Origin of the sequence: Shewanella hafniensis (assembly GCF_019655335.1) — a bacterium.
Taxonomy (GTDB): Bacteria; Pseudomonadota; Gammaproteobacteria; order Enterobacterales; family Shewanellaceae; genus Shewanella; species Shewanella hafniensis.
This window is the reverse complement of sequence record NZ_BPFD01000020.1, coordinates 1-57,671: the sequence shown is the minus strand read 5'-3', so window position 1 is coordinate 57,671 and position 57,671 is coordinate 1. Positions and strand designations below refer to the sequence as shown.

Sequence of the window (57,671 nt, the reverse complement as noted above, 5' to 3'; positions counted from 1 at the left end):
TTTACAGTTATTTGATGCCTTAATGGCGGCGCTGGCACAGCCCGAACAGCAGTTATTACACTTGAGCCATGCGGCCTATTGGTTGCAGCAATGGCGTCAAATTGCGCCGAACGAGGATAGAGTCGGTTACATCAACGATCTCGTCGAGGGCAGCGCTAAGTATGTTGAATTGGCAGCTGGCGCACGTATCTTGAGCCAAAATCAAACCTTACTCGGTTATCAGCAAATATTGACCCAATATGTGCACGACTATTACCAGCAGAGAAAGATGTTGGGTGGTTGGACAGCGGAGGCGGAAAATATCGGTGCTCTGGCTGGCATATTGCTGGATAGCACTCAAGACGCTTACGTGTGGAAAGAGTCTGTTATGTCGGGCATGTTACCGCTAGATTTACTGTTAAATCGCGTTAAACCGCTGCAGCCCGTAGCAAGAAAAGGCAGTAAACAGAAGAAATTGTTACAGGAAATGCTGGCGTATTATCCAGCCACTCAAGCGAAATTGTCTCAGCTATTATTGAATGTACAGGACGTTAGGGTGCCGTTATTGGTTATGCCGAGCGTGAGCGATAGCAGTAGTTTTATTGATGTGGGTGATGTGCGTTCTGGTTTTTATGTTGTGCCGTACCAAGATGAAATGACACAAGCCTACCTAGGGATGAGCGCGCAATTTAGTAACTTGTCAGTAAGTGGCAGTCCATTACTCGATGTTCCAGTACAAAATTATTGTGAGGGCATTGAGGCGGCAACTCTGTTACCTTTGGCATTCCCCTTTCAGCGTGAGGGTCAGTATCTGGTATTCAATGAAGCAGAAGTCCATGGAACTATTAGGGTTTCTGCGAGTGTTGTTGATGGAAGAACCCTCTACTGTGCGATGAATTAATAATGAGAAAAAATCAGCTCGAATTTACCTATATGCGTGGTATTGCGATTATCTTTATCGTACTTGGCCACAGTATTTACAACTCTGGAGAAGGTTTCCCGCTGTTGCTGGAAAACCTATTGCGCGGTGGCACGGCTTTGTTTGTGTTTATCTCAGGGTACTTTTTCCATCGTATTTTTTATAAGGATTTCGACTACAGTAAGTTTATGAAGAACAAAGTACAGAACGTACTTTATCCTTTTTTAGTCGTCTCTTTGATCGGTTTATTCTGTTTGTGTTTGCGCTGGATTTTTATGGAGCACCAGTCGCTCGATAAGCTCTTGCTGAGTATTTTTTATACGGTACGTAACGGTTATATCCTGTATCCGCATTGGTATATTCCATTCATCATGGCGGTATTTTTATTCTCGCCGATATTTTTATGGTTTATCCGTTGCTCACAGCAGATGCGCTGGACGCTATTTGTACTGAGTTGTGTGGTGGCTATTCTGCTGCATAGACCCATAGGCAACGTTAATTTCATCCACTCAGTGGTGTATTTTATGCCTTTCTATTTGATTGGTATTTTATATTCACAAGATGAACATATTGTGACGCGCTTTGGATCTATCTTTACTGCCCTCGCGATGATTTTTTTAGTGGTGAGCTTAGTTGAGCAAACTTACATAGTGCAGCATATTGGTAATTACCATAAGGCACCGTTTGAATATAACGGTATCGATTGGCAGTTTATTCAAAAACTCTGTTTATGTGTGTTAGTGCTGAACTTTTGCGAATGGTTGTCGGGGCGCAGTCGATTGCCTTGGTTAGTGGAAGTGGCTGAGATGAGTTTTGCAATTTTCTTTATTCATCCGCTGTTCGACATGATGTTTAACGCCACTGCGACCTTAATGCGTTACCGTTTACCGCCGGGATCTTGGGTCACTAGCGTGCTCTTCTCTGCGGGGATTTTTATCTTCCTGATGGTGGGAAGTATTATCACGGCTCGCTTTATCAAGAAGCGTCTCGGTAACCGTTCACGTACTTACATCGGCTGGTAATCACTTGGCTTATCATCACTAACACTAGGTGAAATTCAGTTTGAATTTATTTCCTAGTGTTAGGGTGTTTTTCATCTAAAAATGGAGAACAAGATGAAATCTAAAATTGCCCTACAGAGCCTTGTGCTCACCAGTTTGTCTTCGATTGCCTTACCATCCATAGCGGCTCAAGCTGAGCCCTTATACACTGAAACGCAGCATACTTTCTTCGCGCAAATCGCCGCCCATTGTGGCCAAGCCTTTGCGGGCAAAGTAGTTTCGGGTGACACTGCGGACTCGGCCTTTAGCGGTAAGTCTTTAGTTATGCACGTGCGCGAATGCAGCGACACTGAGCTTAAGATCCCGTTCCATGTGGGTGATGACCATTCACGTACTTGGGTGCTAACTAAAACGCAGCAAGGGCTTAAGTTGAAACACGACCATCGCCATCAAGATGGCAGCGAAGATGCTGTGACTATGTATGGCGGCGATACCATGAATGACGGGACAGTGTTGAAACAATCGTTCCCCATTGATCGGGAATCTATCGATAACTTCGTTAAGAATGGGCTAATCCAGTCGATCACGAATGTGTGGCACATGGAAATCACCCCAACGACGTTTAGCTATCAACTCACGCGCGAAAACCGCGATTTCAAAGTCGATTTTGATCTCACTCAACCCGTCGCATTACCGCCAAAACCTTGGGGGCATGAGTAGTTTAGCTGAACCCATACCGTTGACAGTGTTATCCACATAGCTCTATAAAGTTGGCACCATTTTTATTGATCACTTCAGCGGTATTATTTGAATGGAGCATTCATGGCCTAGTCATTTATGCACTTTTTGGCCCTGTAGCTTAAGTCATTGCGGCTTTAAAGTTGACCATCACTTTTTAGCCGAAAACGGGCATGACTTACACACTTCAACACCTTGATAGCAAAGAGGCCTTTGGGGCCAGTTTTGACCTAATGCGTATCTTGCGGCCGCATATCACCTCTTCAGCTGTCTATGTCGCGCAATTGGCGCGTCAGGCCGAGCAAGATTACCGTTTGCTCGCAGCGTGGGACGGTGCTCACATCGTCGGCTTGGCGGGTTACCGCGAGCTGGAAAACCTGATCTACGGACGTTTCATCTACGTCGATGACCTAGTCGTGAGCCCAGACCTTCAACGCAGCGGCTTGGGAGGAAGACTGTTGGCTGCAGTGCGTGATGAGGCTGTGAAGCGTCAATGTGATCACTTTGTCTTGGATACCGGCCTGCATAAGCCCTTAGCGCAACGCTTCTATTTTCGTCAGGGGTTGCTGGCTCGTGGTATGCACTTCACTCAGAAACTTCGGGGTGAGGAACGTGCGCTGCCATGACACTCGTGATTGATCGGATGTTTGGTGGTGCATCTTTGTGAGGTAGCTTCCTTAATATTCAGGGATAGAATAGAGTAAATTCCAAGTAATCAACGCTCTATATCTTAATGGCATCTAGGTGATAGCAGTCCTAATGAGTCATCAGGACTGCTTATTACGTCAAAGTTGATTAATGCTAGGATTTATTCAGCAAAGCCAACACTAAGTGCAGATGGTGAAATTAATGCTTAAAATGTGACATTACAGTGTCGTATTTAAACTTTTATCCTTTGGCCTGTTCAATTAATATTGTTTGAGACAATATTTGAGGTAGAACAATCGGTTTGTTTACGCCTTTTTTATACCACAAATACAAAGGTACTCCAGAACGCCCATGTTGTGATAAAAACGCAGTGATCTGACTATCTCCGTTCGTCCAGTCGCCAATCATAGTCGCGACATTATGTTGTTTAAACGCTGCTTTGACTTCTTGGCGCTCAATCGATGTTTTCTCATTTACCTTGCAAGTTAAACACCAGTCGGCCGTAAAATACACAAACACATCTTGCTGCGCACCTAAGATATTGAGTTTTTCTTGGCTAAAGGCAAGCGCTTCCGCCACCTCTTTTTGTTCACCCTGTGCATGGGATTCAGCCTGTGGAACCCAATAAAGGAGTGCCAACAAAGGCAGTAACGTCAATAAGAGGCCAGGCCACCACTGGCCTTTATGCTGCGAGTGTTGCCACAAACCAGTAAGCCATAGACCAAAGGTGGATAGCATGGTTGCTGCAAGTACAGACAAGACATAATTATCATTTGATTGGCGCATCAAAATCCACACTAGGCCTAATACTGTAATAAACATAGGCAAAGAAAGGATCCGCCTTGCGGTGACCATCCAAGCCCCTGGCTTAGGTAAGCGAGTACGTAATGCCGGAATAAAACCCACCAATAGAAACGGTAATGCCATGCCAAAACCTAAGCCAGCAAAAATTACCAATGCCACCGTCGTTGGTAATACTAAGGCGGCACCTAAAGCTGTCGCCATAAAGGGCCCGGTACAAGGCGTTGCAATGAATGCCGCCAATACCCCAGTCCAGAAATCTCCCATGGGGCCTTTTTGATCTTGCAATTTAGAACCTGAGGTTAATGTCCCTATTTCGAACAAGCCCGCCAAATTAAACCCAATCGCGCTCATTAACAGGATCAATGCGGCAATTACAGCTGGACTTTGCAACTGGAATGCCCAGCCGACTTGATGCCCCAAGGCCCTAAGGCCTAAGATAGCGCCACCTAAGCAAATGCAGACCAACACCGCACCTAAGGTATAAGCAACTGAGCCTATCCTCGTCGCTTTTTCCGAGCCTTGATGTGACAGACTCAAAATCTTTAAGCTCAGGATCGGAAATACACAGGGCATGATGTTAAGTAGTAAGCCGCCTAGAATTGCGCCCACAAAAGCCGTGATGCCAATCAACCAGATGTTTTGATTGCTGGTATTATCTTCATTTATCGGCGGTACAATAAACGCGATATGGTCAGTTTTATGGGCATCAAAGCGTAATGCGGTACCATTTTCTAATACTAAAACTCCTTGAAATAAATCAGCTAATTCATCACCCACTTGCGTTTGCATACTCAGCACATCGCCTTCATGGTTCAGGATCTGCTGTGCATTGTTTACTAGGGTATTATTGATTATGGGATAGATATGGGCATTACGGCTGTCGACTGAACCGGGTAGCGGTAAAGACAGCGTCAGAGTATTGTTCTCGACTGCAAACTGCCCCTTAGCATCCAATGGTCTAGGTAGCAGCTGACGCCATTGGCTAAATTGCCGCTGATGATTCTGCTCAACCTTGCCATCCCCGACTATGAAGTCTTGCTCGATTGTCTGTTGTTCTGGCAAGCAGGTTGTTGGATTACATACTAGATAGCTGATATCGAGCTTGATAGGCAACGAAGTACCAACTGCAATGCTGCTATCAATAGTGATAGGCGCAAGCAAGGTATATTCGCCGTGATAAATGTAATTCATGATATCACTGGTCACCAGCTGACTCGGTGCCGGATATTGCACCTCTCCTATTGTCACGCCTTCGGGCAACTGCCAATCAAACCGCGTTGGAAATCCTGCATCACCGGGATTTTGCCAATAACCATGCCAGCCTTTTTGAGGTGTCATGGTGATAGCGAGCTCGTGGGTTCCAGCTGCAGGCTTGTCAGACTCCATCATCATGGAAATAGAAATTAGGCGCTGAGACTGACTTAGCTCATTGGCCATAACTTGCAACGAACATATTAGGATAATAAATCCTGTTATAAACTGAGCTAAACGTTTCATGTCACGCCTTTATTATCAAGATGAAGGGGTTATTTTAATGCTGAAATCGTGTGTAAAACGGCATCAAAATCATCATCTTGAATCGAGGATTTTAGGATAACCTTACCGTCAGCGTCGATTAAACTAATGCTTGGTACTTGGTTAACACCAAATTGCTTGAACAACTCACCATCGCGATCAAACACGATTGGCATAGTCGTGTCATAACTCTTACGATAATCCTTAAGCTCAGCAACTGATGACCATAAGTTGGTCGAAACCGTTACCCATTGCACTGTGGATGCTTGCGATTTTTTCTCCAACAGCTCACGCACCCGAGTACAGGCCTGTGACGTCTTAGGCTCTGTTGTTTCCAAATACCACTCACACCAAGGGCCAAAGAACACCGCGACCACTTTTTTACTGCTGGCGGTATTAAATTGAATATTAAGCGGCTTTTCGTCAATGGTAGAAAAAGCGAGATCAGGCACTGTATCGCCCAAGTTATAACCTGAATCTTTCGCTACAAAGGTCGGATTATGTAAAGGTTTACCTGTCGCTTTTTCAGCGACTACTCTATCCAAAGCCTGATGGAACTCTTTATCATCCTTATGACCGAAATAAGCAAATTTACCATTTTTATCAATCAATAAATGTTGAGGGGTAACACGTAAGTGGAACGCACGTGCTAGCTTGCCATCATCAATAGTAATGGGCATGGTCAAGCCCATTTTTTTACTAAATGCAGTGACAGATTTTATGTTATCGCTGATACCTGTGTTCACCGCAATGACTTGAACCTTGTCACCGTACTTTTTATAGATATCTTCAAAGCTCGGCATTTGTTCACGGCACGGGACACACCAGGTTGCCCAGAACTTAATATAAACCGGCTTCTTACCATACAAATCAGCAAGATCAATCGCCTTACCATCAATGGTTGTCATCTTCATCTGAGGGGCTGGTGTGCCAACCAAGGACTCCCCAGCTGCTTTAGCTCTTCGTTCACCCTCGGCCGAATAATCGTCGTCTGCGCCATGGGCCACTTGAGCCAAGGTAAATAAACATAACAATGCGATCAATGGTGTTTTTAACAAGGTATTAAAGCCGGTTGTCATAATAATTTTCCTATCATTTTTTACTGAAAGCGTAAGATACCTATTAGCCTGAGTGTCCCAGGGCCAAAAGGTCATGAATTAAATGGCCGTAGAGACAGTTGATTAAGTTAAGGCGGTCGCTAAATGCTCACATACTCGACGTTGAACATCTGCGATTTTTTGTTGTACTAAGTCAGTGTGATTTGCTGTGCCTTCAATCGTGAAAAATAAGACACTATTGAGACCAATGGTGGCCAAGATCGCTTTGATATAGGGGGTAAAGAAATCGGGTTGGTAGGCGGCTTCACCAGAAAGCACCCCGCCCGACGAGACTAAAACATAAACCGGCTTATCGGCCAATAATGCTTGCTTTCCGGTGGCGGTAATATTGAAGGTCTTGCCGGCTCGAACCACGTGGTCTAGCCAACTTTTAAGACAGGAAGGTACGGAGTAGTTATGCATAGGAGAAGCTATGATCACCAGGTCAGCCCTCTCAAGTGAGCGGATTAATCGATCCGAAATGACTAAGCTGCCCTTGTTAAGATCATGAGCATTGTCAGCCGCGCAGAGTGAGTTAGCATAATCACTGTCGATGTGTGGCAGTCCTGTGGCATCGAGCATATCGATATTGAGTTCATGTAAATCAGTGAGTTGGTCAATCATGGCTTGCGCCACACTATAGGTCGAGGACGCTAGCTGTTGCGGACTGCAGTTAATCACTAAAATCTTCATATTTTCTCTCTACAGATAAGCATTATCATGTTTCAGTTTTCCCCAATACGCCGATATGATACAAATACCCATGGCTCATAATAAGAGCCATAAAGTTATTTTTTTAGTGGACCATGTTCGCAGGTGTGTGTCGCTTACTACTGAGTTCTAGGAGCAGAGGAATGACTAAAGTCTTGGCCTATAAGCAAGTCTATCAACGCATTCATACTGCGATTTTGCAAGGGATACTCAAGTCCGGTGAGCGGCTCCCCTCTGCTCGTACCCTTGCCAAGGAAATGGGTGTCGCACGCGGAACGGTAGAGGAAGGTTATGCCATCTTAAAAGCAGAAGGCTACATTGAGTCTAAAGGCCAAGCTGGTACTGTGGTCAGTCGACATTTTTTCGAGCTAGCTAAGGTCCAAACCATTCAGCTAAACACTCGCCAGCCCGGTTTCCACACTGAAATAGAAACTTCTGTTGTACTTCCCTTTCAGCTAGGTATTCCAGCGTTAGATGCCTTTCCAAGGCAAGCTTGGTCAAGAATGGCGGCAAGATGCGCCCGTAACATCCAGATGGATGATCTGATTTATCCTTCTGTTTATGGTAGCCCGCAACTCAGGATAGCCATAGCGCAGTATTTACAGCTTTCCCGAGGGGTAAAATGTGAGCCCACCCAAGTGTTTATCACCTCTGGATATGTCCATTCCATTAACTGGATAGCCCATGTGCTGCTAACGCCACAAGCCAATGTCGCCGTAGAAGATCCCGGTTACCCACTGACTCGGAAAATCTTAGCGAATCAGAACCTTAATATTGTGCCAATCGTTGTCGATAAAGAAGGCATAAATTTACCGCCCAACACCCAAGCGGACGCGGTGATTGTGACCCCAGCTCACCAGAGTCCAACTTGCGTGTCCTTATCGCTCCAGCGTCGACAGGAATTACTCAGTTGGGCAGAGACTAACCAAAGTTGGATTATTGAAGATGATTATGACGGTGAGTATCGCCATACAGGTCAGCCGCTACCGGCGTTAAAAAGTTTGGACAACTTTGATAGGGTTATTTATTCAGGCACCTTCAGTAAGGTGCTTTTCCCCAGTTTGCGAATGGCTTATATAGTGGTGCCCAAAAGCAAAGTGTCAGCGTTCGAGCAATGCTCTGAACTGTATGCCGGCAATGTTTCAGGGCTTATCCAAGCTTGCGTGTTGGCTTTTATGCAGGAAGGCCATCTTTCCCGGCATATTCAACGGATGAAAAATCTATATAGAGAGCGCAGAGAATTAACCGCCAGAATCTTTAAACAAGTGTTAGGCGATAAGGTATCGATTGAACCACAACCGGGTGGAATGTATATGATGGTAAAGTTGATCGACCCCAATATTGATGATGCAGAGCTGGCCAACAAGATGATGAAGGCAGGGTTATTTGCTCAAGGGTTATCGCAATGGTCATCAAGACCCGTTCACCCAAGCTTAATTTTAAGTTTCACCAATATTAGTACTGAAGAAGAATGTCGAACCTTAGTTTCTCGCTTCAAAGATATTTTAGGGCAATGCTAATTGTACGTGAGAGAGTTATAGAAATGGCTTGATTTTATTATGGAGAAATAAACTGAAGTGGTCGCGAAAGTGGAGCTTAGTTGAAAACTATGCGTCACATAGTCGCAATGGAGCATTTGTTCTGCATTAAACAGGCTCTATAGCAAAGACATTGCTTACAAAAACAAAGGCTACCAGTTTTGTTTCGAAGTAGAAACCATTGACATTAATGCGTTAAATCGTGCCCGTGAATCACTCTAGGTGAGCCAGAGTGAATAAAAAAGCAAAAACGATATCAAATGATTACGCTCAAAGCCGCATGAAACAGCTATCCCCCAAAAGCAAGTTTCTATAGCTCATTAACATCAGTTAGCATGGACGTGGCAACGGCCATAGTTGAGATTGAGTCAACACGCGATTTATACCCTGCTATCAGCGCAACGCATAAATACTAAGACGGTATACGGAGAAATTGATATTGATGAAAGTTGAAGCTTATTTGGTTAATTCCTTTACTGCCAATGGAAGCGGAGGAAACCCTGCTGGCGTAGTGTTGAACGCCGACAATCTGTCTAACGAAGCAAAATTAGCAATAGCACAAGCCGTTGGTTATTCAGAAACTGCCTTTGTTTCTCAAGATGACGAAGTCGACTTTGAGTTGTCTTTTTTTACCATAACGGGTGAAGTTGATTTCTGTGGTCACGCAACATTAGCGGCATTTTCAACAATGCATCAAAAAGGGATGGTAGCTGAAGGGCAATATGTGCAAAGGACTAAAGCGGGTTTACTTACCGTAACTATAGAGTCTAATGGCAATATAGTGATGGAGCTGAAGTTACCTGAATACCTTGGGATGTTTAGTTACGAGGCAATATCAGAGTTAATTGGCATTGATCCGGCAGTACTAGAGTCAACTCAGTTACCTATTGAGGTTATTTCAACAGGCTTGCCTGATATTATTGTTCCAGTGCCATGTGGATATCTAGATAGAATCCAGGTGAATGAAAGTTTGCTCAGTGACTTCTGTAAAAAACATGATGTTATTGGTATTCATGCTTTTGAATTATGTGATGAAAACAGCGGGTTGACAGCGAGTTGTCGGAATTTTGCTCCTTTGTTTGGTATTCCAGAAGAGTCCGCTACGGGGAGTGCTAGTGGAGCATTAGCATGTTATCTAACCAAGCACCTTGCTGGTGAATATACGAGTCGTTTTACTTTCGAGCAGGGCAGGGCAATGGACTGTATTTCAATAATTACGGCGTCAGTTACGTCGAAGGAGCAGGATATTCTCAACGTTATGGTTGGTGGATTTGCGCATGAGGTTGGGCTGCTGGAAATCTCCGTCTAAGCAAGTATTAATATGACTAAAAACGGTGGCCTATTCTTCAGCTCGTTCATTTGGCGTTAACCATAGCTTATCTAATGATTGTTTAGCCTCTAATTGTGTCTTTGAATCTAACTAGTTGAAACCTGTCATTTATCTCTAGCAGATACCTCACTCGCTTTTGTCCAATTGTAAGTTTGCAAAGGTTTAAATCACATTCGTTGTAACATCACACTTTCCCACTTGAGTTATTTTCGGTTACTCCTATTTGTCAGGCTATGGGTACATTTTATGTCAATGTAGGGTTATATGATTTAGCTAAGTAATTGTTCCTATTGGCACTGCTATGTCATGGTTAGGGTTCTGCGACAAGTAGGTTTAAACGAGAAATGTTGAATCAGAACGTGAGATTAAATTTAACAAAAAACGGCGAGCACTGAGGCTCGCCGTTTGATTTAATCGTTTAATGACTCGTATTAGTTAGCTTTAGGTTCGAAGCTAAAGGCTTGACCCGCAAGTGCTGCTTCAAACATCAAACCGCCTTTCGCTGCGGTAAATACCGCCATGCCGTTAATGTACGAGCCACTTGCCGAGCGATTGCCACCCGATTGGCCTGCGCCTGCTGAGTTGCCTGTGGTTCCCGCTTGAGCACTCGCGCCCATGTTGATGGCAACTGCTGATGCTTGGGCATCAAACTCGAAACTGCCGCTCGTGAAGGCTTCATATGATTTCGCATCTTTAAAGAAGATGATCTCGCTGTAGGCTTGTCCACCTAATTGAAAACCGATGGATAATTGAGTCAGGCTCGAATCACCCATATAAACACCGCCTTGATAGACTCGGCCCTTGCCATAGGCTGCGCCAATGCCTATGCCGCCTTTACCCACAGTCGGGAATAACGCATAGCCATAGGCTGTGTCGAAAAACTTACTGGTTTCTTTCGCTTTTTGGAAATTGACTACCGCCTGATCATAGCTTTCATCCGCATGTGCAGTGGGCGCTGCAAATAGGCTCACGATAAGGCATGTCGATGCCGCAATGGCAGTTAAAAATGATTTCATGGTAACGCCTCTTCAAGTCTTCGGTTGCTCCAGACTAGCCTTTATCGACACAAATGACAGCCAAAAGTGACATATGTGTCAGCTTAGGTTCAGTGTTCGGCTTAATGCTTGGAGTGATATTGGTGGTGATGATTGGAGTATGGTTTCGCTAATTAGTTCTTAGGTGCTGAAGAAGCTTGGGGATTTTCTGCGTCGTCCTGCTGAATTTGATGCAAGAATTCATACTCCTCAGGAGTGAGCACATTTTCAATCGCGATTGGGCGTGGTTGTGATTGGGGTTTCGCCATGCGACCTTTTAGATAGGCAGAGCGGGTGATTTGTTTCAGGCCGTATACGGCCAACATATACATGCTCAGCAGTAAGGTGAGTCTAGGTAACGCATGGGATAGCAATGACAAGTTATCACCTAGATAGAAGGGTAAAATCACCACAAATACGCGGATCAACCAGTTCAACAACATGGCCAAGGTCAAACCTATCAGCCAACGAAATCTAATGGTACCGAGCGCCTCTTGGGTGAGTGTGACATCAGTTTGATTGCGTTTATGCCGACGAAACAGTACCCACAACGCGACAAAGTAACAACAGGTTTGTACTGATAGCAGTGCGGGCAGTATGGCGCCCCATTGGCTAATGCTAATTTCCTTCAGCATTTGGGTTAAAGGCTGCCATTCTCCATTGGGATAAGCGGTCAATCTTAGGCCGATATCTAGAATGGCGAAAACTAATGTTAATGCAGACGGCCAGTAATGTTTTGAAAATCCTAGCGGTTTATGGGTCGGAACTAAACTGCGTTTGCAATAGAGATAGAGCAAAGGCATAAGCAAAAAATAGATGGGGTTTATCAGGTTGAATAGAATATGGATCGGAATTGGACTGTTATCGCGATTCAACAAACCCGTTAAGAAGTATAGGGCGATGAGACTTAAGAAAGCGGCGAGGAGTTTTTGGTTAGTGTCGGGGTGATAAAAGTAGCGAATATAAATAGCTAACGCGAGGCAATGTACGCCTCCAAATAACGACAACCACCAGTAAGCTTGAGCGAAAAAAGTATTAAAATCGTTCATATGCGATACCTCGAGCCCTGTTATATCAGGGAAATCGGCTCGGTAAAAGTATCGCCGTTAGTTTTTCTGCTGGTTGGCTATGCGCCGATGCCGATTTGAAGCTGCTTCTGGCACAACGCTTGGAACGGGAACGCGTTCTGCGAGTAAGTGTTTGATTGCACGAATGGGATGCGGTAACAGCATCCTAGGACCGGAGAAGATCATGATCTCTTTGACGATTTGTTTCTGCGCGGGTTTGTAACAATGCACTGGGCATTTATTACAGGTAGGTTTGCTTTGTCCGTAGGGGCAGCGATCTAGGCGTGTCGCGGCATAATCCAATAACTCGATGCAATCTACACATAGACCTGTTGAATCTTGGCCTTGGTGTTTCGCTTTGCAATAAATCGCCACCATTGCGGCAATGGTCTGGTGTTCGTACAGGAGTTTACCCGTAAGTAGTGTGGCTGTGCCCATTGGAATACCTTAGCTTGTTACTCGGATATCCCATCATAGGCAGTGAAATTGGCGCTGACAAAACGAAAGCGCCAATTTATGAAGGTGCGCACAAAATAGGGCTTTAAATAATCCTTCATCCTCAATGTCGCACTTTCAAGTCAACCTTAGATATGCATCACTTTGTCGGCAGCTAATGTCCAGCGGGTTAAATCTTGCAGCGTGCCTATGTGCGCGCCTTCGATGATCATTTCCGCGGTAACGCCTCGCGCTTGAGCACAGGTCTTACAAAGCAGGATTGGCACTTGCTGCGCCGAGAGGATCTCGAACATCTGTTGTAGGTTGTAGCTTAAGTCGGGTGTGGTTTGATTTTTGAGCGCGCCAAACACGGCATCTGACATGAGGAAGAGTTTGAGATCGACCACTTGCTCGTCCTGATCCTTCAGTGCTAATGCGATGCGTAAGCTGTTAAATAGCTTTTCTGTCCCGTAAGGGCTGGCGTGAGCCACGATAAGAATACTTTGCATCAGGTTTTCCTTATATTTGTCGTAAACTGGGCGATTGGGGTGATAAGGCAACGCGGTTCCGTCAGTCTAGCGCAATTGGCTATAACTATTTGAGCGCAAGATCGTATAAAAAGGCATAAATACTTGATTTACACCGACACAATGGACTTTAATAGCGGTTAATCTCTGCTCAATTTTTAGCTAGACTCGGTTGCCATGGACACTGTCCTAATGGATTTTGGCAAACCAATTGACACGGCTTCTGACGAGAAGCAGCCATCAAAGGTGAACAAGAATGAAGATCATAGTCGTATTTATACTGATTGCTGTCGGGGTGTTTTTATTCCTTCGCGCGCAGCGATTGGCGAAAGAAGAACAAGAGGCGATGAAACCTAAATCGACCACGGTAAAACCTGTTGTTCCTACCGAAGAGGCACCTATTTCCTCCGCTGCTGAGCCTGAGCGCGTAGAGCCTGAGCCAGTTGAGCAGGCTGAGGACACTCGCGTGGTGGAAGTTGAGCCCGTCATCGAAGTTGAAGCCGAATTAATGCCCCGTGAGACGAATGAGCCAGCGAACATTTCGGTGGAACTAGACACAGATATCATCGAAGTCGATATTCCTGCGGTTCATAATGAAGAGGCGGTGATCATTTTAGGCACCACGCCAACAGATGAACAAGCTGACGTTAAGACTGAGGCAGAGTCAGCATCGAGCACGCGTTCAGAGGTCGGTGCGCCAGGGGCTTGGGCGAATGTGACCTTAGTTCGGGCCTTTGAAGAGTATCAAGGAGCGACGTCAGCCAGTGCTCGCTATACCGCGCTGCAAAATATGGTCGCAGAGTGCTACAAGCAGCGTAAATCGGCGGATTATCTTAACTATGGTGCTCAGTTAGCTGAAGAATATGTCGCACTGTTCCAAGCAGCTAGCGCCGAGCAAGGCAAAGATACTGAGCTTAAGTCTTCCGGTTTCTTGCATTTAGCCACCTTGCTAAATGATACCCAAGCCTTCGATGCCGCCATTGTCATTTGTCGTAAAGCATTAGAGCTTGGGCTGAGCGATGGCACTGTCACTGGCTTTGAGGGCCGGATCAATCGGATTGAGAAAGCACAGGCTAAAGCAACTACGGCTTAACACTTTGGTTGGGAGCGCTTAACGGGTAAACCCTTAAACGAAAAGCGGTTATTTCCCTCGTCTAAGCAGTGTAGAATCCCTGCTAACTGAATGCGCAAAAGGCGAACTAAGGTTCGCTTTTTTTATGGGCCTATTTTATGGGCTTAAGTAGGGGAAAAATGAAACTAAGCTATGCCTTACCGAATGTCTTATTCGGGCTTGGATTATTGCTACTCAGTGGCTGTACTAAAACCCCAGAATGGACCCTATTTTATTATCCCGATGTGAGTGCCATTCCGGTGACACCTTTGCAGGCCGAAGATATTAATGGTTACTACGATTCTCTAGAGCAATGCCAGAGCAAGGCTCATGGTATGCAACGCCTAAGTCGTTCTGGCGTGAGTGGTTTTGGATCTTATCAATGTGGGCACCTATGCGAGTTCGACGATAAGTCGGTGCTGGTTTGCAAGACCATGAGCCAATAGGTGGACAAGATGAAGTTTAAACAGGATTTTTTTACTCAGCTGCCTGAGTTTTACTCGCAAGTATATCCACAAGGGATAACTAAGCCTGAATGGCTGGCATGGAGTAATGACGCCGCCCAATTGATTGGCCTGAGCCAACCCACCGATGAGCTGTTATTGGGCTTATCTGGCAATGCTGCCGTCGATGGCGCGACCTACTATGCCCAAGTGTATAGCGGCCACCAATTTGGCGGTTACACGCCGCGCTTAGGGGATGGACGTTCGATCATTTTAGGTGAAGCGATTGGCCCAAATGGCGTATGGGATGTCGCCCTAAAGGGCGGTGGTCCGACGCCTTATTCGCGCCATGGTGATGGCCGCGCTGTGATGCGCTCTGCCGTGCGTGAGTTTTTAGTCTCTGAGGCGTTGCATCATTTACATGTGCCGACGACCCGCGCCTTGGCTGTGATTGGCTCAGATCTACCCGTATGGCGTGAGAGCCAAGAAACCGCAGCTATTACCGTGCGTTTAGCCCGCAGCCATATTCGTTTCGGTCATTTCGAGTTTTTCTGCCACAGTGAGCGCGGCCGCGCCGATAAACTGATCCAATTACTCAACTTCACTATTACTCAGCATTATCCCCATTTGAGTTGTGATGCCGCAGGCTATAAGGCGTGGTTTTTACAGGTAGTGCAAGATACCGCCAAGATGATTGCCCACTGGCAAGCGGTCGGTTTTGCCCATGGCGTGATGAACACGGACAATATGTCGATTCTGGGTGACAGTTTTGACTTCGGCCCCTTTGCGTTCCTCGATACGTTCCAAGAAGACTTTATCTGCAATCATTCGGATCCCGAAGGTCGTTATGCCTTTGGTCAGCAGCCGGGTGTCGGTTTGTGGAACTTGCAACGCTTAGCGCAGGCGCTCACACCTGTGATCCCATCCGATGACTTAATTGCCATTCTTAATCAATACCAAGAGGCGCTAGTGCAGCCTTATTTGCGTTTGATGCGGGCAAAACTAGGTCTATCAGCAGTTGATGTTTCGTCGGTAGAGCAGGACAAACAGGATCTCGAACTCATAGGTCGATTTACTGTGCTGATGGAGAAAAATCAACTCGATTACACTCAAACTTGGCGTCAATTAGGTAAGTTAGATCCGACCAGCAAACACAGTGCGCTGCGGGATGACTTTATCGATGTCAGCCAGTTTGATGCTTGGTATCAAGCCTATCAACAGCGATTGGGCGCGGTGGCTGATATCCCTGCGTGGCAAACTGAGCGCAATAGTGTGAATCCCAAATATATTTTGCGTAACTATTTAGCCCAAGAGGCGATAATCGCGGTAGAAGAGGGTAATCTTGCGCCGCTGCATTTGCTGCAAAAAATCTTAACTCAGCCCTTTGCTGAACACGCAGAACATGAAGACTTGGCCAAGCGTCCACCGGACTGGGGCCAAGGTTTGATCATGTCATGTAGTAGTTGATTGGATAACAAGCATGAAATTACCAAGCACGCATTTAAAAGCCATGAGCTTAGATACCATTAGCTTAGATACTATTCGCTTAGATAGAAGTGCCTTAAGTTTAGCGGTCAGTGCGGATATCGATTTTGATCGTTTCGCCGACTTTGCCGAACCTTTAGCTGCGGCGCTCGATTGCACTGTGCGCGAGCGTCAGTGGGGCGCCGATAGGCACCAATGGTTATTAGAATTTGAAGGCAGCCAGTTATGGCTCAATTATGAGTTTTACGGCAACATTTGCTGGCTCTCGACCGAACGAGAAGCCGATTTTGAGGTGCTGGAATACTTAGCCACTTTGCTGCAACCTCACCTAAGAGTGAACTGAATATGAGTCAGAATATGACGCCACCGACTACGAGTTCTAGCGGCGCAGAGTTCCATTTTCAAGCCCTAACACCGGATTTGATCTTAGATGCGATCGAAAGTCTGGGCGTGTACCCAGAAACGGGTTTGCTTGCGCTGAACAGCTACGAGAACCGCGTGTATCAGTTCCGCAGCGATGAAGGTCTGCGCTATGTGGTGAAGTTCTATCGACCCGACCGTTGGAGCGACGCGCAGATCCAAGAGGAGCATGATTATGCGCTCGCACTTGCGGCAGAAGATATCCCGATTGCGGTACCTGTGATCATCGAAGGTCATACCTTACACAAGTACCAAGGTTATCGATTTACCTTGTTTCCTTCATTAGGTGGCCGCGCCTTTGAAGTCGATAATTTAGAACAGCTGGAATTAGTGGGTCGATTCATCGGTCGTATACATCAGTACGCGGCGCAAACGGTATTTGCTGAACGTGAACCCTTGAATCCGCAGATTTTAGGCGCCGAGCCGCTCGCGTGGTTAAAGCAATCCAATCTGGTGCCTAACAGCCTACGCTTACCGTTTTTTACCGTCGTTGAGCAAGTGTTGGCTAAGGCGAATGCGATTTGGGAGCGCCAAGATTTTGCGGCCATTCGTTTGCATGGCGATTTACACCCAGGCAATATTTTGTGGACGCCAGACGGTCCCGGATTCGTCGATTTAGACGATGCGCGTATGGGGCCAGCGATTCAAGATCTATGGATGATGTTAACGGGTGATAGAGCGCAGCAGTTGATGCAACTTGAAATTTTACTCGAAGCCTATGAAGAGTTTTGTGAGTTTGATACCAGGCAGTTAGCCTTAATTGAACCGCTTCGGGCGCTGCGTATGGTGCACTACAACGCGTGGATTGGCCGTCGCTGGGACGATCCCGCTTTCCCGATGAACTTCCCTTGGTTTGGGGATGAAAAATATTGGGAACAGCAGATCTTGGCATTTAAGGAGCAACTTTTTGCCCTTGGCGAGCCACCACTGAGCCTAGTGCCTTATTAGTATTGAGCAAAATATGATGTCACAGACGTATCTTGTGACATTAGATTGAACTCTTACGCTTGAGTTACACTCAAAAAATGGAATATGTTAGTCTCCAGCCAATTTATCAAAAATGATTTAAGGAATGTTCATGAAAAAAGTATTACTTATGGCCGCGGCTTTGTTACTGGCGCCACTGGCTGTATCGGCTGTGGAATACCAAGAAGGTGTGCATTACACAGTGATTAACGATGGCCCAGCAACTGCGAAGCCTGAAATTACTGAGTTTTTCTCTTTCTATTGCCCACACTGCTTTAATTTCTCTAAAACAGTTGTGCCAAAAATTCTCGCCGAAAAGCCAGAAGGCGTAGCGTTTAACCAAGCACACGTTGATTTTATTGGTAAAGAAATGGGCGTTGAAATGTCACGCGCATTTGCTGTTGCACATCAGTTAAATGTCGATGAAAAAATGGATGCGGCGTTATTTTCTGCCATTCATGAGAAAAAAGAACACTTTACTAGCCTTGCCGATATTCGTGCCCTTTTCGTGGCTAACGGTGTCGATGGTAAAACCTTCGATGCGGCGGCAGAATCTTTCATGGTGAAGGCGCAGATGGCGAAAATGAAGCGTGATACTGAAAACGCTAAGCTGACAGGCGTACCTGCTCTTGTCGTTAACGGTAAGTATCGTGTTGAGACTGGCGCGATTAAATCCTACGACGAACTGTTAGATATCGCTTTCTACTTAACCAAAAAATAGTTTTATGGCGTTATCACATCACTGTCATGCGGGTTTGTGATAATGCTGAATATACTGAGTTTGAAAGGAGCCTGAGGGCTCCTTTTTTATTGCGGTACGGCGCAGACTAGGCGATGTTGAGGTTAGTCGCTTGAACTTATTGAATAAAAGCGAGGCAAAAAATAGGCAAAAAAAACCGTACTTCTTGTAAAAGAAAGTACGGACTTGAGCCAGAGGACTCATTTTTACCCTGAGTAACGCTGTTAATTTAGCAGAGCGTCAAAAAAATGGCAAGTGACATTATTATGGCGCTTTGTTTATTTGGGTTACAGCGTGGCAAATTGATAAGTTAACTAAATCAAACGATTAAGTATTTTTGGCGATAAAAGATGAAAAATACCACTCTAACGATGAAACTCAAGTGGCAAAGCTTCTGTCAAACAACTGTAATCAATAACAACAAGAATGCTTGTAGGTGGTCATATGAGAGTTTTTCCTGTCTACGCACCTAAGCTTATCGTTAAGCATGCGCGTATTTTTCTCACTGGTGTTATTTGGGTTAAAGACTTAGGACGATTGGAATTTGAGAAGGGACGGTTTTTGCTGCCAAGAAAAAGCCTGCCAAAAGTGAAGCAGGCTATTTTAGAATTGAACGAACTGATCGAAGCGCAGCATCATCAAACTAATGCAGTTTAGATTTCGCTGTTTAACAAGCCAACAAGGCCAGTCACTTTTTCGTTCCAAGAAGTGAGTTCTTCTTGTAGTTGCTGGTTTTGCGCATTCAATTGTTGATTGTGCTCACTCAGCGTAGACGCTTTTTGCTTCTCTTCTTCAAGCTCCATTTTTAGAAGCTCGATAGTTTCGAGTGCAGCCTGGATTTTGGTTTCCAGTTTGGACAGTAATTCAAGGCTCATCTGGAGAGTCCTATGGTTTCTGGATGGGACTGTGATTCTAGCAGTGCCTAGAACTTAAGGAATAGCGATTCTTGTCGTTTGGTCAAAAAACACCCTATTACTGGGTTCTAAATTAAGTTTTTTTGCATTTGTTATTAACTCGTTAGTATTCTTGGTTTTATTTTTTATCGGAATGGTCCATGTCGCCTAGTCTGCTCGCCATACTCCCACTACTGTTGACCTTAACCTTAGCCCTGTTTTTACGTCGTACACTGGTGGCGTTAGGCGTCGGCATCGTCTCTGGCGCGCTATTGATCGCCCAATTTGACCCACTGCAAACTGGGCGGTATTTGCTTGATATCGGCGTTAAACAATTCTATGCCCAAGGTGCTTGGCAAGCGTGGCACCTCAATGTGCTATTGGCCATGTTGCTGCTAGGCAGCATGACGCAGTTATTAGCACGTGGCGGCGCCGTGGGTCAGTTTGGTGATTGGCTTTATAGCCGTATCCGCACTGAACGTCAGGCGCGTCTTGGGGTCGTATTTCTTGGTTGGTTAGTGTTTATCGATGGGATTTTCAGTTGTCTTGCTGTCGGCCATGTGTGTCAGCCGCTCAGCCAGCGTTATGGTATTCGCCATGAGCAGCTCGCCTATTTGGTCGATTCCAACGCTTCACCTCTGTGTGCGCTATTGCCTTTCTCTAGCTGGGGCCCCTATGTGATGGCTCTGATTGCGGGGATCAGCTTTTTGCCCGTGTCACCGCTGGAAGCCTTTATCGATGTGGCTTTATTTAATTTTTACGCCATAGTGACCTTAGGTTTATCCGTGCTTGTCGCTTGGTATGGTGTGGGGTTTCGCTCTTTTGTTGCCCCTATAGAGGCCAAATCCTCAAATGCGGTCGAGGCCAGGGGAAATCCTTGGCTGCTCGCTATTCCTATGCTGACGCTGTTATTGGCTTCGGTGGGATTAACTTTGTGGTCGGGGGCTCAGCAGGCCTCGTCTTGGAATGTGTCGCTCTGGCTGGCTAAGGCTGATATTGGCGCCTCTATGCGCGACGCTTGTTTATTGGCGACCTTAGTCACTCTGATTATGTTGAGCTTGTCTGGGCGACGTTTAACGGCGTTAGTGGGGGACTTGAGCCACGGTGTGCGTATGATTGCCTTCGCCATTGCGATTTTACTCTGCACTTGGATGATTGGCGCTGTGATCCAAGATCTTGGCGTGGCGAAATTGTTAGCTGCTTGGGCTAAGTCTTATCTTTCTCCGCACTTGCTGGTGGCGGGCATGTTTTTACTCTGCGCGATTATGGCTTTTGCGACGGGTTCAAGCTGGGGAACATTTGCGATTATGATCCCGATTGGCGCTGAGATTGCCCATAATTTAGATCCTCATCTGTTATTGCCTGTATTGAGCGCTGTGATGGCGGGATCAGTTTTTGGCGATCACTGCTCGCCCATCTCAGATACCAGCGTGCTCAGTGCGACCAGTTCAGGTTGCGCTCCCCATGACCATGTGGTGACTCAGTTGCCTTTCGCGTTAATCGCGGCGTGTTCGGCCTTGGTAGGATTCCAATTAGTGAATTTAGCTGTGGCGACGCCGTTAGTGTGGTTGGCCGTGGTGAGCTGTGGTCTCGGTTTATTTGCCTTGATGGCACGTTTCTACTCGCCTTGGCCTAAGTTAGCGGCGCAGACATAACGCCTGTTTATCGTTAAAATGGCCTATTCGGTTTGAGTGAAACCCTTTATTTCAATGTACTGATTTAAGAGATGATCAATATGAGCATTACCCGTTTAGACGTTGGCACCCGCATGAGCAGCATAGTCATTCACCAAGGTACTGTGTATCTGTGTGGCCAAGTGGCGAAGGATAAGTATCAAGATATCACTGAGCAAACCGTCACTATGCTGGAGGAAGTCGATACCTTGTTGGCCCAGGCGGGGAGTTCACGTGAGCATATATTGTCAGCGACTATCTATCTGAAAGACATGGGTGATTACGATGCGATGAATGCCGTATGGGATGCTTGGGTGCCTAAAGGCCATGCACCAGCTCGCGCTTGCGTGCAGGCTGCTATTGCTGAGCCCGAATATTTGGTTGAAGTGTCTGTGATCGCGGCGATTCAGTGACCGATTTCAACCGATAAAATTATAGTTGCCATGTGTTGCCACTGTTAATCTTGTTTAGTGGCAATTAGCACCCTGCCAAATTCAGCATTCGCATCGGCAGGCGTGATGGCAACGATATGGTCGAGCCTAAGGGCGTGTTGAGTTTGCTGCTGGATAACAAGCCACTCGGTTTTGTCGGCTCTGGTCTGCGTGGTGATGGCTTGACCCTGGCACTGGGTGCCATCAATCAACTCAATCTTGAGCTGATAACCGCGCAGGCAGGCAAGTTCGAGGTAATCGTAGTGTTCGCAGGGGATCATTTTATAATCTGACATAGGATCGTCTCATTGGGAGTTCGACCCTATTGTGGCAAAAATACTTGCCATTGGCATTATATGCGCGCCCCTCTTGACTTTATTCCTGTCGCTCCCTAGTCTGCTTGTTCAGTAATCAAGGTGGTATGCGATGGAAATAACTTACAATTTAAAACCTGCGTCCGAGCGCCGTACTGAGCAATTCAAGCCCGAGGGGAATGTGGGCTTTGGTAGCCTCAGAACCGATCATATGTTTTTGATGGATTATCATGACGGACAATGGTGCTATCCACGCATCGTTCCCTATGGTCCATTTGAAATGGCACCGGGTGCAATGGCGTTGCATTATGGCCAGTCGATCTTTGAAGGCGCGAAAGCCTTTATGCACGAAGATGGCGAGATTTATACTTTCCGTATTAATAAGAATGCCGAACGGATGAATCGCTCCGCCGATATCGTCTGTATTCCTAACATCGATGAACAAGTCCAGATGGATGCGATCAATGCGTTGATCGATGTCGATCGTCTGTGGTTCCCGATGCAAGAAGGTGCGTGTCTGTATATTCGCCCCTTTATTTTTGCGACCGAAGACCGTCTCTCTGTGAGCCCAAGCACGCGTTATACCTTCTGTGTGGTATTAAGCCCAAGTGGTGCTTATTACGCCGCTGGCGTGAACAAAGGCATACGCTTACTGATCAGCAAGACTTTCCATCGTGCGGTATCGGGTGGCACTGGCGCATCAAAAGCGGCGGGTAACTATGCGGCTTCGTTGCGTGCGGGTAAAGCCGCGGCAGCCTTTGGTGCATCGCAAGTGTTATATCTCGACTCGACCAATCAACAGATTGAAGAAGCGGGCGCGATGAACCATTTCCACATCTTAAAAGATGGCACTGTGATTATTCCTACCTTCACAGATACCATTCTTAAGTCGATCACCTCGCAATCCATCATGGAATTGGGTGAGATGCTCGGATGTGAAGTGCGCCAAGAGACTGTCATGCTTGATCAATTTATCGCCGATATCGAATCGGGTGAAATTATCGAGGCGGGTGGTTTTGGTACGGCAGCCGTGGTTTCAGCCGTGGGCTCCTACATTTTTGAAGATGGCCACATAGTCACAGTTGGTAATGGTGAAGTGGGCGAGCATATTCAGCGCATCTACAAACTGTATACCGAAATCCAAAAGGGCCACATTCAAGGTCCTGAAGGCTGGGTTAAGCGTGTTGAACGTTTAGCAAAGTAAGGAATTTGTGGTGATGTTTAAAGGCTCCTAGGAGCCTTTTTTATTGGCTGAATTTTGCGATGACATTGGTAGACTTCGCCTCAAATCAAATCAAAGTGGCTGTGGTTTAGAGTGATTCTTGAGTAAAGTTAAAAAGTCCGCGGCACTTAAGGGTTTACTGAGTAAGAAACCTTGTACTTGATCGCAACCTTGCATCGCCAAGAAGTTGAGTTGTTCTTGGGTCTCTACGCCTTCGGCGACGACATTCAGTTCTAAGCTGTGAGCGAGGGCAATAATGGCGCTGGTGATGGCGGCATCGTCGGGATCGTTGGTGATGTCTCTGACAAATTCTCTATCGATTTTGAGTGTGTCTATCGGGAAGCGTTTGAGATAACTCAGGCTCGAATAACCTGTCCCAAAATCATCCACCGCTATGGTTAAGCCTAGGGCCTTGAGTTTAGAGAGAATACTGACCGACTCCTGCGGATTGCCCATGATCATCGACTCTGTCAGTTCAAGCTCAAGGGATTGTGCTGGTAGACCAGAAACTGCCAAGGCCACTTCTATGGTGGAGATAATATCAGCCTTAAGCTGGCGCGCCGATAGGTTAACGGCGACAGTGATACCATTGAATCCTAAGCTGTTCCATTCGGCTAATTGCTGGCAAGCATGATTGATTACCCAATGGCCAATTTGGGTGATGATGCCAGTTTCTTCCGCCAGCGGAATAAACTCGACGGGGGAGATGGGGCCAAGTTCAGTGTGATGCCAACGTAAAAGCGCTTCTATCCCAGTCAGCGAGCCATCTTTTAAACAGAACTTAGGCTGATAAACTAAGCTCAACTCGTTGCGTTGAATCGCCTGTTTTAACCCACTTTCGAGTTGCACATGGCGTGTGGCAATTTCATTTAACTTAGAGGTGTAAAACTGGAAGTTATTCCTGCCTGACGATTTTGCGTGGTACATGGCAGTATCGGCAAATTTAATCAGCGAGTCGGCGTTGTCGGCATCGTTTGGATAGAGACTGATACCGATAGAGGTCGAAATGGTCAGCGTTTTATCGTCCAATAAAAAGGGCGTTTGGAATGCTCTGAGCACTTTTTCTGAGATCAAAGTAGCGGCTTTGGTTTTGGCCACTCCTTCTAAAATAATGGTAAATTCGTCACCGCCTAAGCGTGCAACCGTATCGCCATCGCGCACTGCATTTTGTAGTCTTCTGGCAACGGCTTTGAGCAGTAAATCGCCGACATGGTGACCCATGGAGTCGTTGATATGTTTAAAGCGGTCGAGATCTAAAAACAGTAAGGCGACGATATTGTTCGCTCTATGCGCTTGGGTTATCGCGTGATTAAGCCTGTCTTGGAACAAGGTTCGGTTGGGTAGGCCAGTTAACGTGTCGAAACTGGCGAGGAAACGCAGATCTTCTTCGGCTTTTTTTCGCTCTGTAATGTCGGTAAATACCGCAACGAAGTGGCTGGTTTCACCTTTAATGTCGATAACTTGGTTGATCTCTAGCCAGACTAGAATTGCCTGCCGTTGTTTATTGCGGATCCACAGTTCCCCAACCCAATGTTTATGACGCAGCAGCTGCTGTTCAATGGTATTGAACAATTCACGCTGTTGGCGGCCAAAGGCTAAGTGAGTAAAATGTCTGTCGCTGATTTGGCGTTCTGTGTAGCCTGTTATCGTGCAAAATGCAGGGTTTACTGAGCGAATGCGATAGTCTAGGCCCGCTACGACAACGGCTTCATTCATGCTGTTGAGCACTTGTGAGGACAAGACCAACTCGTTCTCAATCAGCTTACGAGAGGTGATGTTACGGTTAGTCCCTGTCATGCGGATCGGGTTATCTAAACTATCTTTTTCAACCACTTTGCCACGATCTAAAATCCATACCCAATTACCCGGTGAGCGTTCGACACGGTACTCGGCTTCGAAGAAAGGTGAGCGGCCTTGAAGATGCTCGTTTAGCTCAAGTTTGAATCTCTCTCTGTCTTCTGAGTGCATGCTCTCATGGGCAATATTGCTGCTATTCCAATGGGGAATCGAAGCATCCATATTGGTACGATAGACTCGATTTTCGGGTATGTTCCAGTCCCACATGCCATCGCCAGATGCCCACAGTGCCAGCTTTAGTCGCTCCTCAGAGGCGCGGATACTGGTTTCAAATTCACTTTGTATGTGACGTTTCTTTTTACGCCAGCGAATAATCCAAACCAGCAAGCCTAATGTGAGTAAGAAATAAAGGGCGTAGGCGAACTGAGTCCGATAGAAGGGGGCTTGTACATTCAGATCGACAAGCAGTGCATAGGCACCTGCTGAGTTGTATTGTATGCCATGGCGAACATGCAATCGGTAATGACCAGGATTGATGTTAGTGAAGGTGATTTCATTGCCTGTGGGTAGCTCATGCCATTCGTTATCAAATCCCTCAAGAAAATAGCTGAAGCGGTTTTTACCCGTGTAGCTGAAATCCAATGAGGTCACCTCAAAACTGATCAGCTGATCGCTATAGTCCATTACTATGCTAGGTGGATGGCTCAAATCGAGAATAGTGTGGTCTTTTCCTGCAATGCTATAGCCTGTGAGCGCGACTTTAACATCGGGTCGTTGATCCGGAATCAACTTGGGATTAAAACGATTGATACCATTAATGCCACCAAACCAGAGATCGCCATCGCTGTCTTGCAGTTTTACACCACCGTTAAACTCCAGCGCCTGTAATCCCTCTTGCTCGTTGAATATGATGACACGATTGGTTTTAGGATTTAGTTTGCCTATGCCCGCATTACTGCTAAACCAAATGTTATGTTGTTGGTCTTCTAATAAGGCGTAGATAGTATCGCTTGGTAATCCCTGATCGCGGGTGTAATGGGTAAAGCCTGCATTGGCATCTTGAGAAGGTAATATACTGATGCCACCATGGGTGGCGAACCACACCTCGCCCGCCTGAGTCACTAAAATATCGCGGACACGGTTATTGATTAAGCTTTTCTTATTAGCAGCTTGATGGAAGTAAGATTTCCCTATACCCGTCTGCATGTCCAGTTTCAACAAACCATCGAGTGTACCAATCCATAGCGTATCTTTATGTGCTCTTAGGATTAAAAGTTGGTTTTGTGCTGGAGAGAAATGGTCAATATTCGCTAATGAGATAAAAGTGAACTCATCGTTATCTATAGCCTTGCGATAGAGGGCGTGAGTCGTTGCTACCCAGAGATGGCCTTGATCATCAATTTCTAGATTACGAATATAATTGGCTTCAGAGCCTTGATCCGTACTTGCAGTGACCTTGAGTAATTGGAATTTTCCCTCTGGTGACAACCGGCCGAGTCCATAGTTAGTCGCAAACCAGAGCACGCCTGCTTTGTCTTGATCAATATCTCGCAGGGTGAGATTTAAATTGCGTTGATGCATCCCTAAGGCGTTCGCAAATCTCTCCGTAAAGTGCTCATATTGCCCGTTCGTTAACATGCGCTTAAGCCCTGCGCCTTCAGTACCTATCCAGAGGGCATCATCTTTACTGCGGAACAAGGTGCGAATATTGTTACTCTGTTGCGACAGATCTGGAGTGTATTCGAAAATATGCTGAAAATACTGGCGGCGGGTATTTATTTTATCTAAGCCCGAATAACTGGCGCCTAACCATAAATTACCAAAGGGATCTTGCAGCAAACTCAGTATGTTGTTTTCACTGATACTGTTGGTGCGCTTAGGATCATACCTGTGGTAAGTCGCATTAAATGCTTTGTTGTTTCTCTCCAGTTGAATAAGACCCGCTTCAGGCCCGACGACCCAAAAATCACCCTGTTCAGTTTGGATAAAATCCTTGATATAAGGCACGTTATCGTCGGTCTGCCAAAGGATTTCGCCCTGTTGCGAGGCTAAGTTGTAGTGCCATAGTTGTCCACCGAGCGCTAAGCTGATCGAATAGGCCGAGTTCGCTTTAATTTGATAGGCCGTGACATTTTGCGGCACGTTCAAGCGGGTGATGGTATTTGCACTGACAGCAAAGGTGCCGCTATCTTGGGTTCCAGCTAACAGATAAGTGTTTTCAACATTGGCTAGGCTTGTGATATGGGGTTCGACACTATTACCTAAACTTACTTGGGTAATGCGTTTAGTTTTGATCGATAGGGAAAATAGCCCTGCTTTAGTGCCAATCCAGAGTGTATTACCCACTATGCTGAGTCTAGTGGTGCGGGGATCGGTTAAGCCTTGTTCTCGGCCAAAGTGTTCAAAGGTTCCAGTGCTCAAATCGAGTCGATTGACTCCTTGGCTGAACGTGGAAACCCAGATGTAGCCTTCTGAATCTTGAATAATGTCAGAGACATAGCTATCAGAAATACTCCTCTGATCATTGGGTGAGTGGGGGAAAATATTGAAGCTGTGGCCGTTATAAGCATGCAAACCATCTTGAGTGCCAATCCATAACATACCTGCATTATCCATAAACAGGCTAGTAATCGTATTTTGGGTAAGGCCATCTTCACTGCGAATATGTTCAAATTTGAGCTGTGTAGAAGCCGCGCTCAATGGTTGAGCTAATCCATTGCACGAGATCCCCCACAAACTTAGGATAAAAAGCGTACTTAGCATTAGCTTGTGGATTAGTTGACTCAAATTTTCCCCTACCAAAAACGGACCCATCCTGATTAGGTTTCTATTTAGTTTAGTTCTTAGCCTAGACCTTACATGCCATTTTGTTGTAAAAATTTAGCTTAAATAACTGACTTGGTTTAAAAACAACCAAAATCGATGGGCGCGATTCTATCACCGATCATGCGATAGCTTAAATATACTGTTTCAGTGTCTTTGTGCTGATTATGCCGAGTTTGTTTTCTGGCGTTTTTGCTAAAGGAGCTTAGCATTGTTTCTGGTATGTCAACATATCATGCTAAGACAAATACGGGTGAAGAAGATTAACATGATGGGCGAGAATAGAAAAAGACCTTGCCGGAAGGGGGAAAAGCAAGGTCTTTGGTTGAACGGTTTTACTTAGATAAAGTTACGCAGCGGGCACTCGCACAAAACCTTCCATCAGTACGCGGGCGCTGCGGCTCATAATGGCTTTAACAACTGTCCATTCGCCGTTGACCATTGACGCCTCAGCCCCAACACGCAGCGTGCCTGAGGGATGACCAAAACGCACCGCATCTATTTTGTCCTTAGTGTCGCCGCCAGCGGCTAAGTTAACTAAGGTGCCGGGGATCGCTGCTGCTGTGCCAATTGCCACTGCTGCCGTGCCCATCATAGCGTGGTGCAGTTTGCCCATAGACAAGGCGCGTACCAGTAGATCAATTTCATCTGCATTGACAGTTTTACCGCTCGATGACACATAAGTTTTTGGCTTAGCGACAATGGCAATTTTAGGGGTATGCTGGCGTGATGCGGCTTCATCTATATGTGAAATTAAGCCCATACGCACTGCGCCATAGGCACGAATAGTCTCAAATTTGGCAAGGGCGGCGTTGTCGCTATTAATATCATCCTGCAGCTCAGTACCTGTGTAGCCTAAGTCTTCTGCATTGATAAATATGGTGGGAATGCCGGCGTTGATCATAGTGGCGTTAAAGCTTCCTATCCCCGGCACGTCTAGCACATCGACAAGATTGCCGGTCGGGAACATGCTGCCACCGTCTCCATCCTCGTCAGCAGCCGGATTCATAAACTCGATTTGTACTTCGGCGGCGGGAAAGGTTACACCATCGAGCTCAAAATCACCGGTTTCTTGCACTTCACCGTTGGTGATAGGCACATGGGCGATAATGGTTTTGCTTATGTTGGCTTGCCAAATTCGCACTGTGCAGACGCCATTTTGTGGAATACGGTCGCCATCTATTAAGCCATTGCTGATGGCGAAAGCACCAACGGCGGCGGTCAGGTTGCCACAGTTACCGCTCCAATCGACAAAGGGTTTGTCGATAGCCACTTGGCCAAAGAGGTAATCCACATCGTGATCGGCCTGAGTGCTTTTGGATAAAATCACGGTTTTACTGGTGCTCGAGGTGGCGCCGCCCATGCCATCGATTTGCTTGCCGTAAGCGTCTGGGCTGCCAATCACCCGCAGCAGCAGGGCATTACGGGCGGGGCCGGCCACTTGTGCCGCTGCGGGCAAATCCAGCAAGCGGAAAAACACGCCCTTACTGGTGCCGCCACGCATATAGGTTGCGGCGACTTTGATTTGGGGCGGGAAAAGATGATTACTCATGCTATTAACTCCAAAGGGAATAGCGATACAGGTTAGTGTTGCTATCAAAGGTGGCGATTCACGTGTGGAGTCGCCACCTGTTGAAAGCGAGTTTTACTTCAGATTCGACTCTAAAAAGTCCTGAGCAAAACGCTGCAATACGCCGCCCGCCTCGTAGATCGAGACTTCTTCGGCGGTATCGAGACGACAGGTGACTGGCACTTCGATGCGCTCACCATTTTTACGGCTGATAACGACAGTCAAATCCGCTCGTGGCGCTGGCGTGCCGAGCACATCGAACACTTCGGTGCCGTCTATGGCATAAGTTGCACGATTGTCGCCCGCTTTAAATTCCAGCGGCAACACGCCCATACCCACTAAGTTAGTGCGATGAATACGCTCGAAACCTTCGGCAACAATGGCCTCAACGCCCGCTAAACGTACGCCTTTGGCGGCCCAGTCACGGGACGATCCTTGGCCGTAGTCAGCGCCCGCTATGATGATCAGCGGCTGCTTACGTTCCATATAGGTTTCAATCGCTTCCCACATACGGGTCACTTGGCCTTCGGGTTCGATACGGGCAAGGGAGCCTTGCTGTACTTTGCCGTCAACCAGCGCCATCTCGTTTTTAAGCTTAGGGTTGGCAAAAGTCGCGCGTTGGGCGGTTAAGTGATCGCCGCGATGGGTGGCATAAGAGTTAAAGTCTTCTTCTGGCAAGCCCATCTTGTGCAGATATTCGCCTGCGGCGCTGTCCATCATAATGGCGTTCGATGGCGATAAATGGTCTGTGGTGATGTTGTCACCCAGCACCGCCAGTGGTCGCATGCCTTTTAATGTACGTTCACCCGCCAACGCGCCTTCCCAATAAGGAGGGCGGCGAATATAAGTCGACTGCGCTCGCCAATCGTACAGCGGGCTTATTTGCTCGCCATAATCGACGGCTAAATCGAACATGGGTTCGTACACTTTGCGGAACTGCTCAGGTTTAACGCTTTTAGCAATCACGGCATCGATTTCTTCATCCGATGGCCAAATGTCGATAAGTTTGACTGGGTTACCGTCTTTATCTACTCCCAGCACATCCTTTTCGATATCGAAACGTATGGTGCCAGCAATCGCATAGGCCACCACCAATGGCGGCGATGCTAAGAAGGCTTGTTTAGCATAGGGATGAATACGGCCATCGAAGTTTCGGTTACCGGATAATACGGCAGTGGCGTACAAGTCGCGGTCGATGACTTCTTTTTGAATAACAGGATCCAGTGCGCCGCTCATGCCGTTACAGGTAGTACAGGCAAAGCCGACGATCCCAAAGCCAAGTTGCTCAAGCTCAGGTAATAAATTGGCCTCTTCTAAATAGAGTTGCACCGCTTTAGATCCAGGGGCGAGTGAGGTTTTGACCCAAGGTTTGCGGCTCAAGCCTTTGGCGTTAGCGTTACGGGCAATCAGACCTGCGGCAATTACGTTGCGTGGGTTGCTGGTGTTGGTACAGCTAGTGATGGCGGCGATAATCACAGCGCCATCTGGCATTAAGCCTGGTTCGTTTTCGACCACACCGCTAATGCCTCGCTGAGCCAATTCTGATGTTGGCACCCGTGCATGTGGGTTTGATGGTCCTGCAATGGTGCGCACCACCGAAGATAAATCAAAATGCAGTACCCGTGGATATTCGGCCTGTTTTAAGTCGTCGCTCCACAAACCTGCAGTTTTTGCATAGGTTTCAACCAGTTTGACTTGCTCGGCTTCGCGGCCGGTTAAGGTCAAATAATCCAGCGTTTGTTGATCGATATAGAACATGGCGGCTGTGGCGCCAAATTCAGGCGTCATGTTCGAAATGGTGGCGCGATCGCCGAGTGTCAGCGCCGCGGCGCCTTCGCCGAAGAACTCTAAGTAAGAAGACACCACTTTTTGTGCGCGTAAAAATTCGGTCAACGCCAGTACGATATCGGTCGCTGTAATGCCAGCTTGCAGCCTGCCCGTGAGCTCGACACCGATAATGTCTGGTAGGCGCATGTAAGAGGCGCGGCCCAGCATGACACTTTCGGCTTCTAGTCCGCCGACACCAATGGCGATAACGCCCAGTGCATCAACGTGTGGTGTGTGGCTGTCGGTGCCGACTAAGGTATCGGGAAAGGCAACACCATCGCGCGCATGCACTACAGGTGACATACGCTCTAAGTTAATTTGGTGCATGATGCCATTACCCTGAGGGATAACATCGATATTCTTAAAGGCTTTTTGCGTCCAATCAATAAAGTGGAATCTGTCTTCGTTGCGTCTGTCTTCGATGGCGCGGTTTTTAGCAAAGGCGTCTTTATCGAAACCGCCAAATTCGACGGCGAGTGAGTGATCGACAATTAATTGAGTTGGCACCACTGGGTTCACTTTAGCTGGGTCGCCCCCTTTCGCCGCAATCGCATCACGCAGACCCGCAAGGTCAACTAAGGCGGTTTGCCCCAAAATATCGTGGCACACCACTCGGGCAGGAAACCAAGGGAAATCGAGTTCTTGCTTAGACTCGATAATCTGTTTTAGCGAGTCGGTCAAAACGGCCGGATCGCAGCGGCGGACTAAGTTTTCAGCTAAAACGCGCGAGGTATAAGGCAGCTTGGCGTAGCTGCCTGGCGCAATGGCTTCCACGGCTTCGCGGGTATCGAAGTAATCGAGTTTGGTGCCTGGTAAGGGCTTGCGATATTGGGTGTTCATAACAGTGCTCATAACATCATCCATTTCGGAAAATGAAGTTGGCGCGAGCATCACGTTGAGTGAAATCTCGCGCCAATTGGGGTCAGTTTTGCTTAACGGTTGGCAATCGGTACCACTTTGCGCGGTGCCACGCCCACATAATCGGCACTCGGGCGGATGATGCGGTTGTTAGAGCGTTGCTCCATCACGTGCGCCGCCCAGCCTGTTACCCGTGAACACACGAAGATAGGCGTAAACAATTTAGTCGGAATGTCCATATAGTGGTACGCGCTGGCGTGGAAAAAATCTGCATTACAGAAGAGCTTTTTCTGTTCCCACATCAGAGCTTCACAGGCGACCGATACGCGATATAGGCGGTCGTCACCGTTGGCTGCCGCTAGTTTTTCTGACCATTCTTTGATGATGGCATTACGTGGATCGCTGTCGCGGTAAATCGCATGGCCGAAGCCCATGATTTTATCTTTACGCTCCAGCTTACCCATTAAGATGTCGCGGGCATCGGCTTCATCTTTCATGTCTTGAATGAGTTCCATCGCCGCTTCGTTTGCGCCGCCATGCAGCGGGCCGCGCAGTGAACCAATGGCACCAGTGACGCATGAATGCATGTCTGACAGGGTGGAAGCACAGACGCGAGCGGTAAAGGTTGATGCGTTAAATTCATGTTCTGCATAAAGAATCAAGGATACGTCCATCACTTTTGCATGCAGTTCAGACGGCGCTTTACCGTGTAATAAATGCAGGAAGTGGGCGCCAATTTGGTCGTCATCGGTTTCAGTGTCGATACGCACACCGTCGTGACTAAAGCGATACCAGTAACAGATGATTGATGGGAAGGCGGCTAATAGGCGATCGGTGATTTCACTCTGTTCGCTAAAGTTGTGCTCGGCTTCTAAATTGCCCAGCATAGAGCAACCAGTACGCATCACATCCATAGGATGAGTGTCTGCAGGAATGCGCTCTAACACTTCTTTTAAGGCTTGTGGCAGACCGCGAAGACCTTTGAGTTTGGTTTTGTAGGCATCAAGCTGGGCTTGAGTGGGCAACTCGCCGTAAAGAATGAGATAGGCGACTTCTTCGAAGGTGGCGTTTTCACCGAGATCTTTCACATCATAACCGCGGTACGTGAGGCCCGAACCTGACACGCCCACTGTGCTTAATGCGGTTTCGCCTGCGCTTTGGCCACGTAGTCCTGCGCCGCTTAACTTTTTACCTTCTGACATAATGTAATCCTTCCGTTAACGCTATTTGATTATTGCCAGCGCCGAGCACTGGCGTTTATTGGTTAAGGCTGCTGATGTAGGGCGGCAGCTTGTCGGTTATTTATCTTGGCTAAACAGTTGATCTAATTTGTTTTCAAACTCATGGTAGCCTAGGTACTTATATAAATCGGCGCGGGTTTGCATGGTATCTAACACGTTGCGCTGGTGGCCGTCGTTCATTAAGGCTTGCATCACATTTAGCGCCGCTTGGTTGGCTGCACGGAAAGTGCCGAGTGGATAAAGCACCATGTCGGCACCCGCCTCGGCGAGTTCTTCTTTATTGAACAATTGGGTTTGACCAAATTCGGTCATGTTGGCCAAAATTGGTGCTTTGACTTGGGCTTTAAAGTGGCGATATTGGTCTAGCTCAGTTAAGGCTTCGGCGAAGATCATGTCGGCACCGGCGGCGATATAGGCTTTTGCGCGTTCGATACCGGCTTCTAAGCCTTCAACGGCAACCGCATCGGTACGCGCCATGATCACAAAGTTAGGATCGGTACGGGCATCGACGGCCGCTTTAATGCGATCCACCATTTCTTCAATGCTCACGACCGCTTTGTTAGGTCTGTGGCCGCAACGCTTTTGCGACACTTGGTCTTCCATGTGCACTGCGGCGACGCCGATTTTTTCGAATTCTTTGATGGTACGAGCAATGTTGAATGCGCCGCCCCAGCCAGTATCGATATCTACCAATAAAGGCACTTGTGTGGCTGAGGTGATACGACCGGCATCGATCAGCACGTCGTTCATTGAGGTCATACCTAAGTCAGGCAAACCGTAGGAAGCATTGGCAACGCCAGCGCCCGAAAGATACAAGGCTTGGAAGCCAGTTTGCTCTGCCATCAAGGCAAAATAGGCATTGGTGGTGCCAACGATTTGTAACGGTTTAGCCTTAGCAAGAGCTTGGCGAAAACGTAATCCTGCGCTTTGGGTCATGGTCTTATCCTTTTCCATTTATGGGAAGTGGGCATATTGAGCCGTAAGAACTTAGCTAATGTTGGCTAAGGTTTCTTTTGCGGCTGCATTGGCTTGCAATTCAATTAAGCGTAATTCGGTATTTTTACGCCCCTGTTCGATATGGCGGCGCATCAGCAAACTGGCCAACTCACCATCGCGCTGGGCAATGGCTTCGACTATGAGTCTGTGTTCGGCAATGGCTTTCACGGGGCGATTTTTATTAGTGCACTGGTAGCGATACATACGTAGCAGGTGGTACAGGCCGCCGACTAAGGTTTCCTGCAGATGCTTGTTACCGCTGGCTTGAATAATTTGGTAGTGAAAATCGACATCGCCTTCCTCTTGGAAGTAAGTATCTCCCTTGGCGAGCGCCGCTTCTTGTACCGCCAGCAGGTTTTGCAGTTTTTCGAGTTGCTCAGGCGTGATGCGGCTGGCGGCCAGTTCGCAGGCCATGCCTTCGAGTACGCTACGCAGTTGATATAAGTCGTTAAGTTCGCTCACTGTCAGTTGTGCGACGCGGGCGCCAACATGGGGGGCGCGCACCACTAAGCGTTGTCTTTCTAAGGTTTGCAGGGCTTCGCGGGTTGGGCCGCGGCTGATGCCGTATTTTTCGGCCAGCGCTTGCTCGTTAATTTTACTGCCCGCAGGCAGTTCGCCTTTGATGATGCTGGTTTGGATCTGCACCAAAATTTGATCGGCGAGTGTGGTCGACGTTTTATCTGCCGAGGTCGATTTGACCTTATGCAGGTGGGGAACTTGAGTGTCATCAGAAACGAACGTCGTGTCTTGCTTCAACATAGAGCGCATCACTATTAATAGGATTGTCGACAATGGGTAAAAAATAGCCCTCCCTTGGTGGATTGTCAACAATGTGTTTACTTAGACGTAAGTCTACATTGTAGATTGATATTATTTAAATTATTGATTTAAATTGTTTTATTTTTAGGTTGTCGATTTTAATATTTTTAATTACGCATTTTAAATATTAAATTGTCAACAATGATGTGGTTTTCATTTTCCGACTTCGTTGCGGATGTTGATGGTTTGGGGAAAATCGTCCAAATACATTTGGCATGTTTATCCTTCGCGTTATGCTATGGGCGGAATGAGACATTTGGGGATGACAGAGGAAAAAGTGTTAGTGAGCAGTTGTTTACTCGGGCAAGCGGATTGGACTGCGCATCTTAACTGCCCAAGGTGAGGATGTGACCCACGCTTTTAGTCTAGGAGCCGATCTCGCGCTTAAGCTGGCGCAGCAACACGGGATTAAAGTGGCGATTTTAAAAGCCCGCAGTCCATCCTGTGGTAATAGGCAGATTTACGATGGTCAATTTGAAAAACAGTTAATTGCGGGGCAAGGATTAACGGCTGAAAAACTCAGCGCCGCAGGAATAACCGTATTCAATGAATTGGAGTTATCCGCTGCAGCGACATGCGTTGCTGAACTAGAGCAAAGCTAGAGACGAGCTAGCTTGCTTGAGTGTGATTAGTGCTGGTGGCGCTATCCGCGACATTTTGATTTGTTTGCAGTAACGCATGAATTTGTTGATCTTTTTCCGCCCACACTTGGTTTAACCAGCGTTGGAACTCGACGCGATACTCAGACTCAGAGAAATAACGCGTTGGATCGACTTGAGGTACGGGCAGGGCGTTGATCCGCACAATAATCTTGCTGACCTTGCCGTTCATCACCCCAAACAGAATATCGTCAGGCGCATCTGGGTAGACAATTGTCATATCCAGCAGGTTAGTAAATTGCTCACCCATGGCCGATAGGGTAAAAGCGATTCCACCTGCTTTAGGACGTAACAAATGTTGATAAGGCGAGTTTTGGCGTTGATGTTTATCACGGGTAAACCGGCTGCCTTCAACATAGTTAATGATTGACGTAGGCATATTTTTAAATTTTTCGCAGGCGCGGCGTGTGGTCGCTAAATCTTTGCCCTTAAGCTTTGGATTCTTCTTGAGTTTTGCAGGGCTGGTTCTGTTCATAAATGGCATATCCAGCGCCCAACAACCCAGTCCCATAATCGGCACATAGGCGAGTTCTCTTTTGAGGAAGAACTTCAGCATAGGGATGTGGTTACGTAACACGTAAGTTTGCGCGGCGATATCGAAGCCACTGAGGTGGTTGCTGATCAGCAAGTACCAGCTGTTTTTATCGAGTCCTTCTAGGCCTTCGACATCCCACTCAATTTTAGCGATCAAATATAGAATGCCACCGTTGCAGCAGGCCCACGCCCACATAAAACGATTCATGACGGTGGACACCGCATTACGTGTACCTTGCGTAGGCATTACGATTTTCACTAATCCGCCAAGACTGATAAGCGAACTCCACACTAAGGTATTAATAATCAGTAGACTCAAACTGATTATAAACAACACTGGCCCGGGCAAGAAATTCAACATAATGGGGTTACCTTTTTTCCTTATCCGCTTGGCTAGCGAGTTGGCTTAACACTTGATCCTTAGCGAGCCAGATTTGATTCAACTGTTCTTGAAAGCTAATTTTAAAATCGCGGTCATTCATATAATCGCCACGCATCGCAGGATCAATATCAGAAACCTTGATGTGTACTTTAACGCTTGGTAACTTGCCTGTCAGGTAGTCCCAATAGCTTGGCACTGTGTCTGGGTAGTAAATGGAGACATCGACTAACTTGTGGATCTGTTCACCCATGGCCGATAGCGCGAAGGCCATGCCGCCCGCTTTGGGTTTTAACAAATGTTGGAACTGTGAGCTCTGCTTTTGATGTTTAGCTTTGCTGAAGCGCGTGCCTTCGACAAAGTTCATCACACTTACTGGTTTAGCTTTGAACTTAGCACAGGCTTTACGTGTAATTTCAATGTCTTTGCCCTTTAGCTTAGGGTTTTTACGTAGCTGTGCCGTGCTATAACGGCGCATAAACGGAAAATCGAGCGCCCACCAAGCTAGGCCTAAAATCGGCACAAAAATCAGTTCTTGCTTGAGGAAAAACTTCAAGAAAGGGATTTTTCGATTAAAAATCCGCTGCAGGATCAGGATATCGACCCAAGACTGGTGGTTGGCAATCACCATGTACCACTCTTTAGTGGAAAAGTCGGTGTCACCACTCAGTTCAATTTTAACGGGATGTAAGCAGCGTTCAATTACGCCATTAACACTGATCCAAGCGCTGGCACAAAAATCGAGTACATGGCTAGTTGCAGTCCTTAACGAACTGATAGGTATCAGTTTTATAAAACTGACCAACAGGATTGGGATAGTCCAAAAGACGGTATTTATAACGTAGCCTAAAAATGCGATACAGCCTTTTATCTGTGAAAACAGCGTTCCCATCCGAGCCCCCTGACAAAAATTGGAGGCCTATGTTACTCGGTGTCGGCGTTTGGCTCAATCTTAGGCACTGCTGGCCGGTGCATTTGTTAACATTTATTCCCGGGCAAACTTAATATTGCTGGGATAAGCGGGCGAGTAATCTATCCATAGCGCGATAACCCAGTGCTTGGGCAATATGGCGGCGTTCTGTGTTAGGCACTTGTTCCAGATCGGCAATCGTACGCGCAACTCTTTGTATACGATGAAAACTGCGAACCGAGAGGCCAAGCTTTACCACGCTTTGCTCCAAAAACACTAAATCAGCGTCACTGAGTCCGCTAAAGCGTTTCAATTGTTTCCCTGTGAGTTCACTATTGAGCACACCAGCACGGGCAAGCTGTAGCTCACGCGCGCGCTTCACTCGTTTGGCGATATCTTGGCTGGTCTCTGTTTGCGGCGCGGCTTGAGTTAAGGTGCCCGCGGGGAGTTTGGGCACTTCTATGGTCAAGTCGAAACGATCGAGAAACGGACCTGAAAGCCGTGAAAGGTAACGTTGGATTTGTTCAGGGCTGGATCTATGATGGCTATCCAAGTCGCCACTCGGGCTAGGATTCATCGCTGCGATTAATTGGAATCGACTCAAAAATGTCAGTTTAGCGGCGGCGCGGGAAATCACTACTTCGCCGGTTTCCATCGGTTCGCGCAGGCAATCTAAGACTTTACGCGGAAATTCAGCCACTTCATCCAAGAATAATACACCGCGATGGGCGAGGGAAATTTCACCGGGTTTGGGAATACTGCCACCACCCACGAGGGAAATCGAAGAACTCGTGTGGTGCGGCGCCCTAAATGGTCGCTGTAAAAAATGCTGCGGTTTAATGTCGAGTCCAGCAACGGAATGAATTGCCGCCACTTCTAACGCTTCCTCATAATTAAGCGCGGGCAATAGCGCCATCATGCGGCTGGCAAGCATGGTCTTGCCAGTACCCGGCGGGCCAAGCATCAAGAGGTTATGGTTTCCCGCCGCGGCAATTTCGAGTGCTTGCTTGGCCTGATATTGGCCAATCACATCGCTCAGGCAAGTATGGGACTCGGGCGTCTCTTGGCTTATCCATTCTAATTGTGGCGCTAACGTCGGCAGTTGGTTTTGTCCCTGTAAATAAGCGGCCAGACTCTGCAGGTGCGAGCCAAACAACACATTGGGATAGCCGACTAACTCGGCATCGTGGCGATTATCCAGCGGCAATATCAAGGTATGGTCTTGGCGCTTTGCGGCGATAATCGCCGGTAATAATCCTTGGCAATAACGTATGTGTCCAGACAATGCCAGTTCACCGACAAACTCGAGATTTTTTAGGCTATTAAGGGGGATTTGTTCTGATGCGGCCAATATGCCTACGGCTATGGGTAAGTCGTAGCGGCCACCTTGTTTAGGTAAATCTGCTGGCGCGAGGTTAACGGTTATCCGCCGCATTGGAAACTCGAATCCCGCATTGATCAGCGCGCTGCGCACCCGCTCGCGAGCTTCTTTTACCGACGCTTCGGGTAATCCCACCAGATTAAATGCTGGTAAGCCGTTGCTGAGATGCACTTCAACTGTGACTTGGGGCGCTTCGACCCCACAACTGGCTCGGGTATTGACGCAGGCAATCGCCATAAACAAATCCTTTTGTTGTTCATTTCGCACAGAATTTGAGTGTAGCAGTAAATGGGATTATGGCTTCGCCATCGATGGGGATTACCGTTTGGTTGCACCAAACGGTGGGCTTTTGAGGTTAAGTTTTAAGTTCGGGTGTTCGTTTTGATTAAAGTTAAAGTTGTGGGGCTTCGCCCCCCTAATTTTTTAATCAAGAGTCGACCAAGAAGGACTGCTCGTCCTACATTCCTTGGATTCTCCATGACGCCCCCAACGAAGTTGAAAGCCCCTTGTGCTCATTGCCAAATGTGCTATTGATTCTGAAGTCCTCACTTTACATCCATGTAAATCACTCCAGTTCGGCAATCCTTAACTCTCGCTCATAAACGCGAAAATCACTGACTTTCATTCGCCCCTACACCTGCGGAAGCTAGCCATCTATCCATGGCTGGACTCACGCAATTTATCTATTCGTCCTGCGTCAACTCCGAGGGGATGGTGAACTCAGCAGTTATGGATTTGAGCAGAAAAGAGTGACTGTCATAAATTTGAATAAGAAAAAGCCAGCGATTACGCTGGCTTTTTCTAACTGTGTATGAGTTCGAAAGGCTCATCTTGATGAAGGTCAGAAGCAAACTTAAAAATTCTTTCCCTGTTCTCAAATGGGGTTACATTCACCCCAAGAGCGCACATTTCATTTGATACTTCTTTAAAGGCTCGAATAATATTATTGTCTTTAGCAGTGGGACTCTCAAATGCAAACATCATGTGTTGAGGCTTAACTTCTTCTGCTTGAATCAGCCTTTTCACTCTACTTATCCACTGCTCACCGTGTTCAATGAGGCCTAAAGGTTTAGATTGATCAAAAGCGATCGGCTTAATAATTTTTATTAAACCGCCAACCATGGCAACTAATGGCATGTTGACTGGAACATAATCAGCAATCAGTGTTCTCTGCTTAAACCTGACATTATCAACGTGTGCCTTAAGTTCATTTCGTAACGCTTTGACCATTTGATTCTCTCGATATTCTTTAGTCGCAAAGCTTCTTCCAATATACCGATTAAAAAGCAATTCTAATTCAACGGCTGGGTTGTCGCATAGCATAGAGCTTGTCTCGCCGAACGTCATCACACCCTCACGGTAGCGAGTGACTTCTTGTATGAAATCAACTAATTTCTTTCCATACATTCCTTTGCCTAAGTCACGAACTCTATCTAATTCGTTCTCGAAATTTTTAACTGCGCAACTATATAGGCCACCGTCAACGTCATCAAAAAAATCTGTAACCCTTGCAAATCGAGTTGGCGCCAACTTGAAATCAACGAACCCTAATTTGGGTGCAAACATCAGTATGCCGACGTTCGCAAACTCTTGTGTTTCAGAGTAAGGCGTAAAGCGGATAATTGCGTATTTACATAAATTGCTCACGATGTATGCCCTCCCAAAAGTCTGCATATTTATATTTTTCTAATACTACTGTGATTTGTTGTTCAATTCTATGAAGATCAAACAATTCAAGCCACTCTTCTGGCAAGCTATTGATTGCGATTCCAAGTGTAGCTATTGAGTTACTGAACTTACCCTCATAAAACTGCTTGTCAAAAAAATTTTGACCTTTATCCCAACAAGAAGTGCCTATATGACCCTGTTTGAACCTATCCAAATTGAAGTCTAGGTCAAAAGATAAATTATGATCGAGAACATAAATCACTTCTGTTTTTGGGTGAATAAACAGATTAGGATTCCCGCCTAAAGGAGATAAACTTCTATCCTCATTTTTGATCCAATAATCAAAAACAAAGAGATCTCGCAAAAGTTGTTCGCTCATTTTGATTTGTTGAGAGAAGGTTACTTCCTGAATGTTCTCTATATATTCTGAGGCAAAACAAATGCCTGAGCCAAGATCTTCATAGCCATACTCTACCAGCAATTGATCCACATAAATGAGTTGGAAGTCAGGAATTGGTAAGCCGAAACCTCGACACAAATGGGCGCATATCCACTCTTTAACGAGACCAGATTTTGTCGCCTTTGCTCCTTTGACGACGTATTTTTGTCCATTATTCGCTTCACATAGAAACGGTCCTGTAACGCCCTGCTTCATTTGCCGAATGATGCTGATGAGTTCAATCATTAGGTTTTCCAGAAATAACAATAATCGCAAATATGCGCTTCTTTGTTCAGTATTGCGGCTTTATGAGTCTTAAATCAATGATTAATGGATCTATGGACAGACTCCTTAAGTGAAGTTGAAGTGAAGTCAGGCGATGAGTTCGGTGCTTAGTGTTATTTGGTCGAGTAATAATAAGGAAGCCTAGGCAAGTATATTGACCAATAATACTAAACTAGAGAATGTCCCAGAACTAGGAAAGTCACACCGAAGCTAGCTAATTAACATTGGTATGTAAGTGACCGTTGACGGCATGGATGCCGTCGTCGAGCCCTCAGGGACGAGTTAATGGCGAGTCACTGGAATAACAATGTGAATTTGCTCATTGAGCAAAGGATTTCAATTCAGTTTGTGACGTCTTGAGGGGCTCATTCAATGAGATTGGGTGAGTAGTCTCATTTGGTCGACTCTATAACTGAAAATCATGGTTTCCCCCCACGACCTTGATTCACCTCGGCCGTTAGGCCGGATTAACGGCTAGAGTGAACTCGTATACCTTGTGACTCTTAATGACGAACCAACAACTTACCCTTTTAGAACGTTTAAATCCCAGTCATTTTCTCAGTGGTTAAGTCGTCAGACTGGCCTATAAGACAGTCTGCAATGACTCATAAACATTCTGCTACTGAGCCACTCGACCCCCCCTATACCGACAGGGTGTCGGAATAAATAGTCAGCATATAAAGTATACTTTGTATCATTTTGTGGTTTAATCGAAACATCTGCTGCCGATTTTAGCAACATTTTGGGCGGCGATGCGGTAACAAGGTTGTGAATCGATAATAATAAAGTGACCTCTTGTGAAGGATGACATTTGAGGGAACATGGTCGAGGAGAACTCGCCTATGCGTTCGTGGATGTTAGCGTGTGTGTTTATCTGTACTGCGGGTTTTGGTGGGGCGGCTTGGGCAAAACTCGATGTGGTTTTCTTTAATCCAGGGGCTGTCGATGACAGTTTTTGGGGGGACGTCGACCAATTGATGTTGGCGGCATCGACGACACTCGATATTAAACTCGATATCATTCATTCCGATCGCAATCACTTCAAGATGATAACCCAACTCGATGAGTTGTTAGCTTCTGCAAAGGCGTTACCTAATTACGTTATTCTGGTTAATGAAAAACAATCCGCGATAAAAATGTTGCAGGCGCTTTATCCTCACCCTGTCTATGTGCAATTGATTTTAAATGATATTTCCCCTGGCGAGCGTGATGCCTTGCTGCAAGATCCCCATTGGCAAGAATATCTGTTACCCGCCATTATTCCCGATAATTACGCTATTGGTTCGGCGACCGCTAAGGCCTTAATGGACGATTTAGAAGGAAAGGCGGCTAAAGTTCTGTTGATTTCGGGCGATAAGTCGACGCCTGCTTCAGTACTTCGTACCCAAGGTGCCAGCGATTATTTCTTTATGCAGCCCAATGCCACTCTGACTCAAACGGTTTATGGCCAATGGAGTGACGCAGTAGCTTATGGTCAAGCGCTCACTCTGCTGAACCGTTATCCCGATCTAAACGTGATTTGGACCGCCAGTGATCGTATGGCAATTGGAGTGCTTAAAGCATTGAAGGAAAAAGGCTTAGTCTCGGGTAAAGATGTATTTGTCAATACGATCAATACGTCACCTGAGATTTTACAGCTTTGTCGCCAACACGCGGTGAGCATTATTGGTGGCGGGCACTTTATGGCTGGCGCGTTAGCTTTGGTCGAGTTGCAATATTATCAGCAGCATAAGCACTATATTCCCTATGACAATGTCACCTTGTTCGGCGTTTTACTGCCTGATTCGGCATTTTATCAAATGTTAGTTGCTCGGGATTGGCCGCAGATTTTCCAGTCTCAGATTTTGAATAAGTTGCTCTTCAAGGCGTAATAACGGGTGTACATGAAGCATCGAAATCATTCTATTAGTCATAAGATGACGCTGACCATTATCGGGGTGAGCTCATTTTTTGCTGTGTTAACTATGCTGGTGCAGTTGATTTGGAACTATCAGGATAGTATCGACAATGCCACGTCGGATATCCGCGAGTATTCAGAATCTATTCTGCCGAGCGTGGCGAAGTCGCTGTGGGACGTCGACCGTAGCCTGCTATCTGATTTGCTCTCTGGTTTAGGGATGATGCCGTTAGTGTCGAGTGTGCATTTAGACAGTATCGACGGCGTCACTATGCAGCTGGGAAAACCGCTGTTAACCGACGACGAGTCGCAAACCCTGTTTCATTATCCTGTGACTTATCAAGATCAGCTGATCGCAACCTTAACCGTAGGCTTAGACACCAACCAGCTTTACTACGAGCTGTGGCGGCAGTTGATTTTTATCGTACTCGGCAATGGTTTAAAGACCCTGCTGATGATCTATTTGATCTTGACCTTAGTGCGACTCATGGTGACAGATAGACTGTCGGCATTGGAAGATTTTACTAATAAAATCAATCTAAAATCGTTAAAAAAGTTGTCTGTTCCCGAAACAGTGACCGCCAGTCCTGACGAGATTGCTCATGTGGCATTGTCGCTTAAGGACATGTACCAAAGGATACGCAATGACCTCGCTATCAATAAGCGCCATCAACGTGCGTTACAGCAACAGCAGCATTTATTGTCGGACTTAGTGAAAGAGCGGACCAAAGAACTGGACTGGCAGTCGCAATCGAATCAGCTGTTGGCGGAGATTTCGTTGCAATTTTTGAGTATCGACACCTGCAATGTGGACAAAACCTTAGCTGAGGTGTGCCACAAAATCGGTCAGTTATTTGATGTTGAAAGGGTGAGCATTCTCGAATTTCATCAACAGCATGCTTATTACCGCAGTTTTTGGACCAGCGAGTTACATGCTAACAAGGTCCAAGGGATTTCGGTGGACAACATTACTCAGCTTGCTAAAAAACTCGAGACAGAATCGACCTTAGTGATTGAGGATCTTGAGGCGTTAAAGGACTTCTCACCACAGGAATATGAGGTAATGAAATCCGTGGGGATATGTTCGATTGCCGCCTTTGCGATTAAAAATGCTGGGGAGTTATTGGGATTGCTCTCGCTGTCGACTGTGTCGCGGCCCTTGAATTGGAACGCCCAGAAAAAGAATATGCTGACTCAGTTTGCCTCCGCATTGAACGAGTTACTGCTGCGCGAGCAAAAAAGAGCGGCAGATGATAGTGCTGCAACAAGCGCTGGTTTCTGCTAATACTCAATTGAAAGAAATGGCCGAAACCGATGAGTTAACGGGTTTAGCCAATAGACGCCCCTTCACCGAAAGATTAGAAACCGTACTACAGGCGGATATCCCTGCGGGACTGTTTATGTTGGACGTCGATTATTTCAAATCCTACAACGACACATACGGTCATCTCGAAGGCGATGTAGTGCTTAAACGCGTGGCGGATGCCTTAGCGCAGTGCGATATTTTGCCGCACAATGCTTTGTTAGCGCGCATCGGGGGCGAAGAGTTTGCCTTAGTCGTTGAGCTCGTCTCACCTGCGCAGTTAACGGCCATTGCCACGCAGCTGTGTTATCTCGTCGAACAACTCAGTATTCCCCATCAAGCATCGCCGTTGGCTGTGGTAACGATTAGTATTGGCAGCGTGTTTTTGCCATTAGATAAGGTCTCGGGACTTAAGATGCCCGACGTGTTACGCCGTGCCGATGTTTGTCTCTATCGCGCTAAGGATAAAGGGCGTAATAGGGTCGAAGTTGAAGTGATTTAATGGCATAGGGGCAAGTCAGCCTTGTACCTATACCTATTGCAGTCTTTTGTTGCTCGGCATCAGTTGAGTATTGCTCCATCATTAGGTGCTCTCTGCGCTTAATAATTGGGATTAAGCCTCAAATTGTCCTATCTCCATGCTTAAGTAATGTTTAGGTCATCAGCGTTCGTCATTTAGCCATCCGGCGATATTTAGGCTAAATCAGCTGAGCCTCTTTATGTCACAGACCGCACTCAATCATGCTAACTAATTGATAACATTTGCATGAAACTGTGCTGTAGATCCATCGTTAAGATAAAAATTACTCAAGGTGAGGTAATATTAGGCGGCAAATGAGATATAATCTGTCGCCCATAGTCGATTTAGCGATGCACTCTGAGTGACATCCATGCTGCCATTCTGGACGTATTTCTCGTAACGCAACTAAGCGAAAGCCACGACTGCCTAGTCAATTCCATTGGCTTAAATGTACGTTCTAGCAGCTCAATATCAAAGCCACCGCACTGAGATGTCTTAATGATGTCGAGTCGCGCCTAAGCCGTGAATTTGCAGATATACTCAGAGCAGCCTAAAACGGCAATGTAAGTGCTTTTTATCTTAGGGTAGCAAGGAGCTGGCACAGCCGTTTGAACGGTTTGTAGGCTGGATAACCCCTAGCAAACTGTGCCCCAATTAAATGAATTCAGCTGACTCGTGAGCCATAAAGCGCGGGTTGGTCCTAGTTAGTCCAGTGTTAAATGAAAGGTGTTACATGAGTCTCTTTGATAACGTGATGATTATATTGTGCCTAATCGGCGCGAGTTGTTTCTTCTCTATGTCAGAAATTGCACTTGCTGCTTCACGTAAAATCCGTTTACGTCAATTGGCCGATGAGGGCGATGCCCGCGCAGAAAAAGTGTTGCAGTTACAAGCCGTTCCCGGCAGCTTTTTTACTGTGGTACAAATCGGGCTTAATGCCGTTGCCATCATGGGCGGTATCGTCGGTGAGTCGGCATTTCGACCTTATTTCTATGAATTACTATCGCCTTTGCTGACCGATCCTTGGTTGAGCCAACTGAGCTTTATTTTATCCTTTGTTGTCGTCACCAGTGCCTTTATTCTGGTGGCGGATTTGATGCCAAAACGCATTGCGATGGCGATGCCTGAGCCAGTCGCATTAGCCGTTGTTGGGCCTATGTCTTTCTGTATTGTGCTATTGCGTCCATTAGTATGGTTTTTCAATGGCATGGCGAGCGGCATCTTTAAACTGCTGCAAATCCCAACCGTGCGTAACGATGCCATCACCTCCGATGACATTTATGCTGTGATGAATGCAGGCGCCGAAGCTGGAGTTTTAGATCGCGGTGAACAACAGATGATGGAAAATGTGTTTGAAATGCAAACCGTTTCTGTAACCTCTGCCATGACTGCCCGTGAAAGCTTAGTGTACTTTTTACTGCAAGACAGCGAAGAAGATATCAAGCGTAAGATTTCTGAAGATCCCCATACTAAGTTCCTCGTCTGCGATGGTCAGTTAGATATGATCAAAGGCTTTGTGGATGCAAAAGAATTGCTGATCCGTGTGATCAACGGTGAGAATATCACCTTAAAAGGCAGTAACTTAGTCCACACTTCGCTGATTATTCCCGATACTTTGAGCCTGTCAGAGGCGATGGAATATTTTAAGAATAGCCGCGCCGATTTTGCCGTGGTAATGAACGAATATGCCTTAGTGGTGGGTATTGTCACGACCAACGATTTACAACGCGCCGTGATGGGGGCTTGGTCATTGCACGAGAGCGAAGAGCAGATCATCGCCCGCGATGGTAACTCTTGGTTAGTCGATGGGGTAACACCGATTACCGACGTGATGCGCGCCTTCGGCATCGAAGAATTCCCGCATAATCAAAACTACGAAACCATTGCCGGTTTTATGATGTATATGCTGCGTAAAATCCCTAAGCGTACCGATTTCGTCAACTATGCGGGCTATAAATTTGAGGTGGTCGATATCGATTCTTACAAGGTCGATCAGCTATTGGTGACCCGTATCGATCCTATCGATAAGCTCAACTCGCCGGATGTTTAAATCACATCCAAAAACGCATTGACTATGGGATCGTCGAGCCGCTTTACTTTGCAGCAGCAACCTAACTCGAAGGGCGGTATTGCAACGGGAGAAGCGAGTAACTGGATACGATCCCGCACTGGGCTGTTATTGATCACCACTTCTGGGCTCATGCTCACGCCGCAGCCCAACGCCACCATTGAGGCGATCGCTTCTTGGCCCGAGACTTGGGCGTAAATATTAGGGCTGATGCCCATTTGTTTGAACCAGTTATCGGCGCGGCGACGTCCGGGCCCGTGGTCGGGAATGATAAAGGGCACACTCGACCAATCAATAGGCGTTTGGCTAATTTGCTGCTGCACCGCGCAGCGGATAGTTGGGGCGATGATCGACAGCGGCACATCGTCGATTTTGGCAAAGTGTAAGCTGCTCGGAAACGGATCGGGCAGGGCGGCGATGGCGATATCGGCGCGATTCTGTTGTACTTCGGCCAGTGCGTTCGCCGCATCTCCCGTGGTTAAGGCTATCTCGACGAAGGGATGTTCTTGGCGGAATAAATCCAATAAACCCGGTAAATGACTGTAGGCAGCAGTGACCGAGCAATACAGATTTAACCGACCGCGCAGTACGTCCTGCTTGAGATCGATACTGTGCTTGAGCGTGCTCCAATGGTTCAAAGTTTGCTCGGCAAACAGCTTAAACTCGCGTCCCGCGTGGGTTAAGGTCACACTGCGATTATCCCGCTCTAACAGCTTAGCGTTCACTTCCTCTTCTAATCTTTGCAGGGCTCGGCTTAAGGTCGATGGGCTCACATGCATCTGCTCCGCGGTCTTGGCGAAGTGCAAACTGTCACATAAGTGCAGGTACAATTTGAGGGTACGAATATCCATGAGCTTATCCTGTTTAGTTTGAACTTAAGCCTAGCTTGAGTGACGGCGTGATTCGGTGCTGCATATTGGCGCCGATATTACTGTCAGTGTTCCTGATCCATGATTGCCGTTGACGTTGCGCATAATGCAATATGAAGTTTCGAATATATCATTTTAAGCAATGATAAGCATGGGTTATAGTGATTTCAATCACAACCAAGCCGTAACATTATGTTAGTTTGGTTGCGTCCAAAATTTCTGACTTATAGGTGGTATATCAGATGGCTAACTATTTTAACTCTCTGAATTTACGTCAACAATTAGCACAGCTTGGCCAATGTCGTTTTATGGATCGTTCTGAGTTTAGCGACGGCTGTAACTACATAAAAGATTGGAATATTGTTATTTTAGGTTGTGGTGCTCAAGGTCTTAACCAAGGCTTGAACATGCGTGATTCGGGTCTGAATATCTCTTTTGCCCTACGTCCTGAAGCGATTGAACAGAAACGTGCCTCATGGCAAAAAGCAACCGATAACGGTTTTTGTGTCGGTACCTTTGAAGAATTAATCCCTGCTGCGGATCTGGTCCTTAACCTGACGCCGGACAAACAGCATTCCAACGTGGTTAACGCTGTTATGCCACTGATGAAGCAAGGCTCTACCTTGTCTTACTCACATGGCTTCAACATCGTCGAAGAGGGCATGCAAGTTCGTCCCGATATCACGGTAGTGATGGTTGCGCCTAAGTGTCCAGGCACTGAAGTGCGTGAAGAATACAAACGTGGTTTTGGTGTGCCTACCCTTATCGCAGTTCACCCAGAAAACGATCCAAACGGTGACGGCTTAGAGATTGCTAAAGCCTACGCCAGCGCAACGGGTGGCGACAGAGCCGGTGTGTTACTGTCGTCTTTCATCGCAGAAGTGAAGTCGGATCTGATGGGCGAGCAGACCATTCTGTGCGGTATGTTGCAGACGGGCGCCATCTTAGGCTTTGATAAAATGATCGCCGATGGCGTTGAGCCAGGCTACGCGGCCAAGCTTATCCAGCAAGGTTGGGAAACGGTCACCGAAGCGCTGAAACACGGCGGCATCACTAACATGATGGACCGTTTGTCTAACCCCGCCAAGATTAAAGCATTTGAAATTGCAGAAGATTTAAAAGAAATCCTTCAGCCATTATTTGAAAAGCACATGGATGACATCATCAGCGGCGAATTCTCCCGCACTATGATGCAAGACTGGGCGAACGATGATGTGAACTTGCTGCGTTGGAGAGCGGAAACTGGCGAAACAGGTTTCGAAAATGCCCCCGTATCGAGCGAGCATATCGACGAACAAACCTATTTCGACAAAGGTATTTTCCTTGTCGCTATGATCAAAGCGGGTGTGGAACTGGCGTTCGATACCATGGTGTCTGCGGGTATCGTGGAAGAGTCGGCTTATTACGAGTCACTGCATGAAACTCCACTCATCGCCAACACGATTGCCCGTAAGCGTTTGTACGAAATGAACGTAGTGATTTCAGATACCGCCGAATACGGTTGCTACCTGTTCAATCACGCCGCCGTGCCTATGCTGCGCGATTACGTTAATGCCATGTCACCTGAGTATTTAGGTGCTGGCCTGAAAGACAGCGCAACCGGTGTCGACAACCTAACGCTCATCGCTGTTAACGAAGCGATTCGTGAAACGGCAGTGGAATATGTTGGTGCTGAGCTTCGCGGTTACATGACAGATATGAAGAGCATTGTTGAGGCCTAATTGAGTTTTAGCTGAGATTAAGTTGAGCTTAAATTAAACCCAGCATTGGGAGAGAGGGTTGAGACTTAAAGGACTTAGGTCTCAGCTCAGTTCCCAAGCAAGCTCAAGATAGTGAAACGCGCATCTTGAGCTTGCTTAGTGATAAATCAGTTTAGTGGAAACCAAATTTTTTCCTGTTCAGTGGGTTGTCGAGCGGGCAAAAACGACATTGTTAGTGAGTGAATAGTCAGTGAGTGAATCTTCGGTGAGCGTTCGATGGTAAATGGGCGTTCAGTGAATGAATCCAGCGGTAGGCGCATCGCGCCGACTGAGGCTCAACAGTTAACGTTTTACTTTGTTGTTTTGCATTGTCTCGGCAGGGAAGCTGAATTTTTTTTGACAAAAGATATTTTTTATTGTGTTTGGCTGTCGCTTTATGGTAAAGCTAATAGCTCGCGGTAGGGCAAAGTCCAAAGCGAAACTAACTTTCATGCAATACCCCAATTTTAGAAACACCGATTAGGAATCCATATTGATGTTTAACCAAGCTGCCAAGCTCATTCTCGTGATTATTACCGTCGTGATTATTAAATCACAGCGGGGGCGGCGCATGGCAAACTGATAGACCTAAAAGGTTAGAAGTTTCGAAAGAACCCCCCGCTCCGAAAGGACGGGGGGTTCTTCGTTTCAGGGCCTAGAGCGAGGTCCAAGCTTCGAAAGAGTAAAAAATTAGCGTCGATTTTCGGCAATTCAGGACTAACGTAGCGAGAGAGAATATGGAACCAGGGCAGATGATCAGAGGCGCAGACGCGGTAATTAAAGTGTTAGCAGCACATGGAGTCACCACAGTGTTTGGTTACCCAGGTGGTGCCATTATGCCAATCTACGATGCCCTCTATGGCAGCCCTGTCGAACATCTGCTCAGCCGTCACGAACAAGGCGCCGCCTTTGCCGCCGTAGGATACGCAAGAGCCAGCGGTAAAACTGGCGTGTGCTTTGCGACCTCAGGCCCTGGCGCGACTAACCTGATCACTTCCTTAGCCGATGCCCTGTTAGATTCAGTGCCTATGGTGGCCATCACAGGCCAAGTCTCTACCGCCGTTATCGGCACTGATGCTTTTCAAGAAATCGATGTGCTGGGCATGTCACTGAGCTGCACTAAGCACAGTTTTATGGTGACAGACGTCAACGACCTGATCCCAACCTTGTATCAAGCTTTTGAGATCGCCGCATCTGGTCGCCCTGGCCCTGTGCTGGTCGATATCCCGAAGGATATCCAAATCGCCCAATTGGAATATCGCACACCTTTGCTGGCCGTCATGAACGAACCCCAAGCCGAGATGAATGATATCGACGCCGCCCGTGCACTGTTGGCTGAGGCTAAACAGCCTATGTTGTATGTCGGCGGCGGTGTCGGCATGGCGGGCGCGGTCGATCAACTGCGTGAGTTTATCAAAGTAACGGGCATACCTTCGGTCGCGACCTTGAAAGGGCTGGGCAGTATCGCCCACGGCACGCCCGGTTACTTAGGCATGTTAGGCATGCATGGTGGTAAGGCGGCTAACTTAGCGGTACAGGATTGCGATTTGCTGATCGTGGTCGGCGCCCGTTTCGACGACCGAGTCACCGGCCGTTTAGCGAGCTTTGCCGACAAGGCCAAAGTGATCCATTTAGATATCGACGCCGCCGAACTGGGCAAGTTACGTATGCCTGAGGTGGCAATCGCCGGCGACTTACGCCAAATCTTACCTGCCTTAGCCATGTCGATGAACATCACGCCTTGGCAGGCCGAGGTGGAGCATTTATCCCGTAAGCATCAATGGGATTATCAACACCCCGGCAGTTTGATCTACGCCCCCGCACTGCTGCGCCGTTTAGCCAATAAATTACCCGAAGACAATGTTGTTTGTTGTGATGTGGGCCAGCACCAAATGTGGGTGGCCCAGCATATGTGGTTCCGTCGCCCTGAAGATCATTTGTCCAGCGCGGGTTTAGGCACTATGGGCTTTGGTTTGCCCGCCGCCATTGGTGCGCAAGTGGCCCGTCCCGATGCCACTGTGGTGACTGTGTCTGGCGATGGTTCTTTTATGATGAATGTGCAGGAACTGACCACCATCAAACGCCGCAAGCTGCCAGTGAAGATAGTGCTTATCGACAATCAAAAGCTTGGCATGGTGAAACAGTGGCAGCAGCTATTTTTTGAAGAGCGCTACAGTGAAACGGATTTATCCGATAACCCAGATTTTGTGCAATTGGCCTCCGCCTTCGATATCCCCGGCCGCACGATTTTTTCTTCCGACGAAGTGGAAGAAGCCTTAACCGAAATGTTAGCGGCTAAGGGGCCGTATTTGTTACACGTTGCAATCGACGATGCTTTTAACGTTTGGCCACTGGTGCCCCCCGGCGCATCAAACAGCGATATGATGGACGAAATGGAGAAACAAACATGATCCACTCTCTGGAATTAACGGTTCAACAACGCCCCGAAGTGCTTGAGCGTGTCCTGCGCGTGACTCGCCATCGCGGCTTTACCATTACCCAAATGCAGATGCGCATGAACGACGATGCGAGCCTGTCGCTGGATATGGAGGTCGATAGCGAGCGTGCCATCGAGCTGCTAAGTAATCAGCTGAATAAGCTGATTGATGTGACTCAATGTAAGGTATTGTTACCACTGAGCTTGCAACAAACGGCGAATGCTTAAGCCTGAGCCATATGAACTAAGAATACGATTTTCGATTTGAGATAAAGGATACAGTCAATGCCAAAGTTACGATCAGCTACCAGTACCGAAGGCCGCAATATGGCGGGTGCCCGTGCGTTATGGCGCGCCACAGGGGTGAAAGACAATGATTTTGGTAAGCCAATTATCGCCATCGCTAACTCCTTTACTCAGTTTGTACCGGGCCACGTGCACTTAAAAGACATGGGCTCACTGGTGGCGAGCGCCATTGAAGAAGCGGGCGGTATCGCCAAAGAATTCAATACCATCGCCGTCGATGACGGTATCGCCATGGGCCACGGCGGCATGCTGTACAGTCTGCCATCGCGCGAGCTTATCGCCGACAGTGTGGAATACATGGTTAACGCCCACTGCGCCGATGCCTTAGTCTGTATCTCCAACTGCGACAAGATCACCCCCGGCATGTTGATGGCGGCGCTGCGCCTCAATATTCCCGTGGTGTTTGTGTCTGGCGGACCGATGGAAGCGGGTAAAACTAAGCTGTCGGATAAGCTCATCAAACTCGACTTAGTCGATGCTATGGTGGCGGGCGCCGACTCGAACGTGAGCGATGAAGACAGTGCCAAAATCGAGCGTAGCGCGTGCCCAACCTGCGGCTCTTGCTCTGGCATGTTTACCGCCAACTCAATGAACTGTTTAACCGAAGCCCTAGGATTATCGCTGCCGGGTAACGGCTCTATGTTGGCAACCCACGCGGATCGTCGCGAGCTGTTTTTAGAAGCGGGTCGCCGCGTGATGGCGTTGGCAAAACGTTATTATCATCAAGATGATGAATCGGCATTGCCACGTAATATCGCCAACTTCAAAGCCTTCGAAAATGCCATGACCTTAGATATCGCCATGGGCGGTTCATCTAACACCGTATTGCATTTATTGGCCGCCGCGCAGGAGGCCGATGTCGATTTTACCATGGCGGATATCGACCGTATGTCGCGCCTAGTGCCGCACCTTTGTAAGGTTGCGCCATCGACGCCTAAATATCATATGGAAGACGTGCACCGTGCGGGCGGCGTGATGGGGATTTTAGGCGAACTCGACAGAGCCGGATTACTGCATACCGATGTGTTCCATGTGGCGGCCGATGAAGGTGGCAATTTAAAGTCTGTGTTGGCGAAATACGATGTGATGCAGACCCAAGATGAAAAAGTAAAACACTTCTTTATGGCGGGGCCTGCGGGCATCCCGACTACTAAAGCCTTTAGCCAAGATTGTCGCTGGCCATCACTGGATAACGACAGACAAGAAGGTTGTATCCGTAGCCGCGAGTTTGCCTTCAGCCAAGAGGGCGGGCTTGCCGTATTGTCGGGCAACGTGGCCGAAAACGGCTGCATTGTTAAAACCGCTGGCGTGGATGAATCGAATCTGACCTTTGTTGGCTCGGCGCGCGTCTATGAAAGCCAAGATGACGCTGTGGCGGGCATTTTAGGCGGCGAAGTCGTAGCGGGTGATGTGGTGGTTATCCGTTACGAAGGCCCTAAAGGTGGCCCGGGTATGCAAGAAATGTTGTACCCAACCAGTTACTTAAAATCTCGCGGCCTAGGCAAGGCTTGTGCGCTGATCACCGACGGCCGTTTCTCCGGTGGTACTTCAGGTTTATCGATTGGCCACGTCTCACCCGAAGCGGCGGCGGGTGGCACAATCGCCTTGATTGAAAATGGCGATCGCATCGAGATTGATATCCCCAAGCGCAGCATCAAGCTGGCGATAAGCGATGCTGAACTCAATGCTCGCCGTGAGACCATGTTAGCGCGTGGCCCAATGGCGTGGAAACCCATAGGTCGCGAGCGTTATGTGTCACTCGCGCTTAAGGCCTACGCCATGCTCGCCACCAGTGCCGACAAGGGCGCGGTGCGCGATCGCAGTAAACTGGAGGACTAATTATGTTTACTGCATCTATGTTGCCACTCTCATCGCAAACTCAGGCGGATTTAGCCCATTTTCAGTTGGCACAAAGCTATCTGCAAAAGATCCTGTTGTCATCCGTGTATGACATAGCGAAAGTGACGCCGCTTTCAAGCATGAACAAGTTATCGGCGCGTTTAGGTTGTCAGGTATTTTTGAAGCGCGAAGATATGCAGCCAGTGCATTCCTTCAAGTTACGCGGTGCCTATAACCGTATCGCCCAACTGACGAAAGAAGAATGTCAGCGCGGCGTGGTATGTGCTTCGGCAGGCAATCATGCTCAGGGTGTGGCGATGTCGGCGGCGAGTCGCGGTGTGGATGCTGTGATTGTGATGCCCGAGACGACGCCCGATATTAAAGTCGATGCGGTGCGCCGTTTAGGTGGCAATGTGGTATTGCACGGCCAAGCCTTCGATCAAGCCAATGGTTTTGCGATGGCGATGGCCAAAGAAGAGGGCCGAGTCTATATCGCGCCCTTTGATGATGAAGCGGTGATCGCAGGCCAAGGCACTATCGCCCAAGAGATGTTGCAGCAGCAGCGCGATCTTGAAGTGGTATTTGTGCCCGTGGGCGGTGGCGGTTTAATCGCGGGTATCGCAGCCTATTACAAGGCGGTGATGCCGCAGGTGAAAATTGTCGGCGTCGAGCCAGAAGATGCCGCTTGTTTAAAGGCGGCGATGGAAGCGGGCGAGCCGGTGACGCTGGCGCAAGTCGGTTTATTTGCCGATGGCGTGGCGGTTAAACGTATCGGCACTGAGCCGTTTCGAGTCGCGAAACTTTATGTCGATGAAGTAGTGACTGTGACCTCGGATGAAATCTGCGCCGCGGTGAAGGATATTTTCGAAGACACCCGTGCGATTGCTGAACCCGCTGGGGCCTTGTCCTTGGCTGGGCTTAAAAAATATGTCAGCGCCAATGCCAGTGGCGACAGCGGTAAAGGCGAGAAAGTCGCCGCGATTTTGAGTGGCGCGAATGTGAATTTCCACAGTCTGCGTTATGTGTCGGAGCGCTGCGAACTCGGTGAGCAAAAAGAAGCAGTACTGGCAGTGAAAGTCCCTGAACGTCCGGGAAGTTTCTTAAAATTCTGTGAGTTACTCGATAAGCGGGTGATGACAGAGTTCAACTATCGTTTTAGTAGTCGCGATCTGGCTGTGGTGTTTGCTGGTATTCGCTTAAGCCGAGGCCAAGGCGAACTTGAACAAATCATCGCTACCTTAGAGGCTAACGATTTTGAAGTGCAGGATTTATCCGGCGATGAAACCGCGAAATTGCATGTGCGCTACATGGTTGGCGGTCATCCACCTGAGCCTTTAGAAGAGCGTTTGTTTAGCTTCGAATTCCCCGAGCACCCCGGTGCGCTGCTGAAGTTTTTAACCACCTTGCAGAGCAAATGGAACATTAGTCTGTTCCATTATCGCAACCACGGCGCGGCCTTTGGCCGAGTGCTGGCGGGGTTTGAAGTGCCCGCGAGTGATGCTTTGCCGTTCCAACAGTTTTTAACTGAGTTGGGTTTTGTCTATCAAGAGGAAACTCAAAGCCCTGCCTATCAGCTGTTTTTAAATGCGGGAAACGGCAACAAAGTCTTATAGCGTTAGTGATGAAGAACATCGGCGCGATGGCATTTTAAGCTCAACTTAGATCGAAGTTAGGCTAAAGGAGGGGCGCACATGCGCCCTTTTTTGTGGTAGTTTTGTAGACTTAATACTCTAGCCGCCGATTAACACGTCACTGTTAAGTTACTGACTTAACCCGCTAACGATTAACGGGCAGTTTCTGAAAACAGCACGGCTAATGAATAACGAATTAATATCCAGACCTCGACCCACACCTGCACGCATTAAGGAGACATGATGTTACCAGCACCGCGTTTTACCGCTTTTAATCCTCCTCGCCGTATTTTAATGGGCCCAGGCCCGTCGGATGTTTATCCCGAAGTGCTTGCGGCGCAGTCTAGACCTACAGTTGGCCACTTAGATCCGCTGTTTGTCGGCATGATGGATGAGCTTAAGAGCCTGATCCAATACGCCTTCCAAACTAAAAACGAAATGACTATGGCAGTATCTGCGCCGGGCAGTGCGGGCATGGAAACCTGTTTCGTAAACTTAGTCGAGCCGGGTGAGAAGGTGATTGTCTGTCGTAACGGTGTGTTTGGTGAGCGTATGCGCCAAAACGTCGAGCGTATGGGCGCGATTGCTGTGCTGGTGGACAATGAGTGGGGCACGCCTGTCGACCCTGCTGCGGTTGAAGCGGCGCTGAAAGCCAATCCCGATGCCAAATTTTTAGCCTTTGTGCACGCCGAAACCTCAACTGGCGCCTTGTCCGATGCTAAAACCTTGTGTGCATTAGCCAAACAATACGGCTGTTTATCAATCGTCGATGCGGTGACTTCCCTTGGCGGCGTCGAGTTAAGAGTCGATGAATGGGGCATAGATGCCATTTATTCTGGCAGCCAGAAATGCCTCTCCTGTGTACCGGGTTTATCGCCTGTGTCTTTCTCGCCTGCTGCCGTCGAAAAACTCAAGAATCGCAAGACCCCAGTGCAAAGTTGGTTCCTCGATCAAAGTCTAGTGATGGCCTATTGGACCAGTGCTGGCGGTAAGCGCAGTTACCATCACACAGCGCCAGTAAACGCGCTTTATGCTCTGCACGAATCCCTGCGTTTATTAGCCGAAGAAGGCTTAGAGAATGCATGGCAACGCCATCACGAAATGCACTTAGTGCTGCGTGCTGGGCTGGAAAAGTTAGGGCTAAATTTTGTGGTTGCTGAAGATTATCGCTTGCCGCAACTGAATACGGTTTATATCCCCGAAGGCGTTGATGATGCAGCTGTGCGGACTCGTTTGCTTAAAGATTATAACCTCGAAATCGGCGCCGGCCTTGGCGCCCTTGCGGGTAAAGCATGGCGCATCGGCTTAATGGGCTTTGGTGCCCGCCGCGAGAATGTCGCCTTATGCCTCAAGGCATTAGAAGAAGTGTTGAACTAATATGCCAAGATTAAGCCTTGCCCTTTGCGGCCTAATGATCGCTTTGCTCAGTGCCTGTTCGGTGAACAATACCAGCAATGCGTCCTGCGATTTTGTGCGCGGAACCAACAATAATCAAAGTATGCGTGAGGCGAGCGGCCACGATACGGGCAGTGCCGATGAGCGGCAAAAAGATGTCGGTATCGGCTTCTTGAATGTCATCTTCGGCGGCATCAGTCGAGCACTTTCTTCCGATGATTCAGCGGATGGAAAGTGTTTGTAACTTAGTTAGTTTTAGTGGTTTTGATTAAACGAAAATCCCCGCAATGCGGGGATTTTTTAATTTTGTTAATAAAATCGCTTTTGGCAGCAGGTAATATTGATTTAGCACTGTCATTCCAGTGACTCGCCGACTTTAGTTTAAAAAATAAGTTGACCCTATCGGCCCTACGGCGGTATCTGCTGTATATGGCTAGATTT

47 protein-coding genes and 2 pseudogenes (1 of these 49 running past the window's edge) are annotated in these 57,671 nt (G+C 47.4%); 27 read left to right on the top strand and 22 right to left on the bottom strand.

Annotation, left to right across the window (positions count from 1 at the left end):
• The 4 genes from K5Q99_RS08425 to K5Q99_RS08410 all read left to right on the top strand — a co-directional run.
• Positions 1–880, top strand: partial view of a hypothetical protein gene (locus tag K5Q99_RS08425; protein ID WP_220776598.1) — the 3' portion only. It extends 518 nt beyond the left edge of the window; 880 of the gene's 1,398 nt are visible here — the last part of the coding sequence; its start codon lies off the left edge, out of view; the stop codon is at positions 878–880.
• A gap of 2 nt (positions 881–882) precedes the next feature.
• Positions 883–1,920 carry an acyltransferase family protein gene (locus K5Q99_RS08420; protein WP_220591351.1) on the top strand — a complete coding sequence of 346 codons (1,038 nt, stop codon included), beginning with the start codon at positions 883–885 and terminating at the stop codon, positions 1,918–1,920.
• Positions 1,921–2,013: 93 nt separating this feature from the next.
• Entirely contained in the window at positions 2,014–2,619 is a 606-nt protein-coding gene (locus K5Q99_RS08415) for a hypothetical protein (protein WP_220776597.1), read from the top strand.
• Between the two features lie 191 nt (positions 2,620–2,810).
• Complete coding sequence (locus K5Q99_RS08410; protein ID WP_220776596.1) at positions 2,811–3,263, top strand: GNAT family N-acetyltransferase; 453 nt, start codon at positions 2,811–2,813, stop codon at positions 3,261–3,263.
• A gap of 262 nt (positions 3,264–3,525) precedes the next feature.
• Here K5Q99_RS08410 and K5Q99_RS08405 read toward each other — a convergent pair whose 3' ends face one another.
• From K5Q99_RS08405 to K5Q99_RS08395, 3 genes are all read right to left on the bottom strand, one after another.
• Positions 3,526–5,586 carry a protein-disulfide reductase DsbD family protein gene (locus K5Q99_RS08405; protein ID WP_220776595.1) on the bottom strand — a complete coding sequence of 687 codons (2,061 nt, stop codon included), beginning with the start codon at positions 5,584–5,586 and terminating at the stop codon, positions 3,526–3,528.
• 29 nt (positions 5,587–5,615) lie between these two features.
• The gene (locus K5Q99_RS08400) at positions 5,616–6,683 is read right to left on the bottom strand and encodes a TlpA family protein disulfide reductase (protein ID WP_220776594.1); all 1,068 of its coding nucleotides are present in this window, start codon (positions 6,681–6,683) and stop codon (positions 5,616–5,618) included.
• A 102-nt stretch (positions 6,684–6,785) separates the two neighbouring features.
• Entirely contained in the window at positions 6,786–7,394 is a 609-nt protein-coding gene (locus K5Q99_RS08395; RefSeq protein ID WP_220776593.1) for an FMN-dependent NADH-azoreductase, read from the bottom strand.
• A 161-nt stretch (positions 7,395–7,555) separates the two neighbouring features.
• On the opposite strand from K5Q99_RS08395, the gene pdxR reads away from it, so the two are divergent.
• Complete coding sequence (gene pdxR / locus K5Q99_RS08390; RefSeq protein ID WP_220776592.1) at positions 7,556–8,932, top strand: MocR-like pyridoxine biosynthesis transcription factor PdxR; 1,377 nt, start codon at positions 7,556–7,558, stop codon at positions 8,930–8,932.
• Between the two features lie 460 nt (positions 8,933–9,392).
• Positions 9,393–10,259 carry a PhzF family phenazine biosynthesis protein gene (locus tag K5Q99_RS08385; RefSeq protein ID WP_220776591.1) on the top strand — a complete coding sequence of 289 codons (867 nt, stop codon included), beginning with the start codon at positions 9,393–9,395 and terminating at the stop codon, positions 10,257–10,259.
• 452 nt (positions 10,260–10,711) lie between these two features.
• Here K5Q99_RS08385 and K5Q99_RS08380 read toward each other — a convergent pair whose 3' ends face one another.
• From K5Q99_RS08380 to K5Q99_RS08365, 4 genes are all read right to left on the bottom strand, one after another.
• Positions 10,712–11,296, bottom strand: a complete 585-nt coding sequence (locus tag K5Q99_RS08380; RefSeq protein WP_006083498.1) for a YSC84-related protein — start codon at positions 11,294–11,296, stop codon at positions 10,712–10,714.
• 152 nt (positions 11,297–11,448) lie between these two features.
• Entirely contained in the window at positions 11,449–12,363 is a 915-nt protein-coding gene (locus tag K5Q99_RS08375) for a hypothetical protein (RefSeq protein WP_220776590.1), read from the bottom strand.
• Between the two features lie 57 nt (positions 12,364–12,420).
• On the bottom strand, positions 12,421–12,819 hold the full coding sequence (locus K5Q99_RS08370) for a nitrous oxide-stimulated promoter family protein (protein ID WP_220776589.1): 399 nt from the start codon (positions 12,817–12,819) through the stop codon (positions 12,421–12,423).
• A 146-nt stretch (positions 12,820–12,965) separates the two neighbouring features.
• The gene (locus K5Q99_RS08365) at positions 12,966–13,325 is read right to left on the bottom strand and encodes a DsrE/DsrF/TusD sulfur relay family protein (RefSeq protein WP_006084469.1); all 360 of its coding nucleotides are present in this window, start codon (positions 13,323–13,325) and stop codon (positions 12,966–12,968) included.
• A gap of 274 nt (positions 13,326–13,599) precedes the next feature.
• Here K5Q99_RS08365 and K5Q99_RS08360 point away from each other — a divergent pair, with 274 nt between their 5' ends.
• The 7 genes from K5Q99_RS08360 to K5Q99_RS08330 all read left to right on the top strand — a co-directional run bounded on the left by K5Q99_RS08360 (position 13,600) and on the right by K5Q99_RS08330 (position 19,164).
• Positions 13,600–14,436, top strand: a complete 837-nt coding sequence (locus K5Q99_RS08360; RefSeq protein WP_220776588.1) for a hypothetical protein — start codon at positions 13,600–13,602, stop codon at positions 14,434–14,436.
• Positions 14,437–14,594: 158 nt separating this feature from the next.
• A complete protein-coding gene (locus K5Q99_RS08355) occupies positions 14,595–14,900 on the top strand; it encodes a hypothetical protein (protein ID WP_220776587.1) in 306 nt (101 codons plus the stop codon).
• 9 nt (positions 14,901–14,909) lie between these two features.
• On the top strand, positions 14,910–16,364 hold the full coding sequence (locus tag K5Q99_RS08350; protein ID WP_220776586.1) for a protein adenylyltransferase SelO: 1,455 nt from the start codon (positions 14,910–14,912) through the stop codon (positions 16,362–16,364).
• A gap of 13 nt (positions 16,365–16,377) precedes the next feature.
• Entirely contained in the window at positions 16,378–16,725 is a 348-nt protein-coding gene (locus K5Q99_RS08345) for a DUF3630 family protein (RefSeq protein WP_219254227.1), read from the top strand.
• A gap of 2 nt (positions 16,726–16,727) precedes the next feature.
• On the top strand, positions 16,728–17,750 hold the full coding sequence (locus K5Q99_RS08340; RefSeq protein ID WP_220776585.1) for a serine/threonine protein kinase: 1,023 nt from the start codon (positions 16,728–16,730) through the stop codon (positions 17,748–17,750).
• 130 nt (positions 17,751–17,880) lie between these two features.
• A complete protein-coding gene (locus K5Q99_RS08335; RefSeq protein WP_220776584.1) occupies positions 17,881–18,489 on the top strand; it encodes a thiol:disulfide interchange protein DsbA/DsbL in 609 nt (202 codons plus the stop codon).
• Positions 18,490–18,951: 462 nt separating this feature from the next.
• On the top strand, positions 18,952–19,164 hold the full coding sequence (locus K5Q99_RS08330; protein ID WP_006083486.1) for a DUF1107 domain-containing protein: 213 nt from the start codon (positions 18,952–18,954) through the stop codon (positions 19,162–19,164).
• Here the strand turns inward: K5Q99_RS08330 and K5Q99_RS08325 are convergent.
• A complete protein-coding gene (locus K5Q99_RS08325) occupies positions 19,161–19,382 on the bottom strand; it encodes a cell division protein ZapB (protein ID WP_006083484.1) in 222 nt (73 codons plus the stop codon). The two genes, K5Q99_RS08330 and K5Q99_RS08325, sit on opposite strands and share 4 nt — an antisense overlap.
• Before the next feature lie 179 nt (positions 19,383–19,561).
• On the opposite strand from K5Q99_RS08325, the gene K5Q99_RS08320 reads away from it, so the two are divergent.
• Both K5Q99_RS08320 and K5Q99_RS08315 read left to right on the top strand, forming a co-directional pair.
• Positions 19,562–21,055, top strand: coding sequence for a Na+/H+ antiporter NhaC family protein (locus K5Q99_RS08320; protein WP_220776583.1), 1,494 nt, complete (start codon positions 19,562–19,564; stop codon positions 21,053–21,055).
• An 80-nt stretch (positions 21,056–21,135) separates the two neighbouring features.
• Positions 21,136–21,486 (top strand): RidA family protein, encoded by a 351-nt coding sequence (locus K5Q99_RS08315; protein WP_106649151.1) that lies wholly within the window; start codon positions 21,136–21,138, stop codon positions 21,484–21,486.
• A 44-nt stretch (positions 21,487–21,530) separates the two neighbouring features.
• On the opposite strand, the gene K5Q99_RS08310 is transcribed toward K5Q99_RS08315, so the two are convergent.
• Positions 21,531–21,800: a Rho-binding antiterminator gene (locus K5Q99_RS08310; protein WP_220591343.1), complete on the bottom strand. Its 270-nt coding sequence runs from the start codon at positions 21,798–21,800 to the stop codon at positions 21,531–21,533.
• A 130-nt stretch (positions 21,801–21,930) separates the two neighbouring features.
• On the opposite strand from K5Q99_RS08310, the gene K5Q99_RS08305 reads away from it, so the two are divergent.
• Positions 21,931–23,022 carry a branched-chain amino acid aminotransferase gene (locus K5Q99_RS08305; protein ID WP_220776582.1) on the top strand — a complete coding sequence of 364 codons (1,092 nt, stop codon included), beginning with the start codon at positions 21,931–21,933 and terminating at the stop codon, positions 23,020–23,022.
• Between the two features lie 90 nt (positions 23,023–23,112).
• On the opposite strand, the gene K5Q99_RS08300 is transcribed toward K5Q99_RS08305, so the two are convergent.
• From K5Q99_RS08300 to K5Q99_RS08275, 6 genes are all read right to left on the bottom strand, one after another.
• Positions 23,113–27,639 (bottom strand): EAL domain-containing protein, encoded by a 4,527-nt coding sequence (locus K5Q99_RS08300; RefSeq protein ID WP_220776581.1) that lies wholly within the window; start codon positions 27,637–27,639, stop codon positions 23,113–23,115.
• A 370-nt stretch (positions 27,640–28,009) separates the two neighbouring features.
• A complete protein-coding gene (prpF, locus tag K5Q99_RS08295) occupies positions 28,010–29,212 on the bottom strand; it encodes a 2-methylaconitate cis-trans isomerase PrpF (protein ID WP_220776580.1) in 1,203 nt (400 codons plus the stop codon).
• A 93-nt stretch (positions 29,213–29,305) separates the two neighbouring features.
• Complete coding sequence (acnD, locus tag K5Q99_RS08290) at positions 29,306–31,909, bottom strand: Fe/S-dependent 2-methylisocitrate dehydratase AcnD (protein ID WP_220776579.1); 2,604 nt, start codon at positions 31,907–31,909, stop codon at positions 29,306–29,308.
• 80 nt (positions 31,910–31,989) lie between these two features.
• Complete coding sequence (gene prpC, locus K5Q99_RS08285) at positions 31,990–33,117, bottom strand: bifunctional 2-methylcitrate synthase/citrate synthase (RefSeq protein WP_220591338.1); 1,128 nt, start codon at positions 33,115–33,117, stop codon at positions 31,990–31,992.
• A gap of 96 nt (positions 33,118–33,213) precedes the next feature.
• Entirely contained in the window at positions 33,214–34,092 is an 879-nt protein-coding gene (gene prpB, locus K5Q99_RS08280) for a methylisocitrate lyase (protein ID WP_220776578.1), read from the bottom strand.
• A 51-nt stretch (positions 34,093–34,143) separates the two neighbouring features.
• Positions 34,144–34,911 (bottom strand): GntR family transcriptional regulator, encoded by a 768-nt coding sequence (locus K5Q99_RS08275; protein ID WP_220776577.1) that lies wholly within the window; start codon positions 34,909–34,911, stop codon positions 34,144–34,146.
• A gap of 365 nt (positions 34,912–35,276) precedes the next feature.
• Between K5Q99_RS08275 and K5Q99_RS08270 the strand changes: the two are divergent.
• Positions 35,277–35,573 (top strand): annotated as a pseudogene (locus tag K5Q99_RS08270) (2-thiouracil desulfurase family protein); the annotation flags it as partial.
• A gap of 7 nt (positions 35,574–35,580) precedes the next feature.
• On the opposite strand, the gene yihG (K5Q99_RS08265) reads toward K5Q99_RS08270, so the two are convergent.
• The 5 genes from yihG (K5Q99_RS08265) to K5Q99_RS08245 all read right to left on the bottom strand — a co-directional run bounded on the left by yihG (K5Q99_RS08265) (position 35,581) and on the right by K5Q99_RS08245 (position 41,187).
• Complete coding sequence (gene yihG / locus K5Q99_RS08265; RefSeq protein ID WP_107946299.1) at positions 35,581–36,525, bottom strand: 1-acylglycerol-3-phosphate O-acyltransferase, YihG family; 945 nt, start codon at positions 36,523–36,525, stop codon at positions 35,581–35,583.
• A gap of 7 nt (positions 36,526–36,532) precedes the next feature.
• Positions 36,533–37,435, bottom strand: coding sequence for a 1-acylglycerol-3-phosphate O-acyltransferase, YihG family (gene yihG, locus K5Q99_RS08260; RefSeq protein WP_220776576.1), 903 nt, complete (start codon positions 37,433–37,435; stop codon positions 36,533–36,535).
• A gap of 109 nt (positions 37,436–37,544) precedes the next feature.
• On the bottom strand, positions 37,545–39,071 hold the full coding sequence (locus tag K5Q99_RS08255; RefSeq protein WP_220776575.1) for a YifB family Mg chelatase-like AAA ATPase: 1,527 nt from the start codon (positions 39,069–39,071) through the stop codon (positions 37,545–37,547).
• A gap of 564 nt (positions 39,072–39,635) precedes the next feature.
• Positions 39,636–40,481 carry a DUF3037 domain-containing protein gene (locus K5Q99_RS08250; RefSeq protein WP_234420987.1) on the bottom strand — a complete coding sequence of 282 codons (846 nt, stop codon included), beginning with the start codon at positions 40,479–40,481 and terminating at the stop codon, positions 39,636–39,638.
• Positions 40,465–41,187, bottom strand: coding sequence for a HipA family kinase (locus K5Q99_RS08245; RefSeq protein WP_107946303.1), 723 nt, complete (start codon positions 41,185–41,187; stop codon positions 40,465–40,467). The genes K5Q99_RS08250 and K5Q99_RS08245 overlap by 17 nt, the downstream gene beginning before the upstream one ends.
• An 881-nt stretch (positions 41,188–42,068) precedes the next feature.
• Here K5Q99_RS08245 and K5Q99_RS08240 point away from each other — a divergent pair.
• The 3 genes and pseudogenes from K5Q99_RS08240 to paeA all read left to right on the top strand — a co-directional run bounded on the left by K5Q99_RS08240 (position 42,069) and on the right by paeA (position 46,996).
• Positions 42,069–43,097, top strand: a complete 1,029-nt coding sequence (locus K5Q99_RS08240; protein WP_220776574.1) for an ABC transporter substrate-binding protein — start codon at positions 42,069–42,071, stop codon at positions 43,095–43,097.
• Positions 43,098–43,142: 45 nt separating this feature from the next.
• Positions 43,143–44,928 (top strand): annotated as a pseudogene (locus tag K5Q99_RS08235) (sensor domain-containing diguanylate cyclase).
• 751 nt (positions 44,929–45,679) lie between these two features.
• Positions 45,680–46,996, top strand: coding sequence for a polyamine export protein PaeA (gene paeA / locus K5Q99_RS08230; RefSeq protein WP_107946304.1), 1,317 nt, complete (start codon positions 45,680–45,682; stop codon positions 46,994–46,996).
• On the opposite strand, the gene ilvY is transcribed toward paeA, so the two are convergent.
• The gene (gene ilvY, locus K5Q99_RS08225) at positions 46,993–47,865 is read right to left on the bottom strand and encodes an HTH-type transcriptional activator IlvY (RefSeq protein ID WP_106649164.1); all 873 of its coding nucleotides are present in this window, start codon (positions 47,863–47,865) and stop codon (positions 46,993–46,995) included. The two genes, paeA and ilvY, sit on opposite strands and share 4 nt — an antisense overlap.
• Before the next feature lie 260 nt (positions 47,866–48,125).
• On the opposite strand from ilvY, the gene ilvC reads away from it, so the two are divergent.
• The 7 genes from ilvC (at position 48,126) to K5Q99_RS08190 (ending at position 57,474) form a co-directional block, all read left to right on the top strand.
• Positions 48,126–49,604 carry a ketol-acid reductoisomerase gene (ilvC, locus tag K5Q99_RS08220; RefSeq protein WP_220776573.1) on the top strand — a complete coding sequence of 493 codons (1,479 nt, stop codon included), beginning with the start codon at positions 48,126–48,128 and terminating at the stop codon, positions 49,602–49,604.
• Positions 49,605–50,359: 755 nt separating this feature from the next.
• Positions 50,360–52,033 (top strand): acetolactate synthase 2 catalytic subunit, encoded by a 1,674-nt coding sequence (ilvG, locus tag K5Q99_RS08215; RefSeq protein ID WP_220776572.1) that lies wholly within the window; start codon positions 50,360–50,362, stop codon positions 52,031–52,033.
• The gene (ilvM, locus tag K5Q99_RS08210) at positions 52,030–52,287 is read left to right on the top strand and encodes an acetolactate synthase 2 small subunit (RefSeq protein ID WP_006083459.1); all 258 of its coding nucleotides are present in this window, start codon (positions 52,030–52,032) and stop codon (positions 52,285–52,287) included. Before ilvG ends, ilvM begins: the two co-directional genes overlap by 4 nt.
• 57 nt (positions 52,288–52,344) lie before the next feature.
• Positions 52,345–54,204 (top strand): dihydroxy-acid dehydratase, encoded by a 1,860-nt coding sequence (gene ilvD / locus K5Q99_RS08205; protein ID WP_220776571.1) that lies wholly within the window; start codon positions 52,345–52,347, stop codon positions 54,202–54,204.
• A 17-nt stretch (positions 54,205–54,221) separates the two neighbouring features.
• The gene (gene ilvA, locus K5Q99_RS08200; protein WP_220776601.1) at positions 54,222–55,817 is read left to right on the top strand and encodes a threonine ammonia-lyase, biosynthetic; all 1,596 of its coding nucleotides are present in this window, start codon (positions 54,222–54,224) and stop codon (positions 55,815–55,817) included.
• A 261-nt stretch (positions 55,818–56,078) separates the two neighbouring features.
• The gene (locus K5Q99_RS08195) at positions 56,079–57,212 is read left to right on the top strand and encodes a pyridoxal-phosphate-dependent aminotransferase family protein (RefSeq protein ID WP_220776570.1); all 1,134 of its coding nucleotides are present in this window, start codon (positions 56,079–56,081) and stop codon (positions 57,210–57,212) included.
• Between the two features lies 1 nt (position 57,213).
• Positions 57,214–57,474 carry a hypothetical protein gene (locus K5Q99_RS08190; RefSeq protein WP_220776569.1) on the top strand — a complete coding sequence of 87 codons (261 nt, stop codon included), beginning with the start codon at positions 57,214–57,216 and terminating at the stop codon, positions 57,472–57,474.
• Position 57,475: 1 nt separating this feature from the next.
• Here K5Q99_RS08190 and K5Q99_RS08185 read toward each other — a convergent pair.
• On the bottom strand, positions 57,476–57,671 hold a 196-nt coding region (locus K5Q99_RS08185; protein WP_220776568.1), incomplete at its 5' end, for a hypothetical protein.

Coding starts and splice junctions, on each gene's coding strand:
- K5Q99_RS08420 (WP_220591351.1), top strand. CDS start 883: ATGAGAAAAAATCAGCTCGAATTTACCTATATGCGTGGTATTGCGATT.
- K5Q99_RS08415 (WP_220776597.1), top strand. CDS start 2,014: ATGAAATCTAAAATTGCCCTACAGAGCCTTGTGCTCACCAGTTTGTCT.
- K5Q99_RS08410 (WP_220776596.1), top strand. CDS start 2,811: ATGACTTACACACTTCAACACCTTGATAGCAAAGAGGCCTTTGGGGCC.
- K5Q99_RS08405 (WP_220776595.1), bottom strand. CDS start 5,586: ATGAAACGTTTAGCTCAGTTTATAACAGGATTTATTATCCTAATATGT.
- K5Q99_RS08400 (WP_220776594.1), bottom strand. CDS start 6,683: ATGACAACCGGCTTTAATACCTTGTTAAAAACACCATTGATCGCATTG.
- K5Q99_RS08395 (WP_220776593.1), bottom strand. CDS start 7,394: ATGAAGATTTTAGTGATTAACTGCAGTCCGCAACAGCTAGCGTCCTCG.
- pdxR (WP_220776592.1), top strand. CDS start 7,556: ATGACTAAAGTCTTGGCCTATAAGCAAGTCTATCAACGCATTCATACT.
- K5Q99_RS08385 (WP_220776591.1), top strand. CDS start 9,393: ATGAAAGTTGAAGCTTATTTGGTTAATTCCTTTACTGCCAATGGAAGC.
- K5Q99_RS08380 (WP_006083498.1), bottom strand. CDS start 11,296: ATGAAATCATTTTTAACTGCCATTGCGGCATCGACATGCCTTATCGTG.
- K5Q99_RS08375 (WP_220776590.1), bottom strand. CDS start 12,363: ATGAACGATTTTAATACTTTTTTCGCTCAAGCTTACTGGTGGTTGTCG.
- K5Q99_RS08370 (WP_220776589.1), bottom strand. CDS start 12,819: ATGGGCACAGCCACACTACTTACGGGTAAACTCCTGTACGAACACCAG.
- K5Q99_RS08365 (WP_006084469.1), bottom strand. CDS start 13,325: ATGCAAAGTATTCTTATCGTGGCTCACGCCAGCCCTTACGGGACAGAA.
- K5Q99_RS08360 (WP_220776588.1), top strand. CDS start 13,600: ATGAAGATCATAGTCGTATTTATACTGATTGCTGTCGGGGTGTTTTTA.
- K5Q99_RS08355 (WP_220776587.1), top strand. CDS start 14,595: ATGAAACTAAGCTATGCCTTACCGAATGTCTTATTCGGGCTTGGATTA.
- K5Q99_RS08350 (WP_220776586.1), top strand. CDS start 14,910: ATGAAGTTTAAACAGGATTTTTTTACTCAGCTGCCTGAGTTTTACTCG.
- K5Q99_RS08345 (WP_219254227.1), top strand. CDS start 16,378: ATGAAATTACCAAGCACGCATTTAAAAGCCATGAGCTTAGATACCATT.
- K5Q99_RS08340 (WP_220776585.1), top strand. CDS start 16,728: ATGAGTCAGAATATGACGCCACCGACTACGAGTTCTAGCGGCGCAGAG.
- K5Q99_RS08335 (WP_220776584.1), top strand. CDS start 17,881: ATGAAAAAAGTATTACTTATGGCCGCGGCTTTGTTACTGGCGCCACTG.
- K5Q99_RS08330 (WP_006083486.1), top strand. CDS start 18,952: ATGAGAGTTTTTCCTGTCTACGCACCTAAGCTTATCGTTAAGCATGCG.
- K5Q99_RS08325 (WP_006083484.1), bottom strand. CDS start 19,382: ATGAGCCTTGAATTACTGTCCAAACTGGAAACCAAAATCCAGGCTGCA.
- K5Q99_RS08320 (WP_220776583.1), top strand. CDS start 19,562: ATGTCGCCTAGTCTGCTCGCCATACTCCCACTACTGTTGACCTTAACC.
- K5Q99_RS08315 (WP_106649151.1), top strand. CDS start 21,136: ATGAGCATTACCCGTTTAGACGTTGGCACCCGCATGAGCAGCATAGTC.
- K5Q99_RS08310 (WP_220591343.1), bottom strand. CDS start 21,800: ATGTCAGATTATAAAATGATCCCCTGCGAACACTACGATTACCTCGAA.
- K5Q99_RS08305 (WP_220776582.1), top strand. CDS start 21,931: ATGGAAATAACTTACAATTTAAAACCTGCGTCCGAGCGCCGTACTGAG.
- prpF (WP_220776580.1), bottom strand. CDS start 29,212: ATGAGTAATCATCTTTTCCCGCCCCAAATCAAAGTCGCCGCAACCTAT.
- acnD (WP_220776579.1), bottom strand. CDS start 31,909: ATGAGCACTGTTATGAACACCCAATATCGCAAGCCCTTACCAGGCACC.
- prpC (WP_220591338.1), bottom strand. CDS start 33,117: ATGTCAGAAGGTAAAAAGTTAAGCGGCGCAGGACTACGTGGCCAAAGC.
- prpB (WP_220776578.1), bottom strand. CDS start 34,092: ATGACCCAAAGCGCAGGATTACGTTTTCGCCAAGCTCTTGCTAAGGCT.
- K5Q99_RS08275 (WP_220776577.1), bottom strand. CDS start 34,911: ATGTTGAAGCAAGACACGACGTTCGTTTCTGATGACACTCAAGTTCCC.
- yihG (WP_107946299.1), bottom strand. CDS start 36,525: ATGTTGAATTTCTTGCCCGGGCCAGTGTTGTTTATAATCAGTTTGAGT.
- yihG (WP_220776576.1), bottom strand. CDS start 37,435: ATGGGAACGCTGTTTTCACAGATAAAAGGCTGTATCGCATTTTTAGGC.
- K5Q99_RS08255 (WP_220776575.1), bottom strand. CDS start 39,071: ATGGCGATTGCCTGCGTCAATACCCGAGCCAGTTGTGGGGTCGAAGCG.
- K5Q99_RS08245 (WP_107946303.1), bottom strand. CDS start 41,187: ATGATTGAACTCATCAGCATCATTCGGCAAATGAAGCAGGGCGTTACA.
- K5Q99_RS08240 (WP_220776574.1), top strand. CDS start 42,069: ATGCGTTCGTGGATGTTAGCGTGTGTGTTTATCTGTACTGCGGGTTTT.
- paeA (WP_107946304.1), top strand. CDS start 45,680: ATGAGTCTCTTTGATAACGTGATGATTATATTGTGCCTAATCGGCGCG.
- ilvY (WP_106649164.1), bottom strand. CDS start 47,865: ATGGATATTCGTACCCTCAAATTGTACCTGCACTTATGTGACAGTTTG.
- ilvC (WP_220776573.1), top strand. CDS start 48,126: ATGGCTAACTATTTTAACTCTCTGAATTTACGTCAACAATTAGCACAG.
- ilvG (WP_220776572.1), top strand. CDS start 50,360: ATGGAACCAGGGCAGATGATCAGAGGCGCAGACGCGGTAATTAAAGTG.
- ilvM (WP_006083459.1), top strand. CDS start 52,030: ATGATCCACTCTCTGGAATTAACGGTTCAACAACGCCCCGAAGTGCTT.
- ilvD (WP_220776571.1), top strand. CDS start 52,345: ATGCCAAAGTTACGATCAGCTACCAGTACCGAAGGCCGCAATATGGCG.
- ilvA (WP_220776601.1), top strand. CDS start 54,222: ATGTTGCCACTCTCATCGCAAACTCAGGCGGATTTAGCCCATTTTCAG.
- K5Q99_RS08195 (WP_220776570.1), top strand. CDS start 56,079: ATGTTACCAGCACCGCGTTTTACCGCTTTTAATCCTCCTCGCCGTATT.
- K5Q99_RS08190 (WP_220776569.1), top strand. CDS start 57,214: ATGCCAAGATTAAGCCTTGCCCTTTGCGGCCTAATGATCGCTTTGCTC.